The 53957-nt window shown below is 39.7% G+C and carries 74 protein-coding genes (1 of these 74 running past the window's edge); 63 read left to right on the top strand and 11 right to left on the bottom strand.

The window, feature by feature from the left end; translation table 11 throughout:
• On the top strand, window positions 1–510 hold the 3' portion of the coding sequence (locus F3G76_RS08140) for a TRAP transporter large permease (protein WP_103568883.1). The gene continues 774 nt to the left of window position 1, outside the view; only the last 510 of its 1284 coding nucleotides appear in the window; its start codon lies beyond the left edge, outside the window; its stop codon occupies window positions 508–510.
• 25 nt (window positions 511–535) lie between these two features.
• On the opposite strand, the gene F3G76_RS08135 is transcribed toward F3G76_RS08140, so the two are convergent.
• From F3G76_RS08135 to F3G76_RS08120, 5 genes are read right to left on the bottom strand one after another with little or no spacing between them, the layout of a single operon-like run.
• Window positions 536–1585 carry a GGDEF domain-containing protein gene (locus F3G76_RS08135; protein ID WP_149706412.1) on the bottom strand — a complete coding sequence of 350 codons (1050 nt, stop codon included), beginning with the start codon at window positions 1583–1585 and terminating at the stop codon, window positions 536–538.
• Window positions 1578–2672 carry a GGDEF domain-containing protein gene (locus F3G76_RS08130; protein ID WP_087583618.1) on the bottom strand — a complete coding sequence of 365 codons (1095 nt, stop codon included), beginning with the start codon at window positions 2670–2672 and terminating at the stop codon, window positions 1578–1580. Before F3G76_RS08130 ends, F3G76_RS08135 begins: the two co-directional genes overlap by 8 nt.
• Before the next feature lie 46 nt (window positions 2673–2718).
• Window positions 2719–2877, bottom strand: a complete 159-nt coding sequence (locus F3G76_RS10495) for a hypothetical protein (protein ID WP_188116276.1) — start codon at window positions 2875–2877, stop codon at window positions 2719–2721.
• Between the two features lie 10 nt (window positions 2878–2887).
• Window positions 2888–4732, bottom strand: coding sequence for a mechanosensitive ion channel family protein (locus F3G76_RS08125; protein WP_149706411.1), 1845 nt, complete (start codon window positions 4730–4732; stop codon window positions 2888–2890).
• Complete coding sequence (locus F3G76_RS08120; protein ID WP_149706410.1) at window positions 4725–5369, bottom strand: carbonic anhydrase; 645 nt, start codon at window positions 5367–5369, stop codon at window positions 4725–4727. The genes F3G76_RS08125 and F3G76_RS08120 overlap by 8 nt, the downstream gene beginning before the upstream one ends.
• 171 nt (window positions 5370–5540) lie before the next feature.
• Between F3G76_RS08120 and F3G76_RS08115 the strand changes: the two genes are divergently transcribed.
• From F3G76_RS08115 to F3G76_RS08090, 6 genes are all read left to right on the top strand, one after another.
• Entirely contained in the window at window positions 5541–6239 is a 699-nt protein-coding gene (locus F3G76_RS08115; protein WP_002941542.1) for a Bax inhibitor-1/YccA family protein, read from the top strand.
• Window positions 6232–6615: a thiamine-phosphate pyrophosphorylase gene (locus F3G76_RS08110; RefSeq protein WP_149706409.1), complete on the top strand. Its 384-nt coding sequence runs from the start codon at window positions 6232–6234 to the stop codon at window positions 6613–6615. The genes F3G76_RS08115 and F3G76_RS08110 overlap by 8 nt, the downstream gene beginning before the upstream one ends.
• A 62-nt stretch (window positions 6616–6677) precedes the next feature.
• The gene (secG, locus tag F3G76_RS08105) at window positions 6678–7007 is read left to right on the top strand and encodes a preprotein translocase subunit SecG (RefSeq protein ID WP_103598458.1); all 330 of its coding nucleotides are present in this window, start codon (window positions 6678–6680) and stop codon (window positions 7005–7007) included.
• A 2-nt stretch (window positions 7008–7009) separates the two neighbouring features.
• Window positions 7010–7969 carry a polysaccharide deacetylase family protein gene (locus F3G76_RS08100; RefSeq protein WP_103568888.1) on the top strand — a complete coding sequence of 320 codons (960 nt, stop codon included), beginning with the start codon at window positions 7010–7012 and terminating at the stop codon, window positions 7967–7969.
• Window positions 7959–8516, top strand: a complete 558-nt coding sequence (frr, locus tag F3G76_RS08095; protein WP_002941557.1) for a ribosome recycling factor — start codon at window positions 7959–7961, stop codon at window positions 8514–8516. Before F3G76_RS08100 ends, frr begins: the two co-directional genes overlap by 11 nt.
• A 92-nt stretch (window positions 8517–8608) precedes the next feature.
• Window positions 8609–10186, top strand: coding sequence for a DUF4153 domain-containing protein (locus tag F3G76_RS08090; protein WP_103633229.1), 1578 nt, complete (start codon window positions 8609–8611; stop codon window positions 10184–10186).
• On the opposite strand, the gene rnhB is transcribed toward F3G76_RS08090, so the two are convergent.
• The 3 genes from rnhB to F3G76_RS08075 form a co-directional block, all read right to left on the bottom strand.
• On the bottom strand, window positions 10178–10732 hold the full coding sequence (gene rnhB, locus F3G76_RS08085) for a ribonuclease HII (RefSeq protein ID WP_103633228.1): 555 nt from the start codon (window positions 10730–10732) through the stop codon (window positions 10178–10180). The two genes, F3G76_RS08090 and rnhB, sit on opposite strands and share 9 nt — an antisense overlap.
• Window positions 10732–11586, bottom strand: a complete 855-nt coding sequence (locus F3G76_RS08080; RefSeq protein WP_149706408.1) for an S-adenosylmethionine tRNA ribosyltransferase — start codon at window positions 11584–11586, stop codon at window positions 10732–10734. Before F3G76_RS08080 ends, rnhB begins: the two co-directional genes overlap by 1 nt.
• Before the next feature lie 80 nt (window positions 11587–11666).
• The gene (locus F3G76_RS08075; protein WP_149706407.1) at window positions 11667–12764 is read right to left on the bottom strand and encodes an AAA family ATPase; all 1098 of its coding nucleotides are present in this window, start codon (window positions 12762–12764) and stop codon (window positions 11667–11669) included.
• A 153-nt stretch (window positions 12765–12917) separates the two neighbouring features.
• Here F3G76_RS08075 and F3G76_RS08070 point away from each other — a divergent pair, with 153 nt between their 5' ends.
• From F3G76_RS08070 to F3G76_RS07850, 45 genes are all read left to right on the top strand, one after another.
• A complete protein-coding gene (locus tag F3G76_RS08070) occupies window positions 12918–13565 on the top strand; it encodes a tetratricopeptide repeat protein (protein ID WP_103617599.1) in 648 nt (215 codons plus the stop codon).
• A 293-nt stretch (window positions 13566–13858) separates the two neighbouring features.
• Window positions 13859–14167 (top strand): 30S ribosomal protein S10, encoded by a 309-nt coding sequence (gene rpsJ, locus F3G76_RS08065; RefSeq protein WP_009295257.1) that lies wholly within the window; start codon window positions 13859–13861, stop codon window positions 14165–14167.
• 20 nt (window positions 14168–14187) lie between these two features.
• Entirely contained in the window at window positions 14188–14766 is a 579-nt protein-coding gene (gene rplC, locus F3G76_RS08060) for a 50S ribosomal protein L3 (RefSeq protein ID WP_002941563.1), read from the top strand.
• Window positions 14763–15377 (top strand): 50S ribosomal protein L4, encoded by a 615-nt coding sequence (gene rplD / locus F3G76_RS08055; RefSeq protein ID WP_012140561.1) that lies wholly within the window; start codon window positions 14763–14765, stop codon window positions 15375–15377. Before rplC ends, rplD begins: the two co-directional genes overlap by 4 nt.
• A gap of 1 nt (window position 15378) precedes the next feature.
• Window positions 15379–15660 (top strand): 50S ribosomal protein L23, encoded by a 282-nt coding sequence (locus F3G76_RS08050; protein WP_002941535.1) that lies wholly within the window; start codon window positions 15379–15381, stop codon window positions 15658–15660.
• Window position 15661: 1 nt separating this feature from the next.
• On the top strand, window positions 15662–16495 hold the full coding sequence (gene rplB, locus F3G76_RS08045; protein WP_002941522.1) for a 50S ribosomal protein L2: 834 nt from the start codon (window positions 15662–15664) through the stop codon (window positions 16493–16495).
• Between the two features lie 2 nt (window positions 16496–16497).
• A complete protein-coding gene (rpsS, locus tag F3G76_RS08040) occupies window positions 16498–16779 on the top strand; it encodes a 30S ribosomal protein S19 (protein WP_002941639.1) in 282 nt (93 codons plus the stop codon).
• An 11-nt stretch (window positions 16780–16790) separates the two neighbouring features.
• A complete protein-coding gene (gene rplV / locus F3G76_RS08035; RefSeq protein WP_002941544.1) occupies window positions 16791–17123 on the top strand; it encodes a 50S ribosomal protein L22 in 333 nt (110 codons plus the stop codon).
• A gap of 1 nt (window position 17124) precedes the next feature.
• Complete coding sequence (gene rpsC, locus F3G76_RS08030) at window positions 17125–17823, top strand: 30S ribosomal protein S3 (protein ID WP_002941650.1); 699 nt, start codon at window positions 17125–17127, stop codon at window positions 17821–17823.
• 2 nt (window positions 17824–17825) lie between these two features.
• Window positions 17826–18251 carry a 50S ribosomal protein L16 gene (gene rplP / locus F3G76_RS08025; RefSeq protein ID WP_002941572.1) on the top strand — a complete coding sequence of 142 codons (426 nt, stop codon included), beginning with the start codon at window positions 17826–17828 and terminating at the stop codon, window positions 18249–18251.
• A complete protein-coding gene (gene rpmC, locus F3G76_RS08020) occupies window positions 18238–18432 on the top strand; it encodes a 50S ribosomal protein L29 (protein ID WP_002941625.1) in 195 nt (64 codons plus the stop codon). Before rplP ends, rpmC begins: the two co-directional genes overlap by 14 nt.
• 1 nt (window position 18433) lies before the next feature.
• Window positions 18434–18685 (top strand): 30S ribosomal protein S17, encoded by a 252-nt coding sequence (gene rpsQ / locus F3G76_RS08015; RefSeq protein WP_002941511.1) that lies wholly within the window; start codon window positions 18434–18436, stop codon window positions 18683–18685.
• Complete coding sequence (rplN, locus tag F3G76_RS08010; protein WP_002941516.1) at window positions 18685–19053, top strand: 50S ribosomal protein L14; 369 nt, start codon at window positions 18685–18687, stop codon at window positions 19051–19053. Before rpsQ ends, rplN begins: the two co-directional genes overlap by 1 nt.
• Window positions 19053–19289, top strand: coding sequence for a 50S ribosomal protein L24 (gene rplX / locus F3G76_RS08005; RefSeq protein WP_009295260.1), 237 nt, complete (start codon window positions 19053–19055; stop codon window positions 19287–19289). The genes rplN and rplX overlap by 1 nt, the downstream gene beginning before the upstream one ends.
• A 5-nt stretch (window positions 19290–19294) precedes the next feature.
• Window positions 19295–19840, top strand: a complete 546-nt coding sequence (gene rplE / locus F3G76_RS08000) for a 50S ribosomal protein L5 (RefSeq protein WP_002941643.1) — start codon at window positions 19295–19297, stop codon at window positions 19838–19840.
• Window position 19841: 1 nt separating this feature from the next.
• Entirely contained in the window at window positions 19842–20027 is a 186-nt protein-coding gene (locus F3G76_RS07995; RefSeq protein WP_002941532.1) for a type Z 30S ribosomal protein S14, read from the top strand.
• 9 nt (window positions 20028–20036) lie between these two features.
• Window positions 20037–20432 (top strand): 30S ribosomal protein S8, encoded by a 396-nt coding sequence (rpsH, locus tag F3G76_RS07990; RefSeq protein ID WP_009295261.1) that lies wholly within the window; start codon window positions 20037–20039, stop codon window positions 20430–20432.
• A 197-nt stretch (window positions 20433–20629) separates the two neighbouring features.
• Window positions 20630–21166 carry a 50S ribosomal protein L6 gene (gene rplF / locus F3G76_RS07985; protein ID WP_002941606.1) on the top strand — a complete coding sequence of 179 codons (537 nt, stop codon included), beginning with the start codon at window positions 20630–20632 and terminating at the stop codon, window positions 21164–21166.
• 10 nt (window positions 21167–21176) lie between these two features.
• Window positions 21177–21533 carry a 50S ribosomal protein L18 gene (gene rplR, locus F3G76_RS07980; RefSeq protein ID WP_002941658.1) on the top strand — a complete coding sequence of 119 codons (357 nt, stop codon included), beginning with the start codon at window positions 21177–21179 and terminating at the stop codon, window positions 21531–21533.
• A gap of 15 nt (window positions 21534–21548) precedes the next feature.
• Window positions 21549–21992 carry a 30S ribosomal protein S5 gene (gene rpsE / locus F3G76_RS07975; RefSeq protein ID WP_002941646.1) on the top strand — a complete coding sequence of 148 codons (444 nt, stop codon included), beginning with the start codon at window positions 21549–21551 and terminating at the stop codon, window positions 21990–21992.
• A 15-nt stretch (window positions 21993–22007) separates the two neighbouring features.
• Entirely contained in the window at window positions 22008–22409 is a 402-nt protein-coding gene (gene rplO / locus F3G76_RS07970; RefSeq protein WP_002941506.1) for a 50S ribosomal protein L15, read from the top strand.
• Complete coding sequence (secY, locus tag F3G76_RS07965) at window positions 22409–23671, top strand: preprotein translocase subunit SecY (protein ID WP_009295263.1); 1263 nt, start codon at window positions 22409–22411, stop codon at window positions 23669–23671. The genes rplO and secY overlap by 1 nt, the downstream gene beginning before the upstream one ends.
• A 1-nt stretch (window position 23672) precedes the next feature.
• Window positions 23673–24431 (top strand): type I methionyl aminopeptidase, encoded by a 759-nt coding sequence (map, locus tag F3G76_RS07960; protein ID WP_149706406.1) that lies wholly within the window; start codon window positions 23673–23675, stop codon window positions 24429–24431.
• 34 nt (window positions 24432–24465) lie between these two features.
• Window positions 24466–24684, top strand: coding sequence for a translation initiation factor IF-1 (infA, locus tag F3G76_RS07955; RefSeq protein ID WP_002848031.1), 219 nt, complete (start codon window positions 24466–24468; stop codon window positions 24682–24684).
• 189 nt (window positions 24685–24873) lie between these two features.
• Window positions 24874–24987, top strand: coding sequence for a 50S ribosomal protein L36 (rpmJ, locus tag F3G76_RS07950; RefSeq protein WP_002941545.1), 114 nt, complete (start codon window positions 24874–24876; stop codon window positions 24985–24987).
• A 3-nt stretch (window positions 24988–24990) separates the two neighbouring features.
• Window positions 24991–25359 (top strand): 30S ribosomal protein S13, encoded by a 369-nt coding sequence (gene rpsM / locus F3G76_RS07945; protein ID WP_012140556.1) that lies wholly within the window; start codon window positions 24991–24993, stop codon window positions 25357–25359.
• A 22-nt stretch (window positions 25360–25381) separates the two neighbouring features.
• Window positions 25382–25774, top strand: a complete 393-nt coding sequence (gene rpsK / locus F3G76_RS07940) for a 30S ribosomal protein S11 (RefSeq protein ID WP_002941551.1) — start codon at window positions 25382–25384, stop codon at window positions 25772–25774.
• Between the two features lie 25 nt (window positions 25775–25799).
• Complete coding sequence (rpsD, locus tag F3G76_RS07935) at window positions 25800–26426, top strand: 30S ribosomal protein S4 (protein ID WP_021084023.1); 627 nt, start codon at window positions 25800–25802, stop codon at window positions 26424–26426.
• A gap of 14 nt (window positions 26427–26440) precedes the next feature.
• Window positions 26441–27457, top strand: coding sequence for a DNA-directed RNA polymerase subunit alpha (locus F3G76_RS07930; protein ID WP_149706405.1), 1017 nt, complete (start codon window positions 26441–26443; stop codon window positions 27455–27457).
• 11 nt (window positions 27458–27468) lie between these two features.
• Window positions 27469–27825 (top strand): 50S ribosomal protein L17, encoded by a 357-nt coding sequence (gene rplQ / locus F3G76_RS07925; protein WP_002941584.1) that lies wholly within the window; start codon window positions 27469–27471, stop codon window positions 27823–27825.
• A 913-nt stretch (window positions 27826–28738) separates the two neighbouring features.
• Window positions 28739–29713 (top strand): Cj0814-related protein, encoded by a 975-nt coding sequence (locus F3G76_RS07920; protein WP_021087226.1) that lies wholly within the window; start codon window positions 28739–28741, stop codon window positions 29711–29713.
• 102 nt (window positions 29714–29815) lie between these two features.
• Window positions 29816–30427 (top strand): hypothetical protein, encoded by a 612-nt coding sequence (locus F3G76_RS07915; RefSeq protein ID WP_149706404.1) that lies wholly within the window; start codon window positions 29816–29818, stop codon window positions 30425–30427.
• A complete protein-coding gene (locus F3G76_RS07910) occupies window positions 30424–31173 on the top strand; it encodes an ABC transporter permease (RefSeq protein ID WP_149706403.1) in 750 nt (249 codons plus the stop codon). The genes F3G76_RS07915 and F3G76_RS07910 overlap by 4 nt, the downstream gene beginning before the upstream one ends.
• Window positions 31170–31862: an ABC transporter ATP-binding protein gene (locus tag F3G76_RS07905; protein WP_149706402.1), complete on the top strand. Its 693-nt coding sequence runs from the start codon at window positions 31170–31172 to the stop codon at window positions 31860–31862. Before F3G76_RS07910 ends, F3G76_RS07905 begins: the two co-directional genes overlap by 4 nt.
• Before the next feature lie 75 nt (window positions 31863–31937).
• The gene (locus F3G76_RS07900; RefSeq protein ID WP_149706401.1) at window positions 31938–32858 is read left to right on the top strand and encodes an ABC transporter substrate-binding protein; all 921 of its coding nucleotides are present in this window, start codon (window positions 31938–31940) and stop codon (window positions 32856–32858) included.
• Between the two features lie 136 nt (window positions 32859–32994).
• Window positions 32995–33270, top strand: a complete 276-nt coding sequence (locus tag F3G76_RS07895; RefSeq protein WP_009295267.1) for a NifU family protein — start codon at window positions 32995–32997, stop codon at window positions 33268–33270.
• Window positions 33257–33811 carry a hypothetical protein gene (locus F3G76_RS07890; RefSeq protein WP_009295268.1) on the top strand — a complete coding sequence of 185 codons (555 nt, stop codon included), beginning with the start codon at window positions 33257–33259 and terminating at the stop codon, window positions 33809–33811. Before F3G76_RS07895 ends, F3G76_RS07890 begins: the two co-directional genes overlap by 14 nt.
• The gene (locus F3G76_RS07885) at window positions 33789–35072 is read left to right on the top strand and encodes a UDP-N-acetylmuramoyl-L-alanyl-D-glutamate--2,6-diaminopimelate ligase (protein WP_149706400.1); all 1284 of its coding nucleotides are present in this window, start codon (window positions 33789–33791) and stop codon (window positions 35070–35072) included. The genes F3G76_RS07890 and F3G76_RS07885 overlap by 23 nt, the downstream gene beginning before the upstream one ends.
• A gap of 18 nt (window positions 35073–35090) precedes the next feature.
• Complete coding sequence (locus tag F3G76_RS07880) at window positions 35091–35660, top strand: HI_0983 family protein (RefSeq protein WP_103646152.1); 570 nt, start codon at window positions 35091–35093, stop codon at window positions 35658–35660.
• A 17-nt stretch (window positions 35661–35677) separates the two neighbouring features.
• Window positions 35678–36025, top strand: a complete 348-nt coding sequence (gene panD, locus F3G76_RS07875) for an aspartate 1-decarboxylase (protein ID WP_103646151.1) — start codon at window positions 35678–35680, stop codon at window positions 36023–36025.
• Between the two features lie 3 nt (window positions 36026–36028).
• Window positions 36029–36343 carry a YbaB/EbfC family nucleoid-associated protein gene (locus F3G76_RS07870; RefSeq protein WP_021091096.1) on the top strand — a complete coding sequence of 105 codons (315 nt, stop codon included), beginning with the start codon at window positions 36029–36031 and terminating at the stop codon, window positions 36341–36343.
• Window positions 36340–37449, top strand: coding sequence for a DUF7488 domain-containing protein (locus F3G76_RS07865; RefSeq protein ID WP_103634156.1), 1110 nt, complete (start codon window positions 36340–36342; stop codon window positions 37447–37449). Before F3G76_RS07870 ends, F3G76_RS07865 begins: the two co-directional genes overlap by 4 nt.
• Complete coding sequence (locus F3G76_RS07860) at window positions 37446–38345, top strand: polyprenyl synthetase family protein (protein ID WP_149706399.1); 900 nt, start codon at window positions 37446–37448, stop codon at window positions 38343–38345. The genes F3G76_RS07865 and F3G76_RS07860 overlap by 4 nt, the downstream gene beginning before the upstream one ends.
• Window positions 38346–38453: 108 nt before the next feature.
• Entirely contained in the window at window positions 38454–40364 is a 1911-nt protein-coding gene (gene tkt / locus F3G76_RS07855) for a transketolase (RefSeq protein WP_149706398.1), read from the top strand.
• 57 nt (window positions 40365–40421) lie between these two features.
• Window positions 40422–41216 (top strand): undecaprenyl-diphosphate phosphatase, encoded by a 795-nt coding sequence (locus tag F3G76_RS07850; RefSeq protein ID WP_002941660.1) that lies wholly within the window; start codon window positions 40422–40424, stop codon window positions 41214–41216.
• A 69-nt stretch (window positions 41217–41285) separates the two neighbouring features.
• Here F3G76_RS07850 and F3G76_RS07845 read toward each other — a convergent pair whose 3' ends face one another.
• From F3G76_RS07845 to moaC, 3 genes are read right to left on the bottom strand one after another with little or no spacing between them, the layout of a single operon-like run.
• The gene (locus tag F3G76_RS07845) at window positions 41286–42524 is read right to left on the bottom strand and encodes a hypothetical protein (RefSeq protein ID WP_149706397.1); all 1239 of its coding nucleotides are present in this window, start codon (window positions 42522–42524) and stop codon (window positions 41286–41288) included.
• A gap of 9 nt (window positions 42525–42533) precedes the next feature.
• The gene (locus tag F3G76_RS07840) at window positions 42534–42800 is read right to left on the bottom strand and encodes an HP0495 family protein (RefSeq protein ID WP_103607085.1); all 267 of its coding nucleotides are present in this window, start codon (window positions 42798–42800) and stop codon (window positions 42534–42536) included.
• Complete coding sequence (gene moaC, locus F3G76_RS07835; RefSeq protein ID WP_180996395.1) at window positions 42775–43251, bottom strand: cyclic pyranopterin monophosphate synthase MoaC; 477 nt, start codon at window positions 43249–43251, stop codon at window positions 42775–42777. The genes F3G76_RS07840 and moaC overlap by 26 nt, the downstream gene beginning before the upstream one ends.
• A 416-nt stretch (window positions 43252–43667) precedes the next feature.
• Between moaC and F3G76_RS07830 the strand changes: the two genes are divergently transcribed.
• From F3G76_RS07830 to F3G76_RS07780, 11 genes are all read left to right on the top strand, one after another.
• Entirely contained in the window at window positions 43668–44486 is an 819-nt protein-coding gene (locus tag F3G76_RS07830; RefSeq protein WP_103637032.1) for an ATP-dependent protease, read from the top strand.
• Between the two features lie 12 nt (window positions 44487–44498).
• Window positions 44499–47087, top strand: coding sequence for a Sec-dependent nitrous-oxide reductase (gene nosZ / locus F3G76_RS07825; protein ID WP_149706396.1), 2589 nt, complete (start codon window positions 44499–44501; stop codon window positions 47085–47087).
• Between the two features lie 81 nt (window positions 47088–47168).
• Window positions 47169–47924, top strand: coding sequence for a hypothetical protein (locus F3G76_RS07820; RefSeq protein WP_021086571.1), 756 nt, complete (start codon window positions 47169–47171; stop codon window positions 47922–47924).
• Window positions 47917–49173 carry a nitrous oxide reductase family maturation protein NosD gene (locus F3G76_RS07815; protein WP_149706395.1) on the top strand — a complete coding sequence of 419 codons (1257 nt, stop codon included), beginning with the start codon at window positions 47917–47919 and terminating at the stop codon, window positions 49171–49173. Before F3G76_RS07820 ends, F3G76_RS07815 begins: the two co-directional genes overlap by 8 nt.
• Window positions 49166–49843, top strand: coding sequence for a 4Fe-4S dicluster domain-containing protein (locus F3G76_RS07810; protein WP_149706394.1), 678 nt, complete (start codon window positions 49166–49168; stop codon window positions 49841–49843). Before F3G76_RS07815 ends, F3G76_RS07810 begins: the two co-directional genes overlap by 8 nt.
• Window positions 49840–50391, top strand: coding sequence for a c-type cytochrome (locus F3G76_RS07805; RefSeq protein WP_149706393.1), 552 nt, complete (start codon window positions 49840–49842; stop codon window positions 50389–50391). The genes F3G76_RS07810 and F3G76_RS07805 overlap by 4 nt, the downstream gene beginning before the upstream one ends.
• Entirely contained in the window at window positions 50388–50849 is a 462-nt protein-coding gene (locus F3G76_RS07800) for a c-type cytochrome (RefSeq protein WP_103596365.1), read from the top strand. Before F3G76_RS07805 ends, F3G76_RS07800 begins: the two co-directional genes overlap by 4 nt.
• Before the next feature lie 2 nt (window positions 50850–50851).
• A complete protein-coding gene (locus F3G76_RS07795; protein ID WP_002941641.1) occupies window positions 50852–51751 on the top strand; it encodes a NapH/MauN family ferredoxin-type protein in 900 nt (299 codons plus the stop codon).
• A gap of 9 nt (window positions 51752–51760) precedes the next feature.
• The gene (locus tag F3G76_RS07790; RefSeq protein WP_103580951.1) at window positions 51761–52414 is read left to right on the top strand and encodes an ABC transporter ATP-binding protein; all 654 of its coding nucleotides are present in this window, start codon (window positions 51761–51763) and stop codon (window positions 52412–52414) included.
• Window positions 52407–53234 carry an ABC transporter permease gene (locus F3G76_RS07785; RefSeq protein WP_009295293.1) on the top strand — a complete coding sequence of 276 codons (828 nt, stop codon included), beginning with the start codon at window positions 52407–52409 and terminating at the stop codon, window positions 53232–53234. Before F3G76_RS07790 ends, F3G76_RS07785 begins: the two co-directional genes overlap by 8 nt.
• Window positions 53235–53367: 133 nt before the next feature.
• Complete coding sequence (locus F3G76_RS07780) at window positions 53368–53775, top strand: tetratricopeptide repeat protein (RefSeq protein WP_103559177.1); 408 nt, start codon at window positions 53368–53370, stop codon at window positions 53773–53775.
• The last annotated feature ends 182 nt before the right edge of the window (window positions 53776–53957 follow it).

Genomic DNA, 53957 nt, shown 5'->3' with positions numbered 1-53957 from the left:
ATAAAGATAAGAGATCTTTGGGATATCTGCCTAGACTCAGCCCTTACAACAGCTATGATATTTTTCATCATCGCAAATGCCGTTGTTTTTGCATATTTGCTAACTAGCGAGCAGATCCCACAAGCGATCGCTTCTATGATACTTGACGCAAATATCGGCATGATAGGGTTCTTGATATTTGTAAATATCTTGCTCTTTATCATGGGTCAGTTTATGGAGCCTTCAAGCGTTATCATGATCATGGTGCCACTCTTGCTTCCGATAGCTACGCAACTAGGCGTCGATCCTATTCACTTTGGTATCATCTTGGTTGTAAATATGGAGATAGGTATGGTCACTCCGCCTGTTGGACTAAATTTATTTGTCGCAAGCGGTCTTACAAATATGAACTTAAAAGAGGTCATTGTGGCGTGCTTGCCATGGACGCTAACCTTGTTCTTTGGCCTTATCTTGGTTACTTATATACCACAAATTTCACTTTGGCTACCAAACATAATGTATGGACATTAAAATTTAGAGGCTTAGGCCTCTAAATTTATCCTTTTGGATCGTAATCCGCACTCATAACGATATTTTTACCATTTCGCTTACCGACATAAAGTAGCTCGTCAGCTTGCTTTATCATACGCTCGATATTTACCTCAGTGTTACCACTATGTGCCACGACACCAAAGGTCATAGTAGCTATGATCCTATGGTTTTCAAATTCAACGACATTTTGATTAAGCGTCTCTCTGATACGCTCTAAGATGCTAACTGCTTTTGCTTTTTTAACATCAAAGATAACAGCCAAAAACTCCTCGCCGCCAAATCTCGCAACCCTGTCTTCATTTCTAAAAGCGTTTTTGAAAATTTTAGAAAGGCTCTTTAGCACTTCATCGCCTGCGCCGTGTCCGTAGGTATCATTTATCTTTTTAAAGTTATCGATATCGCACATCACGATAGCAAAGTCATTGCCGTCAAATAAATTCTTTTGTCTAAAAATTTGTTGCATTGAGGCGCGGTTTAAAAGCCCAGTTAGTGGATCGTGGTTAAAGACGGCTTTAGCGGACTCTTTCTCTTCTAAGATGCCTAAGAATATAAATAAATTTGAGCTCTCTAGCAAAAATGAGGTTAAGACAGCAAATACGCAAGATGCAGTTAGGTTAAATACAAAAAATATCTCTTTGTATAAAGGATCGTGCTTTGCTGGTATATCTATCACTAGATAAAAAAGTAAAAATGCCGCGATATCTAGCAAAGAGATAATTCTGCTTAACATTTTAAAGCTAACTGATAAGAAAAAGAGGCTAATTGTCGATGTTAAAAATAAAATTTCAAAGCCCCAGCCTAGTCCAAGGATAAAGACACAAAGTGAGGCGTGGAGTAAAATTTCTACTTGCAATATGAGCATCACGATCTTGTTGTTCTCTTCGCTATCAAAGAGTATCTTTAGTGCAAAAAGATATATGCTAACAGAAAGGATGTTTGCCACAGCCAAAATTTCTTCGCCCATGAGGCAGAACATAACTAGGTAAAAAGTATGTACAGCTAGAAGTGAAAAGACGATGATCTTTTGTGAGATATAAAGTGAAATTTTAGGCATTGTCTTTGTCCTTATTTGCCTTCATGATTTCATACTCGATGCGGTCTTTGCCATTTTTCTTACCCTCATATAGCTTTTTATCAGCTTTGTTTATGACTGTGTCGATATCAGTTATAACGCCATTTGCGCAAAGGACTAGACCAAAGGTCATGGTTACTGAGCTCTTATCAGGCAACTTTACCTGCGCTATCCTTGTGCCAAGTCTGGTTTCTACCTTTTTTACGTCTTCAGTTTTAACTTCAGGCAAGATAACTAGAAATTCCTCTCCACCCCACCTACAAATGTGGTCATTTTCTCTAAAAGTATCTTGCAAGGCCCTTGCTATTTCTTTTAAGACCTTGTCGCCCCAGTCGTGTCCGTAGGTGTCATTTATCTTTTTGAAGTTATCTATATCTCCTAGCATAACGACTAAATTTGCGTCACTGCTTTTTTCTCTAAGCTCTTTTAGCTCATATCTAAGAGTTCTTTCAATAGAGCGTCTATTTAAAAGACCGGTTAAAAAGTCATACTTAGAAATTCTCTCTATCTCCTCTTTCTCTTCGCTGATCTGTTTGTAGCCACTAGATGTGATCGCATCAGAGAAAAACGAAAGCCTAAAGACCAAGTAAAAAGTAAAGAAAACGCTTATACAGGTTGAGCCTATTTGTACCATGGTGTCTATCTCAACTACTTTATCTTTATATGTAAGATATAGCCACAAAAGGACAAATAGCTCAAGAAGGCAGACAGAGTAGGTAAGAAGTCTTTGGTTAAAAGCCAAAAAGTAGTTTATAAAGATAACGCCAAGGAGTGTTATCCATATATTAGAGCTCCAGCCCATGCCAACAACGCCAGCGATAACTGCGGTGATGACATTTAGTTGAAAGATGGCCGAGATTAAAAATCTGTATTTGATATTAAATCTAATCCTTAAAGCAGTGCTAATAGAAAGAAATAAAAAACAGATAAAAATGATCGTTAAGTCAAAGTAAAAACTACACAGCACGATCAAGACAAAGGCGTTACTTACTATCGCTACGTTTAATATCGTTTTGTAAATGTCATCGATAGCCTTATAGCTATCTTGCTCTATAAATTCCTGTACCAAGCATTCTCTCCGTTAATTTCATCCATTAAATTTAATTTAGATCATTTTAATACGAGTCGTAACTATCCTCATCCTCATCGCTATCTTCATAGTTGTAGTCATTTTCGTCGTAGTTATAGTCATAGCTATCGCTACTATCCTCATCCTCGTCGTTAAATTCAGAGTAGTCTTCTTCTGCCTCTTCGTAGTCAAAATCATCACTCATTTTTCTCTCCTTAAATTTTATCTTTGATATTTTCGATATACAAGCTTTGGCTTGGGAATGCAAAATTTAGACCATTTTGCTTTAAAATATCCATAATTTTTAACATTACATCTTGTTTTACGTCTAGAAAATCTCCCCAAACAATAGTTTTTGCAAAGCAATAAACTAGGATATTTATCGAGCTATCAGCAAAGTCATCAACCACGACAAATAAATTTGACTTATATCCAGCGTAGTCATCAACTGAGACTATGTTTTGTCTATATTTTAGTCCTCTTTTATTAGCCGCGATATCTTCGCTTTTAGCGATATCAGGGTGATTTATCAGCATATTTTTGATGTCATTTACACATTTTTTGATCTCTTCTGTAGTTGGTCCATACTCGATGCCAATAACCATTCTTATGCGTCTTCCGACCTTTCTTCTGCTCCAGTTTCTAACAGGATCGCTAGCTAGCTTTGAGTTTGGCACGAAGATAAGGGCGTTATCAAAGCTTCTAACAGTTGTTTTTCTAAATCCTATCTCAACGACTGTGCCCTCGATATCACCACAAACTATCCAGTCGCCTTGTGAAAATGAGTTGTCAAAGAGCATCATAACAGAGGCAAAGAAGTTTGCGATGATGTCTTTAGCAGCGAAGGCAACGGCAAGACCACCGATACCAAGTGAGGCGATGAGCGCTGAGATATCAAAGCCAAGCTTTTGAAGGATCAGTAAAAGTGTGATGATTAGCACGATCACGTAGATGACTTTCAGTGCTAGGTTTATCACCTCTTTACGCTTGCTTTTTTGCGCGATCTTGTCGATTATAGCGATGCCATAGCCATTTAGTATGGTTAGGACAAGCCATGAAAATGCGACTATATATATGATAGAAAAGATATTTGCTACCGTTAGAGGCACTGGCACTGGGTAAAATCCAACGCCGATACAGATATTTAGCGCATAGATGATAAGAAGTGCTGAGATCGGCTTTTTCACGATATCAACGATCTGATTTTTAGCCTCTTTTACCCCTTCGCCTGAAGCGATGAGCGACATTAGCCAGTAGGTTAGTTTGGCTAGAATTCTAGTTAGCGAAACGAAAAATAAAAATATCGCAACGATAACAACGATCTTGCCGATGTTAAATTTACTTGAATTTATGTCAGTTGCTTTGTTTATGTATTCGACCGCATCGACTAAATTTAGCTCAGACAAGAGCATGCTTGAGCTTAGAAGATCGGCGTTATTTTTAAGGTAGGTTAAAATTTCTTCTTGCGTCTCTTTTTTCAGCTCAAGGTCAAAAAAGGCGTTGTCATAAGAACCTGAAGTGTCATTTAGTGAGTCTTTTAGATCTTTTATACTCACATAAGAATTTGTCTGTAAATTTAAAAGTCCATTATCTATCACATCTCTTATAGAATTTGCCTTAGCGCCCTTTTTAAAGACCTCTTCAAGGCTGACAAGCGCTGAGTAATAAGCAGAATCAACCTTCATCTTTTCAAGCTCGATGGCGCTTTGAATGTAGGCGTCTTTGTTTGACTGCTTCTCAAGTCTAGCTACCTTTTTCTCTAGCACCTCTTTTTGCAGATTGTATTTATTGATATCGCTTTGGGTTAATTCGATCTGCATGATATAGTTTGGTATCTTTTCTAAAAGAGCGCTCTTTTTCTTTTGAAGAGTGATCAAATTTGAGTTATCAACCTTTGAAGCGTTTATATCTTTTTGTTGAGATTTTATGATATTTATCTGGCTGTTTATGGTTTGGATTTGATTTGTTATGCTTATTATGTCTTCTTCTTGAGTTTTGTTGCTCTCAGCCGCAAAAGCAAAGGTAAAGCAAAGCAGGATAATGGCTAGAAATTTACGCATTTTCGCCCCTTCTGTCCGCTAAAAGCTTAAACGTGCCCTCTTTTAAATCGTAGCTAAAAATTTCGCCAGTTTCTATGATGTAGTGCCAGCCATAAATTTGAAGCTTGCCGCTTTCATACTCCTCTTTTACATTTGGATAGGTCATTATGTTTTCGATTGAGTTTATCACGTTTAGCCTCTCGGTTAGCCATGCCATTTTGGCTGGATCGTCGCTTGTAAATTTAAGCACTTCTCGCTTGATCGGCTCGATTAGCCTGATCCAGTTCCTAACGTTTGGAGTGTTTTTTAGCTTCTTTTCATCAACATAAAGTGCTGCGCATCCACCACAATCAGAGTGTCCGCAGATGATGATATTTTTTATATTTAAAACTTCAAGCGCATATTCTATCGCTGAAGTGGTCGCCAAAAACTCTTCGCTCACTCTATATGGTGGCACGATGTTTGCGATATTACGCACCATAAAAAGCTCGCCTGGTAGGCAGTTTGTTATCAAATTTGGCACGACCCTTGAATCCACACATGATATGAAAAGTGTGTGCGGATCTTGTTTGCTTTGCAAGCTTTTAAAGAGCTCTTCATGCTCTAAAAAGCCATCTTCCATAAATTTTACTGCACCTTCAAGTATTGAATCATCCATAAAATTTATCTCCATTTTTTTGTATTTTAACGCGATTATAGCAACTTTTATTTAATCAAAAAAATGCCCTCTAAAACGGACTTTAAACTAATATTTTTTATTAAACTTCTTTTTATATATTGTTTAATTATTTTAGGCTAAACTCACCACAAAAATTCATAAGGAGAAAAAATGAGTTTGTATGATAGAAACTACGCTAAGCAAAATCAAGAAGAGCTTGCGTATTCTCAAAGCTCACTAAGCACTTTTATAAAACAAACTTATCAACTTTTTGCAGCATCACTACTTTCAGCTACTGCTGGCGCTTATGTAGGTATTAGCATTGCTGGCGTTTTTGCGGCAAATAGATTTTTGTTTTGGGGACTTGTGATACTAGAGTTTGTTCTACTTTTTGGGCTAATGGCGGCTAAACGCAAAGAGGGATTAAATTTAATACTTCTTTTCGCATTTACATTTGTAAGCGGTCTTACGCTAACTCCGCTACTTTCAGCGATCCTTGCTATGCCAAGTGGCGCTAGTATCGTAGCTCAAGCGTTTGGTTTGACAACAGTTGCATTTGGTGCATTAAGCGTCTTTGCGATGAATACAAAACGCGACTTTACAACGATGGGCAAGATGCTATTTATAACTTTGATAGTTATCGTTGTGGCAGCGATCATCAACATTTTCGTTAAAAGCACGATGTTTCAACTTGTAATCGCAAGTATTTCATCGATCTTATTTAGTGCTTACATACTTTTTGATACACAAAATATCATCCGTGGCAACTACGAGACACCAGTTGAGGGTGCAGTTGCTTTGTATCTTGATTTTGTAAATTTATTTACATCATTACTACAAATTTTAGGCATTTTTAATAGAAATGACTAATGACGAGCGCATCTACCGAGTAATAGATGCGAATCTAAATAGGCTAAAAGAAGGGCTTCGCGTCGTTGAAGATATAAAAAGATATGTCTTTGATGATGCTAAGCTCGCCTATAAGATAAAGTCCCTCCGCCACAAGGCAAAGATCCCGCAAAAAGAATTTTTAAAATTTAGAAATTCACAAAATGATGTTTTAAAAACCAGCACAAAAAGCGAGCAGACAAGATCAAATTTAGATGAGATCGTCACTGCAAATTTCAAGCGTGCTCAGGAGAGCGCCCGCGTGCTTGAAGAGTGCTTTAAGCTTATAAATTTAGAGCGAGCCGAGCTTTTTAAAAGCATAAGATACGAACTTTATGAGCTTGAAAAAGAACTTTAACTAAAAATTTAAATCTTTTCTTGTATAATCGCAAACTATTTAAAAAATTTAAAGGAAATTTCGTGAGTTTAATATTTTTAATCTTACAATTTGTTCTAGCTGTCGTTATCACGATCGCAGTTTTACTCCAAAAGAGCTCATCTATCGGTCTTGGAGCATACAGTGGAAGCAACGAGAGCCTTTTTGGAGCAAAAGGACCAGCTGGATTTTTAGCCAAATTTACCTTTGTGGTAGGTGTTTTGTTTATCCTAAACACACTTGCGCTTGGATATTTTTACAACAAAGATCTAAAACGCTCTATCGTTGATAGCGTCGATAGCAAATCTCTAGTCGTACCAAAATCAAACGACGTGCCAGCAGCTCCTAGCGCACCACAAAATCCAGCAAAATAACAATGATAAAAACGTTTTTAGCGTCACTTTTGACGCTAACGTTTGCTTTGGCAGACGCTCACATCCTAGTTTATCACCGCTTTGACGATCCAAGGCACGTTAGCACAGATATTTCTATTCAAAATTTAAGAGCTCAGTTTGAATACTTCAAAAATAATGGCTACGAAGTTGTCAAGCTATCAAGGCTTGTCGATGCGGTAAATGCTGGCGAGCCGATCCCTGATAATTGGATCGTTATCACCGTTGATGATGGATACAAAAGCTTTTACAATAACGCTCTTAGCGTATTTAAAGAGTATAACTACCCATTTGCTTTGATGGTCTATGTAGAGGCAAGCGCGAACAAATATGGCGATTATTTAGACTTTGATCAGATCAAAGAGCTAGAAGCTTACGGCGAGATCGGTTACCACTCATACGCTCATCCAAGGATGACTAAACTTAGTGATGAGGCCTTAAGAGAGGACTTTCAAAAAGGCGTTGAGACCTTTGAAAAGCATATGGGTTATAAGCCAAAATACTTCGCAGTCCCTTACGGTGAGATTGATAGTAGGGTCGTCTCTTTGGCAAAAGAATTTGGCTTTTTAGCACTTTTAAATCAAAACTCAGGCGCAGTTTCAGATAAAAGCGATGTTTATGATCTTTACAGAACGCCAGTGATGAATGGCACAAAGATAGCGCTAACTTTTAATAGCAAATTTTTAAATGCCCAGTGGATATTTCCAGAGGGCTATCCGCAAAATAACGCGATCGACAAGCTCATCATCAAGACCGACACAAACGCCAGTGAGGGCAGTTTTTTCATGACTGGCTTTGACGGCTTTAGAAAAGTACCTATGACAAATGGCGTTTTTGAGTGTAAATTTAACCCACCACTTGATAAACGCAAAGTGTTAATGTCGCTAAAAGTAGATCATCACAGAAGCACAAAACTTCTAATAAAGGACACCAATGCTAAATAAAATTTATGATACCCAAAAAGAGGGTTGCGAAAAGGCGATCGCTTCTTTAAAACGCGATTTTACAACGCTAAGAACTGGCAAAGTAAATATCAACATCTTAGATAACGTCATGGTTGATTACTATGGCTCGCCAACTCCGCTTAATCAAGTAGCCACCGTGCTTACGAGTGACGCTTCAACTATCGCTATCACTCCTTGGGAAAAGAGTATGATAAAAGCGATCTCATCAGCCATCCAAGCTGCAAATATCGGCGTCAATCCAAACAGCGACGGCGAGAGCGTTAAGCTATTTTTCCCACCGATGACCGTCGAGCAACGCCAAGAAAATGCAAAACACGCAAAAGCTATGGGCGAAAAGGCTAAAGTTAGCATCAGAAACGTGAGAAAAGACGCAAACGACGAGGTCAAAAAGCTTGAGAAAGACAAAGCTATAACTGAAGACGAGAGCAAAAAGGGTCAAGACGAGGTTCAAAAGATAACCGACACATACACCGCAAAGATCGACACTCTCGTAAAAGAGAAAGAAGCCGAGCTTTTAAAAATCTAAATTTACTTAGAAATTTGTGCCCCTTGCAAATTTCTAAACCTCCACTTTTTAGCCACGTAATGTGGCTAAATTTCACTCTTTAAAGGACGACCTTGCAGATCGCCACTGAACTAAAAACTGCTTTTGCTGATAAGAAAATTTTGCTTCTTACCATTTTGGCATTTAGCCTAGCTACCATTTTTCTTAGCCCAAGCCAGATAGTGGATGAGTATAGAGGTTTTTGGCTGCTTGAGCCGCTACTTTTAGTCGCTATCTACCTAAATAAAAGGCAAATTTTACTCCCTTTATATTTTTTGATATTTGGCGCAACACTTTACTTTTTTGGCCTTAAGCTAAGCGGTCATGCCAGCGATCTTGTCGCACTTTATCTCATGGCTTTTGTGCTTTTATTCTCTTTAAATTTTGCCAAAGATAATGAGAAATTTATAAGAGGGAGCCTAGCAAGACTTTTAAATTTACTCATATCATTTGCCCTTTTTCATCTATTTTTTCTTAGCATTGTGGCTGTTTGTGCAGGGCTTAACTACCTTTTTGATTTAGAGCTTTTAACCAGCCACAGGACGCAAAGGCTCTATCTGACACTGGCCTCTTTTGGTCTGCCATGTCTATTTCTCTTTTTTGAGAGTAAATTTAGCGAGTATAGGCTCTTAAATTTCATCAAGATCGCCATAAATTTCATCCTAAATCCCCTGCTTATCATCTATGTGGTGCTTTTAAATTTATACTGCATTTATAGGCTTGTTTTGCTTGAGCTGCCACGAGGCGGAGTAGCCTATATCGTGCTTGCCTGCTTGATCGCTGGCTTTGTTTTAAGAGGACTAAATTTACTAATTAAAAGCCAAATTTATGATCAAATTTTTAAGCTCTTGCCACTTTTTATCATCTTGCCTAGCGTTTTGCTTTGGTGGGGCGTCATGCACAGGGTCGGCGAGTACGGCCTAAGCGAGGCTAGGATCTATCTCATCGCCTGCGTGATATTTGCAAATTTGAGCTATTTTGTGATGATATTTCTTAGAAATTTCCCTTATAAATTTCTAGCATTTTTCATGATATTTGGCATATTTTTCACCCATTTTGTCCTTGATGCGAAGCAGCTTGTGTTAAATTCTCAAAAAGAGCTTTTGCTTAGAGAGCTAAGAGCGCTAAATTTACTTGATAGTAGTGGCTCGCTAAGTGGCGACGTGAGTAAGATAGGCGAAGAGAAGCTCTACTTTTTGCAAGATAAATTTGACTTTTTAGTAAAAAACGGCGATAAATTTGCGTTAGAAAATAAAAAATTTATAGCTGGTCTTGAGGTGGCTGAACAAAAAAATTGGCAGATATTTAGCATAGATTTTAGTGGCATCACTATAAACGTGAAAGATGCGACCATCAAAATGCCCATCACAAGCAGCACAAATGGTGATGAGCTCGTCATACAGCTAGATAATGAAAGTGTTAGCATAAATATGCAAAAGCACCTAGAAAAGGCGCTCTCAAGTCTAAATTTAAAGCCAGATGGCGACTTTGGCGCTGAGGTCTTTGAGCGGCTAAAAGAGAAGCTTTTGATCTTTGAAGTAGGCAAAAGGGTCTTTGTTCTGCGCTCTATGGAAATCGTGCAAGAAAACGGAGTTTATAAATTTTACGACGCAAGCGTGCTTTTTTATATGGAGGATGCGTTGCTAAAATAGTGAGCTCTGCGCTAGTTTTGGCTTTATGACAAAGCTTTTTCTATGAAAGTCTGAGTAGCCAAATTTAGCTATCGCATCTAGGTGCGACTTCGTGCCATATCCTTTGTGCCCCGCAAAGCCGTAAGCTGGGTAAAATTTATCCCAGCCGTTCATCAAGCGGTCACGGCTTACTTTTGCTAATATGCTGGCTGCACTTACCCCAGCGACCTTGCCGTCAGCCTTTATCATAGTCGTTATACCAACGCCGTAGTCTAAATTTCCATCGTAAATGATCTCAAAGTCCTCAAAATGCGCCTTGAAAAGTTTGAGTGCGCGCCTTAGGCACTCACTTAGCCCAAGCTCGTCTATCTGGGCGTTTGAGAAGTAGGCGATGAGGAAATTTGAGCTTTTTGTGATCTCTTTAAAGAGCTCTTCGCGCCTTTTTGCGGTTAGTTTTTTGGAGTCGTTTAGACCAGAAATTTCGCTATTTAGCACGCAAGCAGCCACGCTTAGTGGTCCAGCCAGCGCCCCACGCCCAGCCTCGTCGATACCGCAAATTTTAACCATTACAGCCCGACTTCATCGCTAAAGTAAGGTCTTAGCTCCTCAAGTGGGACGCTGATCTGCTCCTCGTTTAAAAATGTAAGTCCAAGCGGCGAAAGCACGAAGTTATCGCTCACGCCAGCGGTTGCAAGGACTGCTTTTAGATGTTCGTTATTCATATCTTTAAAAATTTGTTTTAGTTTTAGCTTTTTGTTTGTCGCAAGCGAGATCACCTCGCAGTTTGTCTTGGCGTTTTTGTAGGTGCAAACGCTTTTTATCTTATCATTTATATAGTAGATATTTTCCAGGCTCTCGTACTGGTTGTTTGGCCATTTTTTGCGCTCGCTTTTTAGGTCATAAAGCAGCGAAAGTAGCTTATTTTTGTGCTTTTTGGCTAGCTCTTTTGAGAAGATGTCGTTAGTGATCGCTTCGTATCTTGTGCCGTTTGCCTCGGTCATTTGGATGCCGATATTTAGGATCTCATACTCTTTTTCTTCTTTCACGGTGGCGTTGTAGGCTTTGTTTTTGACGATTATCTTGCCTTTTAGCTCGCCGTTTTCGTTTTTAACGTCTAAATTTATCTTATCTGAGACTGCATTTAGCGATGAAATTTCACTGCCATTTTGCTCAAAAGAGCCCTTTTCATAGTCGTATTTTGTGCCGTCAAAAAAGATGTGGCCGCTTATCTTAGGCGGGACTTTAAAGCTCTTGGTTTGTTTGAAATTTTCAAATTCATCTTTAAAATAGTTCATATAAACTTCAAATTTCACACCATTTGCATCGCCACTAAATTTATAAAATTTAGCCCAGTTTTCGTGGTTTATCTCATAGCCAAAAAGGCTTGCAGCGATGAATAAGATCCCAAAAAATGCTCTCATGTCCGTCCTTTATAGTTTTTTTGATTATAACTATTTTATCTCTAGGCTTTTAAAATGATAAACAAACAAAGAGTTTAAATTTATAAACCAAGGCTCCACCTAGAAAATGGCAATATCTCGCATTTTATCCCCTCGATGCTATGCTCGGCTTGATTTGCGACGCTGATGATTTGAAGTTTGCTAACGCCTAGCTCTTTTAGGCTCGCGTGGAGTTTTTTAAATTTCAAAAAGACGATCTCAGGCGCAGAAAATGGCACGCAGATGATCGCTAGCTTCCTTTTGCTAAGGAAAAAATCGATCTCTTTTGTATAAAAAATCTGCTCTTCAAATTTAAATAATTCACAAAATATTACATTGGTAAAATTTTTGGTAAAGTCCTTTTTAAAGCTAAGAGCATTTCTTAGTGCAAAGTCTTCAAAGTATAGCCTTTTGGTTGCATTTGGCTCATTAAATTTAGCTACCAATGATATATATCCGCTCTCTTCAAGCTCGCCTAAAGAAGCATATACGCTATCTTTTGATATCTTTATTCTTTCTTTTAATCTTTTGTAAAGCTCATAGACACTTAAGCTTTGCCCTTGAAAAGCCACACACTCTTTAAGTAAATTTATATGCATATCATCTAAATTTTCTTTAAGTATATTTTGTAGATACGAATTTACTTCGCTAATATCTAAAAGTGCTGAAGTAACGCTTCTGCCACGAGATAAAAAATGGCTAAAAAGCGCGTCTTGATCTAGGTTTTTATGAAAAAATGCTATAAATTCCTCGTAATCTAAAAAGTGTAAAATTAAACTCTTAAATTCTTCTAACTTTATACTCTTTTTGTTTGTTGTAAATATTATATTTTCTACATTATCTTTTAAAATTTTATAAAAATTATCAGCGGTTATTTGTGAGTCAAGATTGTCTATTGCTACTATTTTTACATTACTATTTATTTTTAAAAAACTTATCAAATTTTCTAAAATCTCACTCTTATCGACCCTAATATCGTTTAAATTTATATATAAACTCTCTTCATTTTTAAATTTTTTTAGATAGTCAATTACTAGTGATGTTTTACCACTTGCATTTGCCCCTATTATGATAGTTTTTGATGAATCTATAGTTAATTTTCTATCTATAAATTTGATATTTTTGGGCGGATTTTGATAAAGCACATTTAGGATTTGCATTTTTGGCCTTTTAAATTTGAAAGATTATAGCGAAGTTTCCTTATAAAGAGGAAAAAAATGAAATTTGACGCCAAAAAAACGATGGCAAAATTTAACGATTTTTAAGTAGGAGGGGGTAGAATGTGTTAAATTTTTATTTGAAAGGCGGATATTATGAAAAAAATTACGGTTTTTTGCCTAATGTTAATAAGTGCTTTGGCGATAGACAATCCGATGGCAGATATACTAAAGGACTATGAAAACAAGTGTAATGCCGGAGACGAGATGGTGTGCGGTGTGGTGGGCGGAGTTTATGATTTTGCCTTTGAAGTGTACGGGGTAAAGCAAGACTACGGCAAGGCGATGAAATTTTATAAAAAGGGCTGCGATAATGGAAACTACAGGTCGTGCAATAATCTAGGCTTTATGTACGAAAATGAAAAAGGCGTAAAGAGGGACTACAAAAAAGCGTTTGAGTTATATACTAAGTCTTGCGACATCGGAAACGACGCGCTCGGTTGTAGAAATCTCGGATTTTTGTATATCAATAAGCATGTTTCAGGCATAAATGAGAAGCAAGCGTTTTTGGAAGGATTTGGGCGTGTTAAAAAAAGTTGCGACATCACGCCGGATTTTACTGCTTGCAGCTTTTTGGGCGATGCATATTTAGGAATAAATGAGAAAAATGACGCAATGAAATATTATCAAAGAGCATGCGCTGCCGGGGCTACCGATAATGTTGTTCAATCTTTTGAAGGAGGCGTTAAGCTTTGGCAACTAACCTGCGGAATGTACGAACTTTTAAAGCAAGGCTCAAGGTGATTTTGAAATTTGGACATGACTTTAAACTGTCCAAATTTATCCCAAATCAAATTTAAATATTTCTCTTCAAATTTTCAGCCAAATTTACAAAAGCTTCCTTATAAAAAGGAAATAAATAGTACAAATTCTATAAAAAAATCCCAAATTCTTGACTTTATATACACTTTTTTGTAAAATCGCAGTCTCTTTACGAAAGACCTATGTCTTGCTCGTACGATCGCTTGATCCTATGCGAGTTATTTTGATGTAAAGAGGTCGCGAGTTTGCGACAAGTTCTTTTTAAAGGAAAACACATGGAAAGAATCAGGTTAAAGCTAAAAGCTTACGACCATAGAGTTCTAGACCGCACTGTTGCAGCAATCGTAGAAGCTGTCAAACGAACAGGTGCCGACGTTCGTGGCCCGGTACCAATGCCTACAAAGATCAAACGCTATACAGTCTTAAAATCTCCACACATCAACAAAGACTCACGTGAGCAGTTTGAGATGAGAATACACGCTCGTATGCTTGACATCGTAGCTGCTACTCCAGAAACTGTAGATAGCCTAACAAAACTCGACCTAGCTCCAGAAGTTAATGTCGAAGTTCGTGCGATGAAATAAGCGGACAAAAGGATAAGAGTATGGAATATATTGTAGAAAAAATAGGCATGAGTAGAACGATTGCCACGAAGAGTACGCCAGTTACACTACTTAAGCTAGTTGAGGCTAAAGTATGTGAGATCGACGAAAACAAACGTGCTATCGTAGCGTATGCCCACACTAAAGCAAACAACAAAGCTATCGCTGGTCAGCAAAAGAAATACAATCTGACAGCAGAATTTAACAAATTTGCTACGCTTGAAGTAGCTAATAGCGAAGTTGGAAACCTAGACTTTACACCATTAAATGAGGCTAAAATTTTAAAAGTTAGCTTCAACTCAAAAGGTAGAGGCTACCAAGGTGTGGTAAAAAGACATGGTTTCGGTGGTGGTCCAAAAAGCCACGGCTCACGTTTCCACAGACGCCACGGTTCAATCGGTAACTGCGAATGGCCAGGTCGTGTTCAACCAGGTATGAAAATGGCAGGACACATGGGCAATGAGAAAGTTACTGTTAAAAACGAGCTAATAAGCTTTGACGCTCAAAATGGCATCGTAGTTGTAAAAGGTTGCGTTCCTGGTCACAATGGTGCAATGGGTAAAATAAGGATTGTAAAATGAGTAAAATTCACGTATTAAACGATAAATTTGAAAATTCAGGCGAGTTAGAGCTTCCTGCAAGCTACGCTGAAGTAAATCCGCACAACCTATATCTTTATGTAAAATCTTACCTTGCTGGTATAAGAGCAAATTCGGCTCATACTAAAAGCCGTGCTTTTGTAAGCGGTGGTGGTAAAAAACCATGGAGACAAAAAGGACGTGGTGGTGCAAGAGCAGGTTCAACTAGAACTAACGTTTGGGTAGGCGGTGCAGTTGCATTTGGTCCAACAAACGAGAAAAACTATTTTCAAAAAGTCAATAAAAAACAAAAAAGACTAGCTCTTGAGTACGCTTTGGCAGTAAAAGCACAAGATGGTAAAATTTTCGCAGTAGATAGCATCTCAATCGAGTCTGGAAAGACAAAAGATGCAGCTAATATCATCAAAAATTTAAAAGTAAAAGACGCGCTTATCGTTAAAGATTTACTAGACGATAAAACACTACTTGCTTTTAGAAATTTAGCAAACTGCTATGTAGTAGATGCAAATGAGGTAAATGCTTATCTTGTCTCTACATTTAGTTCGGTTATCATTGAAAAAGCTGCACTAAAAACTATAACAAAAGAGGGCTAAAATGGCGGATATAACTGATATCAAAACAATTATTTATACAGAAAAAACTCTAGGCCTTCAAGAACAAGGCGTTGTTGTTATCCAAACTTCACCAAGAGTTACAAAAAACAGCTTAAAAGCGGTTTTACAAGAGTATTTTGGAGTAACGCCTGTTCGCGTAAATTCACTTAGAATAAGCGGCAAGGTTAAGCGTTTTAGAGGAAGAGCAGGCCAACGTGACGAGATAAAGAAATTCTACGTTAAGTTACCTGAAGGCGTAAGCCTAGAAAATACGGAGGCGTAAGATGGCTATAAAATCATATAAACCATATACACCTAGTCGTAGATATATGACTGGACTAAGCTCTGAAGATATAACAGCTAAACCAAGCGTTAGAAGCTTGCTTGTTAAACTACCTGCAACTGGCGGTAGAAACAACAATGGTCGTATAACTTCAAGACATAAAGAAGCAGGTGCAAAAAAACTTTATCGTATCATAGACTTCAAACGTCGCAAATTTGGTATAGAAGGTAAAGTTGAAGCGATCGAGTACGATCCAAACAGAAACTGCCGTATCGCTCTTATAGCTTACAAAGATGGCGAAAAGCGCTACATCATTAGACCAAATGGCCTAAATGTTGGCGACGTTATCGCATCTATCGATGAGGGCTCACTAGATATTAAACCAGGCAACGCTATGAAATTAAGATTTATCCCAGTTGGTACTATCGTTCATAACGTAGAGCTAAAACCTGGTAAAGGCGCTCAGATAGCTCGTTCAGCTGGTGGTTATGCTCAGCTAATGGGTAAAGAAGAGAAGTATGTTATCTTAAGAATGCCAAGTGGCGAGATGAGACAAGTGCTAGCTGAGTGTATGGCAAGTATCGGTGTAGTAGGCAACGAAGACTGGGCTAACATCACTATAGGTAAAGCTGGACGTAATCGCTACCGCGGTATCCGCCCACAAACACGTGGTTCTGCTATGAACCCAGTTGATCACCCACACGGCGGTGGTGAAGGTAAGAAAAATTCAGGCCGTCACCCAGTTACTCCATGGGGTAAACCAACTAAAGGTGCTAAGACTCGCCGTAAAAAAGCTAGTGATAAGCTTATAATTTCAAGAAGGAAAGGAAAATAGAGATGGCAAGATCACTCAAAAAAGGTCCTTTCGTAGATGATCATGTAATGAAAAAAGTTATTGCCGCAAAAAATGCAAACGATAACAAACCAATCAAGACTTGGTCAAGACGTAGCACGATTGTACCTGAAATGATTGGACTAACATTTAACGTTCATAATGGCAAGAGCTTTATACCTGTATATGTTACAGAAAATCATATAGGCTATAAACTTGGCGAATTTGCTCCAACACGCACATTTAAGGGTCACAAAGGCTCAGTGCAAAAGAAAATCGGCAAGTAAGGGGAGATGATATGAGTAGAGCAATTATAAAATTCGTAAGACTTTCTCCTACAAAAGCAAGACTTATAGCAAGAGAAGTTCAAGGTATGAATGCCGAGCTAGCGCTTGCAAGCTTGCAATTTATGCCAAATCGTGGTGCTAAATTTATAGCAAACGCTATTAGCTCAGCAGTAGCAAATGGCGGATTTGAGCCAGAAGAAGTTGTAGTAACTAGTTGCCGCGTTGACGCTGGTCCTGTATTAAAGAGATTTAGACCAAGAGCAAGAGGAACAGCGAGCAAAATTCGCAAACCTACTTCTCATGTAATGGTAGAAGTATCTAAACCTGAAAAGAAGGAAGCATAATATGGGACAAAAAGTAAATCCAATAGGTCTTAGACTAGGAATTAACCGCAACTGGGAATCTAGATGGTTTCCAACCAAACAAAGTCTTCCTGAAAATATCGGTGAAGATTACAAAATTCGTGCATTTTTAAAGAAAAAACTTTACTATGCAGGAATTAGCCAAATTTTAATCGAAAGAACGGCTAAAAAACTTCGTGTAACCGTAGTTGCAGCTCGTCCTGGTATCATCATCGGCAAAAAAGGCCAAGATGTTGAAAACCTAAAGAACGAAGTTAGCAAACTTATCGGCAAAGAAGTAAATGTAAATATCAAAGAAGAAAGAAAAGCTCAAGCTTCAGCTCAACTTGCTGCTGAAAACGTAGCTATGCAACTTGAAAAGCGTGTCGCATTTAGACGTGCTATGAAAAAAGTTATCCAAGGTGCTCAAAAATCAGGCGCCAAGGGCATCAAAATTTCAGTTGCTGGTCGTTTAGGTGGCGCTGAGATGGCAAGAACCGAGTGGTATCTAGAAGGTCGCGTTCCGCTTCATACTCTTAGAGCAAAGATAGATTACGGTGTAGCTGAGGCTCATACAACTTATGGAAACATAGGTATTAAAGTATGGATTTTTAAAGGTGAGGTTCTTCAAAAAGGTGTTCAACCTGAGAAAACTGAAGAAGAAGCACCTAAGAAAACACGTAGAGCAAGAAGAGGTAAATAATTATGTTGATGCCTAAAAGAACGAAATTTCGTAAGCAAATGAAAGGTCGCAACCGTGGTTATGCGACTCGCGGAGCATCTTTAGCAACTGGCGAATTTGCGCTTAAAGCTGTTGAGGCTGGTAGAGTAAATTCACGCCAAATAGAAGCTGCTCGTCAAGCTCTAACTCGTCACGTAAAGAGACAGGCTAAAATTTGGATTAGGGTTTTCCCTGACAAGCCACTTACTAAAAAACCTCTACAAACTCGTATGGGTAAAGGTAAGGCAGGAGTTGAAGAGTGGGTTATGAACATCAAACCTGGTCGTATAATATTTGAAATGGCTGGTGTTGACGAAGAGTTGGCTCGTGAAGCTTTAACTTTGGCTCTACACAAACTTCCTTTCAAATCAAAATTTGTAACGCGAGAGAGTGAAAATGAAATATACTGAGTTAAAAGATAAGAGCGTTGCAGAATTAAACGCGTTGCTAAAAGAGAAAAAGGTGCTTTTATTTACATTGAGACAAAAGCTAAAAACTATGCAGTTAAGCAACCCTAATGAGATTAGTGCTGTTCGCAAAGAGATAGCTCAGATCAACACTGCAATTAGTGCAACAAGACAAGGGGCGTAAAATGGCATTAAAAAGAGAAATTCAAGGTGTTGTTTTACAAAAAGCTGGAGATAAGACAGCTACTATTTTGGTAGAAAGACGCGTTATGCACCCAAGATACCATAAATTTGTAAAACGCTTTAAAAAGTATTTAGTTCATGATGAGAAAAATGAGACAAGAGCAGGCGATACAGTTGTTGCAGTTGAGTGCAGACCACTTTCAGCTCGCAAGAATTTTCGCTTAAAAGCTGTATTGGCAAAGGGAGTTGAGTAATGATTCAAAGTTTTACAAGACTTGCAGTTGCTGATAACAGCGGCGCAAAAGAGTTAATGTGTATAAAAGTTCTTGGCGGCAGCAAAAGAAGATACGCTACACTTGGCGATATCATAGTTTGCTCTGTTAAAAAAGCTCTTCCAAATGGTAAGATCAAAAAAGGACAGGTTGTAAAAGCTGTTGTTGTAAGAACTAAAAGAGAGGTTCAAAGAGATAATGGTTCGCTAATCCGCTTCGACGAGAACGCAGCTGTTATACTTGATAGCAAAAAAGAGCCAGTCGGCACTCGTATTTTTGGACCAGTTGGACGTGAAGTTAGATATGCTAACTTTATGAAGATTGTTTCGCTAGCTCCGGAGGTTTTATAATGGCTAATGTAAAATTTAAAGTCAAAAAAGGCGATACTGTAAAGATTATCGCTGGTGACGATAAAGGCAAAACTGGTAAAATTTTAGCAGTTCTTGCAAAAAAAGGTCAGGTTATAGTTGAGGGATGCAAAGTAGCTAAAAAAGCTATCAAACCAAGCGAAAAAACTCCAAATGGTGGTCACGTAAATAAAGAGATGCCAATTGACATATCAAACGTCGCGAAAGTTGAAGGATAAGAGATATGAGTAGATTAAAAGATAAATTTAACGAAACTATCAAGCCAGCTCTCGTAAAAGAATTTGACATCAAAAATCCAATGCTTATCCCTGCGCTCGAGAAGATCGTGATCAGTGTAGGTGCTGGAGACTCTGCGAAAGATCAGAAAGTGCTTCAAAATATGGCTGATACCATTTCACTTATCGCTGGACAAAAAGCAGTTATCACTGATGCTAAAAAATCAGTTGCTGGCTTTAAAGTTCGCGAAGGTTTCCCTGTTGGTATCAAAGTAACTTTGAGAAAAGAGCAAATGTATGCTTTCTTAGATAAGCTAATCAGTGTTGCTCTTCCAAGAGTTAAAGACTTCCGTGGTCTTCCAAAAAATGGCTTTGATGGACGTGGAAACTATAACTTCGGTCTTAGCGAGCAGCTAATGTTTCCAGAGGTTGAGTATGATAAAATTTTACGAACTCATGGTATGAATATTACGATTGCTACTACGGCTAAAAACGATAAAGAGGCATTCAAATTGCTAGAGCTATTTGGTGTGCCGTTTGCAAAAGGAAAGTAAAATGGCAAAGAAATCAATGATAGCAAAAGCTGCACGCAAGCCAAAATTTGCGGTTCGCGGCTATACTAGATGCCAAATTTGCGGTCGTCCGCACTCTGTTTATAAAGATTTTGGAATTTGCCGTGTTTGCCTAAGAAAAATGGCTAACGAAGGCCTAATACCTGGTCTTAAAAAAGCAAGTTGGTAAGGAAGAGAAATGTTGAACGATTTAATATCAGATGGATTAACACGCATTAGAAATGCAAGTATGAGAAGACTTGAGACTGCGAAATTGCTTCATTCTAAGGTTGTTGAGGCTACTCTTTCTATCCTTGCAGCAAAAGGCTATGTAGAGAGCTACAACGTTATCGAAGAAGGTAACAAGAAATTTATAAACGTAGTTTTAAAGTATGATGAGTACGGCAGAAGCGTTATAAACGAGCTTAAAAGGGTTTCAAAACCTGGTCGCCGCGTTTATCAAGGTAAAGACGACATTAAGCGTTTTAAAAATGGTTACGGAACAGTTATCGTTAGTACAAGCAAAGGCGTTATGAGCGGTATTGAAGCGAGTAAAGCTGGCGTTGGCGGCGAGGTTCTTTGCACCGTTTGGTAATAAACTGCGTTAAAAACGCTATTTTGACCTTATAACTTAAGGTTAAAATTTCTTTTTAGCTAGGTGAAATTTTATATTTCGCCAAAGCTAAATTTAGAAATTCAAATGAAGGTTTCGTCAAATTTGACGATCAAATTTACGGCATTGTGGTGTTTATTCGTAAATGTAGGAACACCCTAGACAAGTAAAGGAAAAAAATGTCACGTATTGGAAAACAGCCTATCGCTATCCCAAGTGGTGTAGACGTTAGCGTTGAAAATAATGTCCTAAAATTTAAAAAGGGCAATCACTTAAAAGAGCTTGACACAAAAGGTCACGTTGATGTCAAGATAGAAAATGGTCATATAGTTTTTGCTCCAAAGGGCGAAGATCGCCAAAGCAGAGCTTACTGGGGAACATATAGAGCACTTGCTAACAACATCGTAACTGGCATCACTCATGGCTTTACTCGCCAGCTTGAGATCAACGGCGTTGGTTACAAAGCAGCTGCAAAAGGTAAAATTTTAGAGCTTTCTCTTGGTTTTTCACACCTTATCAACTATGAGCTACCAGCAGGCGTTGAAGCTAGCGTTGATAAAAACGTTATTACTATCAAAGGTGACGACAAACAAGTAGTAGGTCAAGTGGCTGCTCAAGTTAGAGGATTTAGACCACCTGAGCCATATAAAGGCAAGGGCGTTAAATATCTAGAAGAACGTATCATCCGCAAAGCGGGCAAGACATCTAAGAAGTAAGGAGCGGTAAATGACAGCAAAAGTACTAAAAAGAAAAATCGCTCTTAGAATTAAGAGAAAAAGAAGAATCAGAGGTAAAATTTCTGGTGTTGCAACTTGCCCAAGAGTTTCTATTTTCAAATCAAACAGAACTCTTTATGTTCAAGCGATTGACGACGTTACAGCTACTACACTAGCTGCAGTTGATGGTAGAAAAATAGGCATAAAAGCAAATAAAGAAGGTGCAGTCACTTTAGCTAAAGAATTTGCTAAGGCTTTGAAAGCTAAGAAGATAGATGTTGCAATTTTTGATAGAAATGGTTATTTATACCATGGCGTTATCGCAGCATTTGCTGAAGCTTTAAGAGAAAATGGCATCAAGCTATAACCCAAAGGAAAATCGATGGAAAAATATAATAGAGAAGAATTTGAAGAAGTAATCGTCGATATCGGTCGGGTTACAAAGGTTGTTAAAGGTGGTCGTAGATTTAGATTTACAGCTTTAGTTGTTGTTGGTAATAGAAATGGCCTAGTTGGCTTTGGATATGGCAAAGCTAAAGAGGTACCAGATGCGATGAGAAAAGCGATTGATGACGCATTTAAAAATATTATCCACGTTAAGATCAAGGGCACAACTATCCCTCATGATGTAGAGGTAAAATACAACGCAAGTAGAATGCTACTTCGCCCAGCTAGCGAAGGTACCGGTGTTATCGCTGGTGGTAGTGCGCGTCCTATTATCGAGCTTGCAGGTATTAAGGATATCCTTACTAAATCACTTGGCTCAAACAACTCAGCAAACGTCGTTCGTGCTACTATAAAAGCACTTAGTTTGCTAAAAAGCTAAGAGAAAGGAGTTAAGATGGCATTAGAAAAATTAACACCTGCTGCAGGTTCAACTCATGCAACTAAAAGAATAGGTCGTGGTCAAGGCAGTGGCAATGGCAAAACTGCTGGCAAAGGTAATAAAGGTCAAAGAGCAAGAAAAGGTTACAATGAAAAAAGAGGCTTTGAGGGCGGACAACAACCACTTCAAAGACGTCTTCCAAAGGTGGGCTTCGCTTCTAAATTTGAAAAACCTTATGTTATCAATGTTGAAAAGATCGCAGCTATAAAAGAGCTTGCGGAAATTTCAATAGCAACAATAGCTAGCGTTCATAAAATTTCAAAGAGCGTTACTAAGATAAAACTAATCGGTGCAAGTGCAAAAGCTCTTGCTTCAAAGATCAAAGACGAGAACGTTAGCGTTAGCGGAACAAAATAATGGATAAAACACTGACCAACAAGATTTTAATCACGTTGGCATTTTTGTTCGCATACAGGATACTGGCTTATGTGCCAGTTCCTGGTGTTAATGTCGACGTAATTAAAGAATTTTTCAATTCAAACAATAGCAACGCCTTGGGTCTATTTAATATGTTTAGTGGTAAAGCCGCTGAGCGTTTAAGTATCATATCTCTAGGCATTATGCCTTACATCACAGCTTCGATCATCATGGAGCTTCTAGCAGCGACATTTCCAAAGTTAGGTCAGATGAAAAAAGAGCGCGACGGTATGCAAAAATATATGCAAATCATACGTTATGCGACTATCGTTATCACTCTTGTACAATCAATCGGCGTCTCTATCGGACTTCAAAGCTTAAGCGGTCGTGGTGGCGAGCAAGCTATCATGATAGATATGAATTTATTTATCGCGATCTCTGCTGTATCTATGCTAACTGGCACCATGCTACTTATGTGGATAGGTGAACAGATCACGCAGCGCGGTATAGGCAATGGTATAAGTCTTATCATCTTTGCGGGCATCGTCTCTGGCATACCTAGTGCGATCGGTGGAACTGTAAATTTGGTAAATACTTCTGAGATGAATTTCCTAACAGTCATCGCTATTTTGGTGATCATTTTAGCGACCATTGGTGCTATTATCTTTGTCGAGATGGGCGAAAGACGTATCCCTATTTCTTACTCAAGAAAAGTGATAATGGAAAATCAAAACAAACGTATAATGAACTATATACCGATCAAAGTAAATTTAAGTGGCGTTATCCCACCGATATTTGCTAGTGCGATTTTGATGTTTCCAAGCACTATTTTGCAGGCTAGCACAAATCCAGTAATCCAAGCTATCAACGACTTTTTAAGTCCAAATGGCTATATGTTTAACGTTTTGACATTTTTATTTATCATCTTCTTTGCGTTTTTCTATGCATCAATCGTGTTTAACACAAAAGATATAAGTGAAAATTTGAAAAAACAAGGCGGATTTATCCCAGGTGTTAGACCAGGCGAGAGTACAGCTAGCTATCTAAACGAAGTAGCTGGCAGGCTAACTTTAGGTGGTGCTTTGTACTTGGGTATCATTTCAACATTACCTTGGGTACTTGTAAAGACTATGGGCGTACCATTTTATTTTGGCGGTACATCAGTTCTTATCGTGGTTTCAGTAGCACTTGATACGATGAGACGTATAGAAGCCCAGTCTTATACGAACAAATACCAAACTCTAAGTGCAGTAGGTCTATAAAATGGCTATCACGCTAAAAAGACCAGCTGAGATAGAGAAAATGAGAGCGGCGAATAAGATCGTCGCTCGAACACTTGATCATGTTTCTACGATCATAAAACCCGGAATTTCACTTCTTGAGATAGATAAAATTTGCGAAGATATGATAAGAGCTGCTGGAGCAAAACCTGCCTTTAAAGGGCTTTACGGCTTTCCAAATGCAGCTTGCATAAGCGTCAATGAAGTGGTGATCCACGGAATTCCAAACGAATACAAACTAAAAGAGGGCGATATCGTTAGTGTTGATATTGGCTCAAATTTAGATGGTTATTTTGGCGATTCGGCTAGGACTTTTGGGGTTGGTAAAATTTCAAAAGATGACGAGGATTTGATCGCTTGCTCAAAAGACGCGCTATATTTTGCGATTGATTTTATAAGAGCTGGTATGCATTTTAAAGAGATCAGCTATGAGCTTGAGAAATTTATACTAGGTAGAGGATATGTGCCTTTGCGTGGATATTGCGGTCATGGCATAGGCAAAAGGCCACACGAAGAGCCAGAAATTCCAAATTATATTGAAGGAAACAACCCAAAAGCTGGCCCAAAGATAAAAGAGGGAATGGTTTTTTGTATAGAGCCGATGATCTGCCAAAAAGATGGCACACCAGTTTTGGGAAGTGATAACTGGAAAGTAACCTCAAAAGATGGTTTGAGAACTAGCCATTATGAGCATTGTATGGCGATAGTTAATGGCAAAGCTGAAATTTTAAGTAAAGTGTGAAATTTAGAGAAAAAATTTAAAGAAAGGAGAATTTGTGGCAAAAGACGATGTCATTGAGATTGATGGAAATGTTGTTGAAGCACTGCCAAATGCAACTTTTAAAGTTGAGCTCGACAACAAACATATAATTTTATGTCATATCGCCGGAAAGATGAGAATGCATTATATAAAGATAATGCCTGGCGACCGCGTAAAAGTAGAACTTACGCCATATAGCCTAGACAAGGGCAGGATCACTTATAGATATAAGTAAATTTGATTTTGTGGCAAATATGCTAAGTAAATTTAAAGCTGGTTTTGGATAAAATCCAAGCTTTGCGAAAAGCTGTATGAAGAATTATTTTCAAAGTTCCCCACTTATTTTGAAAATAGTTGGTTTAAATTCTTTCTTTAAACCTGATGCAGCCCCTAAAAAAGTGGAATAAATTTTTAGGAGACTAAAATGAAAGTTCGTCCTTCTGTAAAGAAGATGTGTGACAAATGTAAAATTGTCAAACGTAGTGGCATAATTCGTGTTATCTGCGAAAATCCAAAACATAAACAAAGACAAGGATAAGGCATGGCACGTATTGCAGGTGTAGATTTACCAAACAAAAAGAGAATTGAGTATGGTTTGACTTATATCTATGGTATAGGTCTTTATAAATCTCGTCAAATTCTTGACGCAGCTGGAATTTCTTACGACAAGAGAGTTTATGAGCTTAGCGAAGACGAAGCAGCAGCTATCCGTAAAGAAATTCAAGAGCACCACGTCGTTGAGGGTGATTTGAGAAAACAAGTTGCTATGGATATCAAAGCTCTTATGGATCTTGGAAGTTACAGAGGTCTTCGCCACAGAAAGGGTCTTCCTGTTCGTGGTCAAAAGACTAAAACTAATGCTAGAACCAGAAAAGGCAGACGTAAGACTGTCGGTGCGGCTACTAAGTAAGGCAAGGGTTAAAGGATAATAAATGGCGAAAAGAAAAATTGTTAAGAAAAAAGTAGTTAGAAAAAGCATAGCCAAAGGTATCGTTTATATCAGTGCAACATTTAACAACACTATGGTAACTGTAACTGATGAAATGGGAAATGCTATTGCATGGAGTAGTGCAGGTGGCTTAGGCTTTAAGGGTAGTAAAAAATCAACTCCTTATGCAGCTCAACAAGCTGTAGAAGATGCTTTAAACAAAGCAAAAGAACACGGCATTAAAGAAGTTGGTATCAAGGTTCAAGGTCCAGGTAGCGGACGTGAAACGGCTGTTAAGAGTGTAGGTGGTGTTGAAGGTATAAAAGTAACTTTCTTCAAAGATATCACACCTTTACCACACAATGGTTGCAGACCGCCAAAACGCCGCCGCGTATAATTAGAGAAAATTAGGAGAAATTATTATGGCTAGATATACAGGACCTGTTGAAAAATTAGAAAGACGTCTTGGTGTGTCTCTTGCGTTAAAAGGCGAAAGAAGACTTGCTGGTAAAAGTGCTTTAGAAAAAAGACCTTATGCACCAGGACAACACGGACAAAGAAGAGCAAAGATAAGCGAATACGGCTTACAACTTCGCGAGAAGCAAAAAGCTAAATTTATGTATGGTGTTTCAGAGAAACAATTTAGAAGATTGTTCCAAGAAGCAGCACGCCGCGAGGGCAACACAGGTGCTCTTTTAGTTCAACTACTAGAGCAGAGATTAGACAATGTTGTTTACAGAATGGGCTTTGCAACGACTCGTCGTTTTGCTCGCCAGCTTGTAACTCACGGACATATTTTAGTAAATGGCAAGAGAGTAGATATCCCATCTTACAGAGTGGAGCCAGGCTCTAAAGTAGAAGTTGCTGAGAAATCTAAAAACAATCCACAAATCATTCGCGCGATCGACCTTACAGCTCAAACTGGCATCGTTGCTTGGGTAGATGTGGAAAAAGAGAAAAAATTTGGAATTTTCACTAGAAATCCAGAAAGAGAAGAGGTTATCATTCCTGTTGAGGAAAGATTTATAGTAGAGCTTTACTCAAAATAATAGAGGGTATAAAGATGAGAAAGATTACTACATCAGCTTATATGCCAACTGAAATAGAAGTTAAAAGTGTTAGCGAAAATGTAGCTAACATTACAGCATATCCTTTTGAAGTAGGTTATGCTGTGACTTTGGCTCACCCGCTTCGCCGTCTTCTTTACACAAGCACAGTAGGCTTTGCCCCTATTGGTGTAAAGATAAAAGGCGTTAGCCACGAATTCGATAGTATGCGTGGCATGCTTGAAGACGTAGCGTTTTTTATTATAAATTTGAAGAAGATCAGATTTAAATTAAAAAGTAGCAGTGAACGCGAAGTTATAGAGTATAGCTTTAAAGGACCAAAAGAGATAACTGGAGCTGATCTAAATAACGACCTAGTTGAGATCGTTAATCCAGACGCATATCTTGCTACCATCAACGAAGATGCTGAGTTAAATTTCTCAGTTATCATCCAAAAAGGTATCGGATATGTTCCTAGTGAAGAGATCAGAGAAGAGATCGAAGACGAGTACATCGCACTAGACGCTTTCTTTACACCTGTTAAAAAAGCAGTTTATGAGATACAAAACGTCTTGGTTGAAGATGACCCAGACTACGAGAAGATCGTATTTACGATAACAACAGATGGTCAAGTTGGTCCAGTAGAAGCTTTTAAAAATTGTTTAGAAGCTATGTATCAACAAATGTCAGTATTTAAAGGAATTTTAGATATTGACGTTAGTGCCCCAGTTGCTAGTTCAAGCGCAAGCGGCGAGTTTTCAAAGCTACTTTCTAGTGTAGAAGATCTAAATTTAAGCGCTAGAAGTTTTAACTGCCTTGACAAAGCCGATATAAGATTTATCGGCGAGCTTGCGTTGATGGACGAAAATGAGCTTAAAGAGCTTAAAAATTTAGGTAAAAAATCTCTTGAAGAGATAAAAGCGGTTATGGAAGAGATAGGCTATCCAGTTGGTGTCGATGTGTTAAAAGATAGCAAAGAGCAACTCAGAAAGAAAATAACCGAGCTAAAATCACAAATGAGTGCAAAAGAATAAAAGGACAATAGATGAGACATAAACACGGATATCGCAAACTTGGTAGAACGTCATCTCATAGATCTGCATTGCTTAAGAATTTAGCGATAGCTATCATCAAAAGCGAAAAGATAGAGACAACTTTACCAAAAGCAAAAGAGCTTAGAAGCTATGTTGAAAAGCTTATCACAAGAGCTAGAAAGGGCGACTCTAACGCTCATAGAGCAGTATTTGCTTCATTGCAAGACAAAGAGACTACAAATAAGCTAGTTACTGAAGTAGCTCCAAAATTTAAAGAGCGCAACGGTGGCTATACAAGAATCATCAAAACTCGCGTTCGCAGAGGCGACGCAGCTGAGATGGCTTATATAGAGCTAGTAGCTGAATAATCCCCAGAGAGCCTATCTGGCTCTCTTTTCTTTCTAAATTTTTCTTTTTATGTTTATTTTTTAAAAATTTTGTTTTAAATTTATCCATTTTAGTATGTGGCAAATTTACAAGTCGGAGCATTATAAATTTTATTTCGTGGCTTTTAGATGAGCTGATGCTATAGGTTAAAATAGTTGGTATAAGTAAATTTATAGCGGTTTTAAAGCACAAAAACAAACGGACGCTCTTTAATTTATGCCAAAGCCTTCAAAATTAGGTTTTAAAGTTCTAGCCCAAACTTATCTATTAAATTTCAAAGCTAGCGCCATAAATTTCTAAATTTAGAGCTAGTAGTTTTTAAATTTTACTTCGTTGATTTTTTGTGATATTTGCTTTAGGCGTGTTATTTCTATTTTGAGTGTTTCTGGATAAAATTTATAAGCTAATTTACGAAGTTTTAGGATTAAGGGCTTATATATTTAAAATGCAAAACAAAAAGCAGGGCAAATTATCTATACGAACTATCTCAAATTTAAATTATTCAAAAAAGAAATTTCAAATTTACAATTCACGAAGTTGCAAAATTCTAAATTTTGATAGACTGTAAAAAGGGCTTGGCTAATGTGGCTAGGGTGGCCAAGAAGATGACATAAATTTGATCCGAAATAGCCTATGGTATGACAAAATATACGAGTTGTATATGATAAATCCAAAACCAAATATATAGACTAGATATAATAAAGCTAAACCAGATACAATAAAAACCGATATATGCAAATTTCTACAAAGTAAATTCTAAATTCCGGCCTTCTCAAATGTCTAAATTTATCCAGTCTCAAGTCAGCCTAAATTTACAAGTCAAACTCTACAAATTTCTAAATTTTACTCTGGAAAAGACGATATTTGTTTTAACTATCTTACAAAGGATTTGAGATGATAGGTGGCGTAAACGGAGCTAATGTAAATTTATATAGCGGCTTTCAAAACATTAGGGAGCAAAGTGCTAGCCATATCAAGCCTAGTGCGGACGAAAATTCTTTAAATTTATCATCTCAAAAATTAGCCAAAAACACCAATCAGATAAATTTAGGTCGCACGAGCGAGAGTAAATTTAACAAAGATGATGAGCCACTAAAATTTGCTAAAGACAACTCGCTCACAGGCATGGCCGCTAATGGCAAGATAAGCATCTGGGGCAAGCTCATGGGATACGACAAGCAAATGAGTCAAGATGAGATAAACGAGCTTAAAAGCTTTGTTAGTCAGACCGAGGCGCTTGGTTTTGGAAGGCTTTACGAATCGATCATCGGATACTATCCAACAAACGTCGATCTCTTCGCAAAAGAGTACACGTCAAAAGATGATAGCGGCACCTTGCTCGGACTTGGCCGCAAAAGCCACGTGGAGGGCTTTGAGATACTGGATAAGGACATGAGCGTCGAGGAGTTTAAGGACAAGTGGCTGGACTATGCGCTGAGACAATATCTTGGCGAGAGGGTCGGCGTTGAGAGTATTACGATAGGCAAGAAGGCTATCTCAATGCTAACTAGCACGAACAAGCCACCGATAGAATATGAGACAATGCAAAGTATAAATTTTACTGACGATGAGAGCAGGCAGAGATTTTTAACGCTGATGAAGGCTGGCATGAAGAGCGGGGCAAAATTTAAAGAGGTGATAGAGGGCGTGCTGTCGCTTTATAATGTGCAAAATACCGACAAACTTGACGGCAATAAGGTCTATGCATCAGTGATCGGCCGAAGCGAGAAGCTAGCAACCTACGATATCAATAAAGATGAGAAATTTGCCTATCTTAAGGAGCTAATGCGGCTTGAAAAAAACGGCATAGATATACTAAAGCTGATGGAGAAAAGCCAGAAAAAGCGAAATTTAGACGTAAAAGTCTAGCCGTTTTATAAATTTAACCTTCAAAGCCATCTTTTTACTTTCAAGTGATACAATTTTGATTTTAATTATTACATTTTGCTTTTAAATTTGACGGGAGCTCTTATGAAAAAAGTGGTTTGGTTAAATCCTGTTGTAAAAAACATCTACGACTTTGCAGCACTTAAAGAAATTTTGCAAAACAAAGGTTTTAGCGTAGTAGAGTGCGAAAAAGACCACGTTAAAAGCGTAAAAAACGCATACAAAAACGCTCTTGCGCAAAGTGAGCTTATTTACGATAGCCGCTGTCCGAGGGCTGTAAATTTCATCAGGGCAAATTTCAAAGAGCAGGCCAATCTCATCTCAAATTTAAACCCCATTTTAATAGAAAGTGCCATCGAACTAAGCTCGAAGCTAAAAGAGGACGAGTGGCTTTACGTGACGACGCCTTGCGAGGAGTTAGCCCAGCTAGGTAGAGAGCTAAATTTAGCGCGAACCACATTTTTGACATGGAAAAGCTTTAGGGAGCAAAACGCTATAAATTTAAAGATGCGCAACATCGAACAAAGTCCGGTACCGCCAGGCTTTTTCACAAATTTGGGCGTAAAAACACTAAGTCTTAGCAGCAAAGAGAAGATAGAAAACGCCCTTTCGTATAAATTTAGCGAGCTTAAAAACTACCAGATCATCGAGCTTTTATACTGCGAAAACGGCTGTCACAACGGAGATGGGCTGTGAAAGAAATTTTTAAAAAGAGCATTTTGATCCTAGCGATCTTTGCCATCTGGCAGGTCGTTTGCGAGCTAGAAATTTTCACACCGTATATCTTGCCAAGTCCGCTAGCTACGCTAAAGACGATGTATAGCATGAGCCTAAGCGGCGAGCTTGCTACGCATACGATTATCAGCTTCAAGCGCATATTTGCAGGATATGCTCTCTCGTTTGCCCTAGCGCTCGTGCTGGGCGGTGTAGCGGCACTTTTGCCAAAGATCAGCGTTTATTACGAGTGGATACTGGAGTTTTTTAGAAACATCCCGCCGCTTAGTTTGATCGCCATTTTGGTGCTTTGGTTTGGCATAAACGAGACGCCAAAGATCATCATTATCATCCTAGCTTCGTTTTTCCCGATGTTTCTAAGTATCCAAAAAGGGCTAACAAGCTGCGACGTGAAGCTCATCGAGGTTGGTAAAATTTTTGGCTTTAGTAAATTTGAAATTTTTTACAAGATCATCTTAAAAAGCGCGCTAAAAGATATCTTTGTTGGCATGCGAATAGGCTTTGGCTACGCCATGCGCGCGATCATCGGAGCTGAAATGATAGCGGCTTCAAGCGGGCTGGGCTACTTAATCCTTGACGCCGAGGAGCTCTCACGCGCAGATAGGATATTTGTGGGCATTTTTACGATCGGCATTTGTGGCGTGCTCATAGATAGGCTCTTTTTGCTTTTGATAACGAAATTTAGCCTTTTGCGAGGTGAAAAATGATAGAAATTTCAAATTTATCCAAGCATTTTTTTATAGGCGAAAGGCGTATCGACGTTTTAAGAGAGCTAAATTTAAGCATAAAAAAAGATAAGATCACCGTCATACTTGGTAGAAGCGGTTGTGGCAAAACGACGCTTTTACGCCTTATCGCTGGTCTTGAGAGCGTAAGTCAGGGGGAGATAAAATTTAAAGAGCAAGCAAAGATCGGCTTCGTCTTTCAAGAGCCCCGTCTCATGCCGTTTTTAAACGTCTATGAAAACATTGTATTTGCGCTTAAAAAGCATGAAATAGAGGCTGAAAAGATAGGTAGCCTGATATCGATGATAGGGCTTAGTGACTTTAAATTTGCCGCAGTTTCGCAGCTCTCTGGTGGCATGAGCTCGCGCGTTTCGCTTGCTAGAGTACTTGCGTATGAGGCAAATTTGATCCTAATGGACGAGCCGTTTGCCGCGCTTGACGCCTTTACTAGAGCTAGCATGCAGGCTGAAATTTTAAAGATACAAGCTGGCAAAACCATCCTTTTTGTCACTCACAACATCGACGAGGCGCTATTTTTGGCTGATGAGATCATCTTGCTTGAAAAGGGCGGGATAAAGTCAAACTACGAGCTATCAAATTTAGCAAGGCCAAGAGATCTGCTAAGCGAGGAGCTAATAACGGTAAAACGCAAAATTTTGAGTGAAATTTAGGCAAATAAAATGATAATTAAAACCAAAATGAAGCAAAAGATTATATAATCTTGAAAATTTTTAAAAGGAGTAAGTATGAGAAAGTTTTTTAAGGTTTTGTGTGCGGCCTCTTTGCTTTGCCTAGTCGCAAACGCAAGCGAAGGCTTAGATAAGATCGGCATGACCTACGTCAAATCGCCGCTAAACGTCCCATCTATCGTCGATAAATTTAAAGGCTTTTACGCGAAGTCTTTTGGCGTGCCAGTCGAGTACTCCGAGATCACCTCGGGTGCTAAACAAACGCAAGCGCTCGCTTCAAATTCGCTCCAGTTTCTAAACTGCGTGGGCGGCACTTCGGTCATACTTGCAGCGGCAAATAAGGCTGACATAAAGATCATAAGCGCCTATTCAAGGGCACCAGAGGCCTTTGTTATATTTTCTAAAGATAAAAACATCAAGTCGCCAAAAGATCTAAAAGGCAAAAAAGTAGCAGGCCCAAAAGGCACTATCTTAAACGAGCTTTTGGTTAGATACCTGGCTCTTGGCGGACTTAGTATAAACGACGTAGAGTTCATCTCTATGGGCATACCAGCTGCGCAAGCTGCAGTCGAAAACGGCAGCGTCGATGCAGCGCTTCTTGCAGGACCAGCGGCCTACAACGCTCAAAAATCAGGCCTAAATGTAGTGACAACTGGCAAAGGCGTCATCACTCCAGTTATCGTCACGGCAACAAGCGGAGAGTTTTATAAAAAGCACAAAGATGTAGTTGAGAAATTTAAAAAGGCTCAGGACGAAATTTTGGCCTACATCAAGGCAAACGAGGATGAGGCGCTTAAATTTACAGCCGAAGAGACTGGGCTTAGCATAGAGGCGGTAAAGAGCATGTATCCTCAATATGACTTTAGCTCAAAGATCACGGCTGATGATATAAAAGCGCTTGAAGCTACGCAAGAATTTATGCTTGAGAGCAAGATGATAGAGCATAAAATCGATATAAAATCACTTCTACTAAACTAAATTTAAAGGGCAAATTTGCCCTTTTTCTCCACAAAAAACCACCAAAATTTAAAGCCAAAACGCCCACAGCAAAAGCCTAGAAAACGTTTGTTTGCACTTTATCTGCTATAATAGCTAAAAAATTTAAGGAAAAAATATGATCCCATTTAGTGATGAAGAGCTTTTAAAACCAGTGACTGCGAGTTTGCAAAAGGTGCTACCGATGCTTGAAAATGACGGCGGCGGCATGGAGCTACTTGGCATAAAAAACGGCAAAATTTACGTAAGACTCACAGGACATTGTCACGGATGCGCAGCTAGCACAACCACGCTAAAATACGGCATCGAAAGGCAGCTTCGCATAGACATTCATCCAGAGCTAGAGGTCATAAATGTCCCAATAGGCGAGGAATTTGACATTGATAGATTATAAAAAAATAGGCATAAAATATTTCAAACGCTCTAAATTTAAAGATGCGATCTTTTACTTTTCGCTAGCATACGAAAAGACGCAGGAGAAAAATTTACTATTTTTGATACAAATTTGCTCTCTTGGCGAGGAAAATGCCGAAGAGGCAAAGCTCTTGTTTGACTACTACATGGCGAAAGTAAGAGCCGGCGAAGACGACGAGGGCGTGGAGGAAATTTTAAAAATTTTAGAGTCCAGAGACGAGGAGAGCGAGTACTTTGAAGAGCAAGACGCGATCAGCTACGAGGACTTTAAAAGGGCTGTTTATAAGGATGGCAGCTTTAAAAAGGTCTTTGAAAACATCATGTTCTCAACCAAGGTGATGATCTCAAACAAAGACGATTTTTTGGAATTTTTAGGAAATTTGATAAAAAATGACTTCATCGATATGAGCATGAACTACCTTGAGAGTGCGGCGGTGATGTTTGGCGGCGACGAGCGTATAGATCAGCTTTTTAAAGAGATACAAAAAAGACAAAACGATGAAAATATCAGTAGAAAATAGCTTCATAACAGATGACTCAAACGAGTGCGAGCAGGGTGCATACTTTGTGCAAACTACTGCAAATGCGAAATTTGTAGAACACGCGGTAAAAAAGGGCGCTAAGATAATCACTCTTGAAGAGTGCAAAAAGCTTTTAAAAATAGACGAAAATTTAAAGATAGTTGGCATCACAGGCACCAATGGCAAGACCACAACGGCTGCGGCTATCTACGAGACCCTGCGAAATTTAGGCAAAAAATGTGGCCTAAGTGGCACCAGAGGGGCATTTATAGAGGGTGAGCAGATAGATGATAAGGCGCTTACGACAAGTGCCATTTTAAAGACGCTCTCATATCTCAAAGCAGCCAGCGAGCAGGGCTGTGAGTACTTCGTGATGGAGGTTAGCTCGCACGCGATCGCTCAAAAGCGTATAGAGAGCTTGAAATTTGCTCTAAAAATTTTTACAAATTTAACTCAAGACCATCTCGACTACCACAAGAGCATGGAGGAGTACGCGAGGGTAAAATCAAGCTTTTTTGACGATGAGAGCGTAAAACTCATAAACATTGACGACGGCGGAGTTAAATTTAACCCAAAAAACGCCTATACATACGCGATCAAAAAGCCAGCTAGCTTTGCGCCGATAGTTTATGGGCTAAAGGACGGCATAGACGCAGTTATCAAGACGCCAAATGGCGATGTGGAGATAGACTCAAGCCTTCAAGGCGAGTTTAATCTCTACAACCTAATCGCCGCTCTTGGTGCCGTTTGCCTGCTAGAGCGTCCAGACGCAGCCGCACTTTCAAAGGCGATAAGCAAATTTAAAGGCGTGAGCGGCAGGATGGAGGTCGTTAGCACCGATCCGCTAGTCATTGTGGATTTTGCCCATACGCCAGATGGCATAGAAAAGGTGCTAAACTCGCTTAGACATCTAAATTTGATCGCAGTTTTTGGTGCAGGCGGCGACAGAGATAGGACAAAGCGCCCTAAAATGGGAGCGATAGCCCAAAAATACGCAAGAATTTGCATCGTCACAAGCGACAATCCAAGAAGCGAAGAGCCAGAGAGCATAATCGATGAAATTTGCGCTGGCATGAGCCAAAATGAAAATTTGATACGAAACGCCAACCGCAAAGAGGCGATCGCACTAGCCATTAGCAAGCTAGAACCTGGCTGGGCGCTAGTCATACTTGGCAAAGGCGACGAGCCATATCAGGAGATAAAAGGCGTCAAGCACCCATTTAGCGACAAAGAAGTGGTGCTTGAAATTTTATGTAGATAACTTTTGAAAGGAAAAACGATGAAAATTTTAAATTTAGCCTTTACGGCTACTTGCGTTGCACTATTGCTAGGATGTGCCACTGCTCAAAAAGAGCCGCAAAAGCTACAATCTAGCGCAAACCAAAAGAGCTATCTGGTGAGCAACCTACCTCAAAATATAGAATATGACGGCCAAATTTATCACCAAAAATACCAAAATGAATTTACGGTGGAGTATTATTTGGAAGATGAGGGCGGCTATGGATGGAGTAAGCTAATCAGCGTTACCTATGCGCCAAGCATCAAAAACATAGATGATTTTATAACAGCGATAAAAAAAACCACAGATCCAAAAAAGGGCAAATTTAAGATAGAAAAGATAGGTAACGACAGCTCTTACCGTGAGGAAATTTACTATCCAGAGCCAAATAATCCAAAATTTAACAGCTACGAGATAACTCTAGACGTTGCCAAAACGAGCGAGTGCGGACTAGTTGGCGTATCTTTTGCTAGAAATTTCAAAACCCTTGACGAGCTAGAAAAGACGCTAAAGGCAGAGAAATTTAACGAGAAATTTTTAGCAAACAGACCAGTGATAGAGTGCAAATAAACTAAACAAGGCAGAAAATGAATATAGAAATTTTAGCTAGCAAGATCCACAGAGCCGTCGTAACAGACGCAAATTTAAACTATATTGGCTCGATCAGCATAGGCGAGGAGCTTATAAAAGCTGCAAATTTGATAGAAAATCAAAAGGTTGAAATTTTAGACGTAAATAACGGCGAGAGATTTGCTACATACGTGATAAAGGGCAAAAAAGGTGAAATTTGCCTAAACGGTGCAGCTGCTAGAAAGGTCTGCGTTGGCGACGTGGTCATCATCGTAGCGTATGCTAGCATGAAATTTAAAAAGGCTAAGAAATTTAAGCCAACCATCGTGCATGTAAATAACAAAAACGAGATCATAAAGGAGTAGGCGATGTTTGAGGGATTTGACTTTTCAAAGATGGGGCAGATGCTTGAGGATGTGCAAAGACAGGCCAAGCAGATGGAAGAAGAGAGCAAAAATAAAGAATTTGGCGCAAAAAGCGGTGGCGGACTGGTAAGCGTTAGAGCAAACGGCAGCGGCGAGATACTTGATATCAGCATAGATGATAGCTTGCTTGAAGATAAAGAGAGCATGCAAATTTTGCTAATAAGCGCCGTAAATGACGTGCTAAAGTCGGTTGAGGCCGATAAGAAAAACACCGCTTCAAGGATGCTTGGCGGCCTTGCTTCGATGGGGATAAAATGAGACTAAATTATAAATTTGCCCTTGCATTTTTGCTATCAGCACTTTGCCTAAATGCCGATCCTAGGCCTACGCAAGAGGACTTTAACGCCTGCTTTGAAAAGAACAAAAACTCAATCGTCTCAGTAAATAAACACTTTGGCGTGGCTATCACTAAAAATTTAATCGCAGTGCCAAAAAGTGAGGGAGCTCCGCTTGGCGAATATGTCAAATTTGACCCATATTTGCAGCTTTTCTTAGTGCGCTCTAGCAAGGAGCTAAGCCCTGTTGTGATGGCTGATGAGACCAACGAGGAGCGCATCAAAAAGAGCACTTGGGTTGGCATCTTAAACGACTCTAACAACACCGTCATGGGTCACATCAAGTCTTTGGGACAAAATTTAGGCGATTTTGATACGCTAAGCTTCGAGTATAACGCGACTGGCGAGATAAACACGCCTTGTTGCAAGATGATAGGCATAGCTGTTGGAGCTGATAAATTTATACCAAATCGCTATTTAAAGCACTTTGTATCTTACGATGACGTATATTACGGCGATATCGGCGTGAAATTCTTGCAAAAAGAGGATAAATTTTTTGTTGGTCTTGTTGATCCTTTGGGCCGCGGCAAGATGATGATGGTTGATGATGAGCTTGTTAGTGTAAATGGCATCAAGCCAAAGAGCCTAAGAGAGCTAAACGAGATGGTGCTTTTTGCTCCAAAAGGCGCAAAACTGGACATCATCGTAAAGCGTGATAGGCAGGAGCTACTCTTTCAAGTTCCAGTAAGCGGGGATGTGAAATTTAACCAAAGCCTAGACATTGACGCTCCTTCAAGCCTCGATCTGCCAAATTTAAATGTCATGCCAAAGTCGCCTGAAAGCTTGCTAGATGATAAAGTTTTGGTGGATTATGGTATCACGGTTGATAAAAATTTAGTCGTTACTAAGGTCGAGCCAAAGTCAAATGCCGACATCTTTGGCATCAAGATCGGCGATAAAATTTTAGGCTACAACAAAGAGAGTGTGAATAGCCGCGAGGAGCTTTTAGAAAAGATCAGCGATCTGCAAAATTTCGTGCTTTTATTTACTAGAAATGACTTTCAGTTCTTTGCAAGAGTGCCAAAATGAGCCTACTTGAGGACTTTGTAAAATTTCTAAACGCAAATTTGCCAAAGGTGCCTAGCTTTCATCCTTACTACGAGGAGGCGCTTGGCGTTATGCTAAAGGCTGGAGGCAAGCACTTTAGGGCGCTTTTGCTTCTTGGCGTGGTCGAAAATGTGGATAAAAGCCTCACGCAAAAGGCGATGAGAGTGGCTTTGGGGCTTGAGATGATGCATACCTATTCGCTCATACATGATGATCTGCCTTCGATGGATAACGCAAGCCTAAGGCGCGGCACACCAACGCTTCACGTAACCTACGACGAAACGACTGCGATACTTGCAGGAGATGCACTAAATACGCATGCTTTTTATGAAATTTCACGTGCTGATCTGCCAGCGCAAACACGCATAAAATGCGTGGAAATTTTAAGCGAGAATGCTGGCGTTAGCGGCATGGTGCTAGGTCAGGCGCTTGATTGTTTTTTTGAAAATACAAACAAAGAGGATATCAAAAGAGCAAAGGCTAAATTTGGTCTCTCTGGCAAGATGCTAAGCCTTGATGAGCTAGTATTTTTACACATCCACAAAACCGCAAAGCTCATCGCTGCTAGCCTAAAAATGGGCGCCGTGATAGCAAATTTAGCTGAAAATGAGTGCGATAAAATTTATGATATCGGCCTAAAGCTTGGGCTTGCTTTTCAGATACAAGACGACATTATCGACCTTACAAGCGACGAGGCGGCCGCTGGAAAGCCCGTGCACAACGACTTAGCGAAAAATTCATTTACAAATTTACTAGGTCTATCTGGCGCAAAAAAGAAAAAAGATGAGCTAATTTGCCAGATAGAAGAGGCGCTAAAGCAGATAGATGCAGGCATAGCAAAGATGATCTTAGAGCTTACAGACAAGCACCTAAGATAAGCGCGTAAATTTAGTAAATTTATATCACTTTTTAGACATTTTGAGCAAAAATGCAAGGCAAGTTTTAATCACTTTTTTGTATAATCTGACGCAATAAAAGGAGATCATATGCTAAAAAAACAAGCCGATACTATAAGATTTTTGTGCGCTGATATGGTGCAAAACGCTAACAGCGGACACCCAGGTGCTCCTATGGGCCTAGCTGATATCATGGTGGTTTTAAGCAACTTTTTAAAACACAACCCTAAAAATCCAAAATGGCTAAACAGAGATAGGCTCGTTTTTAGCGGTGGTCACGCATCAAGCTTGGTTTATAGCTTCTTACATCTAACTGGCTACGATCTAAGCCTAGATGAGCTCAAAAATTTCCGCCAACTTGGCTCAAACACCCCAGGACACCCAGAAATTCACACTCCAGGCGTTGAGGTGGCTACTGGTCCACTTGGTCAAGGCGTGGCAAATGCAGTTGGCCTAGCAATGGCAGAAAAATATGCTGCAAACGTGCTAAATGAGCCAGACAATAAAATAATCGATCATAAAATTTACTGCCTTTGCGGCGACGGCGACCTTGAAGAGGGCATAAGCTACGAGGCATGTTCAATCGCAGGAAATTTAAGACTAGACAACCTTGTACTCATCTACGACTCAAACAATATCACGATCGAGGGCGATACAGCGATCGCATTTAGCGAGGACGTCAAGGCTAGGTTTGAGGCGCAGGGCTGGGAGGTCGCACGCATCGACGGACATGACTATAACCAGATCGAATTTGCGCTTGAGCAAGCTAGCGAGAAAGAGTCGCCATATCTCATCATCGCAAACACGCACATAGCACGCGGCGCAATGGAGCTTGAGGGCAGCCATCACAGCCACGGCGCGCCACTTGGCGAGGAGATCATCAAAAAGGCAAAGGCCGCAGCTGGTTTTGACCCTGAGAAGAAATTTGCCATTGACGAGGACGTGCTTTTAAGATTTAGAGGTGCAGTTGAAAAGGGCGATCTTGAAGAGGCGATGTGGAACAAAAAGGTTGAGGCACTAAGCATTGAAGGCAAAAATTTATTAAATTCACTTCTTAATCCAGACTTTAGCAAGATCGAATTTCCAGACTTTAGCGATAAAAAGCTAGCCACAAGAGATACAAACCACGTTATTTTAAATGAGATAGCGAAAAAACTCCCTGGCTTTATCGGTGGTAGCGCTGACCTTGCTCCGTCAAACAAGACTGAGCTAAAGGGCATGGGCGATTTCCCAAATGGCAAAAATATCCACTACGGCATCAGAGAGCACGCCATGGCAGCTATCAACAACGGCATCGCCAGATACGGCCTTTTCTTGCCATTTTCAGCGACATTTTTCATCTTCAGCGACTATCTAAAGCCAAGTGCGAGGATAGCAGCGCTAATGGCCATCAAGCACTTTTTTGTCTTCACACATGATAGCATCGGCGTTGGCGAAGATGGTCCAACGCATCAGCCTATCGAGCAGCTTAGCACATTTAGAGCGATGCCAAATTTCTACACTTTCCGCCCAGCTGATGGCAACGAAAACGCAGCTAGCTGGCAAGTGGCTCTAAATTTAAACGCTCCAAGCGCATTTGTGCTTAGCCGCCAAGGGCTTGACCCACTTGCAAAAGGCGAATTTGGTGAGGTTAGCAACGGCGCATATCTTTTAAGCTCGGCAAAAGATGCGAAGATCACATTTATAGCAAGCGGCAGTGAGGTCTCACTCTGCGTAAAAGCAGCTGCACTTCTAGCTGAGCAGGGCATCGGTGCAAACATCGTATCAGCGCCTTGTTTTGACCTACTTTGCGAGCAGCCAGCTGAGTATGTGGCTAGAATTTTAGATAAAAATACAACCATTATCGCAGTTGAGGCTGCAACTGGCTATGAATGGTATAAATTTGCCGACGCGGTTTATGGCATGAACAGCTTTGGCGCCAGCGGCAAGGCGAACGAGCTATTTGACCACTTCGGATTTACTCCGCAAAAGCTTGCAAATTTTGCTAGCGAACTTATATAAAATTTAACTTTGGGGAGTAAAATCCCCAGCTGCAATCTAAAATCAAAAAGGCATTTTATGGAAATTTCTCACGTTATCGTTTTGGCCTTGGTGCAAGGCATAAGCGAGTTTTTGCCGATATCAAGCTCGGCTCATCTCATCTTGGTGCCAAAGCTACTTGGCTGGCCAGATCAAGGGCTTGCTTTTGACGTGGCAGTGCATGTTGGTACGCTAAGCGCGATACTTTTTTATTTTAAAGATACGATTTTTAAGCTACTTCGCGACTTTTTTGCCTCGATCGCGCAAAGAAAGATGGTGGGCGATAGCTTGCTTGTCTGGTGCGTGGGATTTGCCACTATCCCAGTTGGCATCTTTGGACTTTTGTTTAACAACGTGATCGAGGAGTACGCAAGGAGCGGCGTTGTGATCGCTGTTACTACGATCATCTTTGGCATCGCACTTTACTTTGCTGATCTTCGCTCGACAAATAAAAGCGAATATGAAATGACCATAAAATTTGCTCTTATCATCGGTTTAGCGCAGGCTGTGGCGCTCATCCCTGGCGTCTCAAGATCAGGCATAACGATGACAGCGGCACTTTTTTTAGGATTTAGCCACAAGGGCAGTGCAAATTTCTCATTTTTACTCTCGATACCTGTCATCATCCTAGCTGGCGGACTTGAGAGCATCAAGCTTATAAAAGATCCAAACGCCTTGCCATGGAGCGATATCGCCCTTGGCGTCATCATAAGTGCAGTTAGTGCTTATATCTGCGTGAAGCTATTTATGGGGATCATCTCAAGGATCAGGATGCTACCTTTTGTCATCTACCGCTTGATCTTGGGTGCGTTTTTGCTCTATCTGTTTTTATAAATTTAAGTTGTAAAAGGGCTAGGCTAAGACCTAGCCAAAATGATAAATTTGCCAAAAAGCTTGGCAAATTTACTCCTCTTTTTTATCTTTTTTTATGACGTTTATGAAGTCTTTTGCGGCTTGATATGCTCTGTCGCCAAATTTCTTAGCTTCTGATTTTATATCCATTTGTTTGATATCTTCAAGCTTATCATTTGCCTTTTTCTCAAACTCTGCGATATCTTGTTTGAGGCTTTCAAGCTTGTCATTTGCGTCAAAATTTAGTTTTAGCTTTTTGCTCTTGTCGTTTAGCTCTTGCTTTAGAGCTTCAAATTTATTGTTTGCCTCGCTCACAAGCTTTGCAACGCCGTTTGACTTTAGCTCTTCAAGCCTTGAGCTGATCTGCTCCATCGCTTGATCGCTTATGCGTTTAAATTTTGCTAGGTTTGTGTCAAGCTCGCTATTTATCACGCTTTCGATCTCGCTTTTAGCTACGCCATCAAATTCATTTTCAAGCTCTTTAAGAAGCGCTATAAACTCTTCATCCACGTTTTTTAAATTTAAAAGCTGTGAGTTTAGCCTTAGCTCATCTGGAGCAAATTTCGCCTCATCTTTTAGCTTTTCTATAGCTCTTAAAATGCCATCTCTAGTGCCATTTATCGCGCCTTTTATGAGCTCTTTTGCAAATATGTGCCCCTCATTTGCTAAATTCCCCGCTGCACTGATGATATTTTTTGAAATTTCAAACATTCGCTCTTTGCTAAACTCCCCGCCTCTTATCGCAGCGTAGGTCATATTTTTAGCTATCGCGCCAGCGGTCTCTTCGACATCTTTTGCGCCTTCAAGTGTTGTTAAAAAGGCGATTTGAGCGCTCTCTTTTAAGATGCCAAGCATCCTTGTTTCTCTGATAATGGCGTTGTTTAAAAGCTCTAAAATTTCCTCTTTTTCGCCAAAATTTCTATCTTTTACGACCTCTTCAGCCGCTTCAAATGAAATTTTTAGCCTATTTTTTATCTCTTCACGCTTTGCCTCGATGGCTCTATTTGTCTCATCTCTTTTATCAAATAGCTCATAAAGCTCCTTCTCTTCGCCGCTAACTAGAGCTTGATTTATCCCCTCCATCGCGCTTTTTAGATTTTTGGCATTTATGAGGCTCTCTTTGTCCATCTTGTTGTAAAGCTCATTCATCTTTTGCTTCAAAAGATCAGGCAGTGCGTTTTCATCTTTGTCTGAGACGTCCTTAAAAAAGTCGTTGCAAAGAGCCTTTATGCTAGTTAGTAGCCCCTCGCTATCTTTATAATCACGTAAATTTTTCTCAAGTTTATCCATATTTTTACCTTATAAAACGTATTTTGCTTCGTGTTTTAGGGCTGAAAATATCTCGAGCCTCTCTTCTTCGCTCAAAACTAGCACGGTTAGATCATAGCTCGCGTACTTTTTATCCTTGCTAAATTTAGAAAAAACTAGCTTAAATTCCCTATCTTTTACTATATCTTTCACCTTTGCCTCTGCCTCATCACTCGCATCAAAGATCACTTTGTACTCCCAGTGTGTTGGGTAGTCGATCTTTGGTTTTTTATTATTTAGATCGCATATACTCGCCACTTTTGCCTCCTTTTTTGCTCTCTAGTACGATGCTACTGATCTCCATACCTTTATCTATGGCTTTTACCATATCATAAATAGTAAGAAGTCCCACGCTTACGCCTGTTAGCGCCTCCATCTCGACGCCTGTTTTACCCTCTATCTTTACGCTTACAAAAAGCTTAAAAGCGCAAATTTCAGGCAGCTCCTCGATGTCACAATCCACGCCCAAAATGGCCAGTGGATGGCACATAGGTATTAGCTCGCTTGTCTTTTTAGCGCCCATTATCGCAGCGACAACGGCTGTTTGGATGACTGGGCCTTTTTTGCCTGTGTTTTCTTTGATCGCCGTAAAGGCATCTTTGCTCATTTTGATGATCCCACTAGCTGTTGCTACTCTTTTAGTTGGATCTTTTGGGCTTACATCGACCATCTTTGGACGGTCTTTTTCATCTAAATGTGTTAGCATTATCTCTCCTTTTTTTGGTGGATTATAGCCTATTTAAACAAATTTAAGTTATCAGCAAATTTAAGCAAAAAATATCAAAAATCTAAAATTTAAGCTTTGTTCAAAAGGCGAGAGAAATTTTTCATTTCTTAATATAATTATATAATTTAAATAATTTTTTTAAAGAAATATTTATAATTTAAATTTTTAATGCAAAAAAGCCTAAAATACGAATTTTTATAGATAATAAATTTTATCAAAAATATATTTCTATCCATTAAATTCCAAAGTCTATTTATTGTAAATAGCAAAATTTAAAAAAAATTATTGATATTTTTCTTTAAAAGCTTAAGAAAACAAATTAACTTCTAATTTGCTTTTAAGATATGAATATGTATATTTTTGTTAATTTTAAATTTACGATGAAAGCAACCTAGATAATGAAATTTCTGCTATGTCTTAGCTTATCTTTGATAGCGCTTTTTGCTGAGAGTAAGGGCTGCTTCGTCGATGAAAATAGTCAAAACATCATCTTTGTAAAAGATGGCGAGACAAAAAGCCTAGGGCTAAAGGAGAAAATTTACAAAGATCAAAGATGTGCTTTTGATGAGAGCTCTTTTTACGTTGCAAATTTAAACAACGAGGTTGTAAGGGTAGCTAGCGAGAAGGAATTTTTATTTGCACTGCCAAATGTTGGCTGTAAGGTTTCAAATATCTTGCTAGATAAAGAGAAAATTTACGTCGCTTGCGATATGGCAAATATCGTAACGATCGCTATTTTTGACAAGAGTTCTAAAAAATTTATATCAAAAAATTTTAACAATGTTTATAAAATTTCTAGCTTTTTATCGCTTGGCGAGGGAGTGTTTTTTACAAGCTTTAATGGCAAGGTATTTTTGCTTGATAGCAAGCTTAACGCAAAAGAGCAAAAAAGCGTTGGCTTTGCGCCCATTAGTGCTTGTAAATTTAGCGATGATGAAATTTTCATAGGCTTTAGAAACGGAGAAATTTTAGATCTTAAAAGTGGAGCTAAAAAACAAGTTTTAAGATCTAAAATTTCAGCTCTTGCGTGCGCGGGAGATGAGGTTTTAGTAGCTAGCGAGGACGGAGCGATCTATAAATTTGACAAAAGCTTTAAGCTAAAGGGCAAAAAAGAGCTTTTTAGTGGCGAGATAAAAGAAATTTTTATAGATAAAAACGTGCTTGTTGGCGTGGATCTAGGCAATAAGACAAAGAGTTTAGAGATAAATTCATTTTAAAAAGGAGAGTAAATGCAAAAGTTATTTTGTGTCGCAAGTGCTGCACTGCTTGGGCTATCTTTAACTGCTGCTTGTGCTGCTAGTAGTGACCTCGAAAAAGTCATGAAAGAGCGCGGGCTAAGCGAAAAAGATGTCCTTGCAGCTGCTAAGACTTACCAGCCAAGCGGTAAAAAAGATGATTTCATCGTCTTTTCATCTGGCGGGCAGAGTGGTCAAGTGCTAGTTTATGGCGTTCCGTCGATGAGAATTTACAAATACATCGGCGTTTTCACCCCAGAGCCTTGGCAAGGATATGGCTATGACGATGAGTCAAAAGCTGTTTTAAAACAAGGCAACATTAGGGGCAAAGAGATAACTTGGGGCGATACGCACCACCCAAATTTCACTGAGAAAAATGGTGAGTATGTTGGTGATTATCTATTTATCAACGACAAGGCAAACCCAAGGATCGCTGTTATAAATTTAAAAGACTTTGAGACAACTCAAATGGTAGTAAACCCTATCATGAAGAGCGAGCACGGTGGTAGCTTCATCACTCCAAACAGCGAGTACGTCATCGAAGCTAGCCAGTACGCAGCTCCACTTGATGATAACTATCACTCAATGGACGACTACGAAGCCGTTTATAGAGGCGCTGTGACATTTTGGAAATTTGACTATCCAAAAGGCAAGATCGACGAGAAAGCGTCTTTCTCACTTGAGCTTCCTCCATACTGGCAAGACCTAAGCGACGCTGGTAAGGGCGAGAGCTACGGCTGGGGCTTTACAAACTCAATAAATAGCGAGATGTATACAGGTGGTATCGAAAAAGGTCTTCCTCCATTTGAGGCAGGTGCTAGTAGAAATGATACTGACTTCTTACATGTTTATAACTGGCAAATTTTAGAAAAACTTGCGCAGGATAAGAAAAACTACAAAGTTGTAAATGGTCACAGAGTGATCACGATAGAGGCTGCTGTTAAAGCTGGAGCACTATTTTTGATCCCAGAGTCAAAGAGCCCACACGGTTGTGACGTAACACCAGACGGCAGATACATCATCGTTGGTGGTAAGCTTGATACTCACGCATCAGTTTATGACTTTAAAAAGATCAAAGAGCTAATCGACAAAAAAGAGTACGCTGGCACTGACCCATACGGCATACCTATCTTAGATAGAGAAAAGACAATGCACGGACAAGTCGAACTTGGCCTTGGACCACTGCATACATCATTTGACTCACAAGATGGCGTAGTCTATACTTCACTTTACGTTGATAGCCAAATCGTAAAATGGGACTACAAAAATTTAAAAGTGCTTGATAAAGTAAATGTTCACTACAACATCGGTCACCTTGACACAATGGAAGGCAAATCAGCAAAACCAGTTGGCAAATATGCAATCGCTCTTGATAAACTTTCAATCGACCGCTTCAACCCAGTTGGCCCACTCCATCCACAAAACCACCAGTTAATAGACATCAATGGTCCAAAAATGGAGCTAATCTATGATATGCCTATCCCACTTGGTGAGCCACACGACGTTGTCTCAATAGCTGCTAGCAAGCTAACTCCAGCGCTTACTTACAACATGGGTACAAACTCAAGAACAGGCGAGGCTAGCCCATACGCAACTCTAGCTGGTCAAGAAAGAGTTGAGAGAAACGGCAAAAATGTAACTGTCTATGCAACAATGATCAGAAGCCACATCAACCCAGAGCACATCGAGGTAAATAAAGGCGATAACGTAACAATTCACCTAACAAACCTAGAGCGCGCTCAAGATGAGACTCACGGCTTTGGCATCGACCTTTACAACATCCACGCTTCACTTGAGCCTGGTAAAACTGCTTCAGTAAATTTTGTAGCTGATATGGAAGGCGTCTTCCCATACTACTGCACCGAGTTTTGTTCAGCACTTCACTTAGAGATGATGGGTTACTTGCTTGTTAAAGATCCAAATAAAAAATATGAATCTGCAAAAAATAGCAAGCTAAAAACTCTAAGTCCAGAGGCTCTAAAAGCTGAGTACGACAAAGTAATCGCAACTAACAAAGCAACTGATGATGTTATCCAAGAGGTTGTTAAATACCTAAAAGAGAAACATTATGAGAAATATCCAAAAGTAAAAGCTTTGGTTGATGACGCACTTGATCAATACGGCCACATCAAAGAGGTAAAAGCTAAAGCTGACGAAGCTTACAAAAAAGGCGACGTAAATGGCGCTATCCTTTGGGAGTACCAAGTATGGCAATACATGGTAAAAACTGCCGACGTTGGTCTAAGAGCTAAAAATAACCTAGCTAAAGAGATCGCAACTCCGATGAGCCCAGCTGCTGCAAAAGGCGAAGAAGCTTATCTAAAAGGCGGATGTAATGGTTGTCACGTTATCGGTCAAGTAAGCTCAGGTCCAGACCTAACTGGTGTCTTGCTAAGACATGAAAACGGTGAAAAATGGGTAGCAGACTTTATAAAAGATCCTGCTAAATTCTATAACGACGACTACGTTAAAGCGATGATTGACTTCTTTAAACTTAGAATGCCAAATCAGCACATGAGTGATGAAGAGATCAAAAATATCATCCAGTATCTAAAATGGATAGACGAAAACGCAGGTATGTAGTTTTAAGGGGCATTTTTGCCCCTTTTAAATTTTAAAATTTAACTTTTGCTAGGCTAAATTTTAAAATTTAAAGGAGAGATTATGAGTAAATATAAAATTTATACCATTGTTGCACTTATCATTATGAGCGTTTGTTTTACTCTGCCAGTTCTTGGCTGGCACGGAGCAAAAGAGCGTATAGCTAATGGCGACGAGCTACCATCTTATGCTTACACTATCTACGATCTTTATAGCTCATTTCAGTATAAAAACCACCTTTTACCAAAAGAGGTGGCAAGTGATCTTCATAAGATGATCGAGCAAAAAGCAGAGATCGGCACACCATCTTTTCCTATCTGGTACGTATCTCTTGAAGCGCCAAACTATCCAAAGGCAGCCTTTCCAGATGGCATCCCAGTATATTTTCACGTAGATGGATATAGTGGCGATGTGCACGAGATGAATACGATAAACCACTACATCGGCATGTATCCTATGGAGCATGGCGGAAATTTAGAGCGAGCGATCGCACCTTATTATCTACTTATCGCCACACTTTGCATGCTTGCGTTTTTATACTATGACGGTAAATTTAACTCACTTCTCATGGTGCCAACCATCATCGCACCTGTGCTATTTATGAGTGCATTTGTGGGCTGGCTATACTGGTACGGACACAACATGCAAGAGTGGGGCGCCTTTAAAATCAAGCCATTTATGCCAACCGTTTTAGGCGATGGTAGTGTGGCGCACTTTACAACGCACTCATACCCAACTATCGGCTTTTGGGTGATGATGGTGATGAGCGTGCTTTGCATACTTGCGGTATTTTCAAAGAAAAAAGAGCTAAATGCGTAAATTTTCTAAATTTGCCCTTGTTTTTTTGCCACTTTTTGGCTTTGCAAACGTCCTTCAAGATGCGATAAATAACGCTAGCCCTGGCGATGTGATAAAGCTGGGGGATGCCATTTATGAAGGAAATATAATCATTTCTAAGCCTCTTACTATCATCGGCGAGGGCAAAAATGCCCATATAAAAGGCGACGGCAAGGGCAGTGTTATAAAGATCATCGCTTCAAACGTGACGCTTAAAAATTTAAAGATAAGTGGCAGTGGCAACGATCTTGGCGAGCTTGATGCTGGCATAGGCTGTGACAAGGCAAATAACGTAGAAATTTCTAAAAACGAAATAAGCGATGTGCTTTTCGGGATTGATTTTAAAGAGTGCAGCAGCTCAAAGATCACTGAAAACAACATCACCTCAAAAAAAGGCGCTAGTCTTGGCTTTAGAGGCGATGCGGTGAGACTTTGGTATAGTCATGAAAATTTGATCGAGCACAACAATATCCGCGACAGCCGTGACATGGTCGCATGGTACGCAAGTCACAATAAATTTCTAAGCAACAAGGCAGTTGGCAGCAGATACTCGCTTCACTTCATGTATGCTAATCAAAATTTAGTCGAAAATAACGAATTTATCGGCAACGCTGTTGGTATGTTTTTTATGTATTCGGCTGGCTCAAATATAAAAAACAATCTCGTTATGGATAGTGACGGCGCTTTTGGTATCGGCATCGGGCTAAAAGACGTATCTGACTTTACGATAGAAAACAACACACTTATCTATAATGCGCGTGGTGTCTTGCTTGATAACTCGCCCTTTCAGCCAGGATCGACGATAAATTTTATAGGCAATAAAATTTTACACAACGTGGTTGGCGTTTATTTTCACGCTACGCAAGGCACAAGCATCTTTGAAAACAACGACTTTATCGGCAACATGGACATCGTCGTAAACGACACCCCAGGCGAAAAGATGCTTTTAAATAGGTGGAGCAAGAACTATTATGATGAGTATGAGAGCTTTGATAGAGATAAAGATGGCTACGGCGATACGCCATTTTTGCACCTTTCATACATCGATCAGCTCTGGCAGTACTATCCAAATTTGCAGTTTTTCTATGGCTCAAGCGTCTTTAGCGTCTTAAATTTCTTAGCCAAACTCGCTCCATTTTCTGAGCCGATAAAGCTACTTGAAGATAGTTCGCCTAGGATAAAACCGCTTGATGTTTCAAATTTCAACGCTTTAAAGGCGAAACGTGGATAGAAGAAATTTTATAATAATTGGCTCAGCCGCAGCGGTGGCTGGATACGCCATAGGCAAGTTTTTGCCAAAAAGTAGTGGCGATAAGCTCTATCTTAGACCTCCAGGTGCTGTTGATGATTTTGATGATCTTTGCGTAAAATGCGGTCAGTGCGTGCAAGTCTGCCCTTATCACAGCATAAGCTTGCTTGATATAGAAGATGGCTACTCAAGTGGCTCAGCTCACATCGACGCCAAAGAGCGAGGCTGCTACTTGTGTGACCTTTTCCCATGCGTGTTAGCCTGTCCTAGCGGTGCGCTCGATCACGCCACAAAGGTCGTGGGCGATGTCAAAATGGGCGTTGCAGTTTTAAGTGATACGGCGGCCTGTTTGAGCGTGAAAAGAGAAAATTTAAGCGAAGCTGGCGTTAAAGATCTGCTTGATCGCAAAGCCTATAGCGACAGAGAAGAGGCGCTAAAAGATAAGATAAAAGGCAAGATCGGTCAAATTTGCGATCTTTGCGTCACGCTTTGTCCAGTTGGCGATAGCGCGATAGCAATGAGCGAGGCAAATTTACCACTTATAAAAAATGGCTGCGTGGGTTGTGGCGTTTGCGCTGAGGTCTGCCCAGCAAAGATCATAAATATCGCCCCAAAGATGAGTTATGATGAAATTTACAAGGAGAAAAAATGAGAGCAATAATACCTTTAATAGCTGCTGCGTTGCTATTTGTCGGCTGTGAAAAGAGTGAGGACAAAGCGCAAGAGGCTGCTAGTGAGCAAGGCGCAAAAGTAGCGACAAGTGCTAGCATAAAGGTCGAAAAAAATGAAAACAACGAGAGCACAAATAAGCAAAATGAATTTATAAAATACGACATGCACGGCGAAAAAAGCGTTAAATTTGGACTTGAAGATAACAACGTAAGCCGCCAGATCGGAGCGCTTGCCATGGTAAAAAGCCCGCTTCAAAGTATAAATTTAAGGCTTATAAAGGGCAGACTTAGCAAGGACTTCATCACAAAGTGCTCAGCCTGCCACGACGACTATGCAAATGGCATCATCGGACCATCTCTTCTAACAAAGAGCGAGGATGAAATTTATAAGATGATAAATGCTTATAAAAACAAAGAGAAGGTAAATGTGCTGATGCGTGATCTTGTTAAAAAGATGGATGAGAGTGAGATTAGAAAATTAGCCAAAGAGATAAGCGATTTTAATGCGCAGTTTAGGAGCAAACAATGAAAATCGGAAAAATCATAACGATCATTTTAGCGGTGCTGATATGTGGCATCATGGTGTTTATGCTAAGCCAAACTCCGCCTAAAAAGGAGAAAGCAGAAGCTAGCGTTCAGCCAAAAGTAGAGCAAAATATCTCAAAAGAGCAGTCAAAGTCTAGCGAGGAATTTGCCAGCGAAGATGAGCTAAAAAAGGTAAAAGAGCTAAGCCTAAGCGTGGCTAAGACGCAAAATGAGGGCGTTAGCAAGCAATACCTAACCTCTTGCGCACCATGTCACGGCGCAAATGGCAAGGGCGTCGTAGCGCCTGACATCACTCATCTAAGCAAAGAGGATCTGCTAAAAAAACTGGCTGATTATAAGGCTGGCAAGGTGCAAAACACGCTTATGAAGGGACTGCTTACAAACGTTAGCGACAGCGATCTAAACAGCCTTGCTGATGAAATTTCTAAATTTAAAAAGTAAAAATGGATAAATATAACGTTCGTGCGACAGTTAGAAATGTAAGCTTTCTAAGCACGCTAATAACGACTACAAAAGATGGCAAAAAGCGCCCAAGCATACGTTTTTGGCGAATTTTTACCATCGTTTTAGTGCATCTTTTATTTGTGCTCTCTTATAGGGTCGATGTGCAAATTTTAGAGGGTGATATCAGCGCCTCAAGGATACTTGGCTTTCACCTAGCAGATGCATTTATGAGCTTGCAAGTCTTTTTGGCAACTCATGAAATTCATGTAAATTTACTAATTGGCTCGCTTAGTATCCTAGCCTTTTACATCATTTTTGGTGGCAGGGGCTTTTGCTCGTGGGTTTGCCCGTATTCACTTATAAGTGAGATAGCCGAAAAGATCCATGAAAATTTACGCGCCAAAAAGATAGTAAAACCACGAGTTTTTGACACAAAGTGGCGATACGCTTTTACCATTTTGTTTTTGGCTCTTAGCTTTGCTAGCTCAAGCCTTGTCTTTGAAATTTTTAACGTCGTTGGGATATTTTCAAGATTTATCATCTATGGCTACTTTCACGCTATCTGGCTTGTTGTAGCTATGCTCGTGGTTGAGATTTTCTTCTCACGCAGGGCTTGGTGCAGATATGTCTGCCCTGTTGGAGCGACCTATTCTCTACTAGCAAAGCCAAATGCGATAAAGGTCAGCTGGGATAAAGAAAAGTGCGATCACTGCTTGGTTTGCACCGATGTTTGCCTAGTGCCACACGTGCTTTTTATGACAAAAAAAGGTGCAAAAACTGATGATAGTAAAAAGCTCTTTAGGATAGCTGGGGCTGACTGCACGCTTTGTGGCAGGTGTATCGACGTTTGCCACCAAGATGCGCTTAAATTTGACAACGGCTTTAAGAAACTCATATAAGGAAATTTTTTGATAGATATAAAAGAAGTAACGAAAATTTTTGGCTCGCAAAAGATACTTGATAGCGTCAGTCTAAATGTAAAAGCTGGCGAAAAGATAGCGATACTTGGGCAAAATGGAGCTGGCAAAAGCTCGCTCATGCGTATCATCTTGGGCGAGTTTGTGCCAAATAGCGGAAGCGTCGCGATAAATGGTGTAAATACCCTAAAAGATAGAAAAGAGGCGCTAAAGTTTATCTCATTTGTGCCGCAAACCCCGCCACCACTTAAATTTAGCCTGCGTGAGCTTTGCGAGTTTGTCTGCAAAAGCTCAAATGTCAAATTTGAAGAGATAGAGAAATTTAGCAAGCTTTTAGAGCTTGACCTACATGCAAATTTAAATAAGTCCTTTTACAAACTATCAGGCGGCATGAAGCAAAAGATGTTAATAGCCATCGCATTTGCCAAAGATAGTGAAATCTTGATGTTTGACGAACCAACGGCAAATTTAGATGTAAAAGCAAGAGAGTCTTTTAAAAATTTGCTCGATAACTTCACGCAAAAAAAGACGCTAGTTTTCATCTCGCACCGCATAGATGAGATCGCTCATCTGCTTGATAGGTGCGTCTATATGGACCTTGGCAAGATCATCAAAGAAGAAAATTTAAGGAGCAAGAGTGAATAACCTTTTTTTAATAGCAAAACTAGACGTCAAAGAGTCGTTTCGCTCGAGGTGGTTTGCGATCTATGCGCTTCTTTTTTCTGCTTTGATGATAGGATTTTTATTTAGCGGAGTGACCGACTCGCGCGTGCTAGGCTTTTCTGGACTAACAAGGGCGCTACTTTTGTTTATACAAATTTGCGTCATCATCGTGCCGATATTTATCCTAATTTCAACCGTTAGAAGCATAAATCAAGACAGAGATACAAACCTGCTTGAGTACGTGCTAAGCTTCCCGCTAAGCCTTAAAGAGTACTACTTTGGCAAGGCGCTTGGGCGGACATTTGTCGTTTTTGTGCCGCTTTTGTTTTCGCTTTTACTTTGCGTGGTGGTTGGCTTTATAAAGGGCGTGTCGATACCTTGGGGCGTGCTGGTGCTTTACTTTGGCCTGCTTTTTAGCCTAAGTATCGTCTTTTTATCGCTTGGCTTTTTCATCTCAAGCCTTATCAAAAATCAAGAAACTGGTCAAGGCGTGGCGTTTTTGCTCTGGCTTATCATGCTAGCTTTTATCGACTTAGCGCTCATTGGACTGCTTATGCGAAGCTCTGTCGATGAGTACGTCATCTACTCTATCGCGATGTTAAATCCGATCGAGCTTTTTAGGATAGCAGCGCTTAGCCTTTTTGATCCAAATTTAGCAGTCATCGGCACTGCGTCTTACTTTATCTTAGGCACATTTTCAAAAGCGACCTTCGTAGCTTATGCGATCATCTACCCTTTAGTGCTTGGCGCGATCTTGCTAGTTTGCGGCTATTTGGGCTTTAGCAAGAGAGATCTTGTTTGATTGTTTTTTGTTAAATAAGAGTTGGCTTTAAATTTAGACGAGGCTTGTATTATTCCACTTGTCCAACAAGAAACCTCCTTTTTGTAATGACCCCCTTTCCCCCAAAGGGGGTTTATCTCTCTCAAGGAAATTTATGAAAAAATCCATTTTATTTTTAGCCTTTGCCGTTTTATCTCTAAGTGCAAACTGGGATGAAAATATGCAAAACTGCATCAACAAAAGTGACGTAAAAGCTTGCGAGAGCTTTACTAAAAAGCTTTCAAGCGAGTGCGAGAACAAAGACAAAACCTCTTGCTTTTTATATGCTGACATGCTAGGCCGAGGTCTTGGCGTGGAGAAAGATATGGTTAGATCTTATGAGATATTTAAGTCGCTTTGCGAAAATGGCAGCAGCGAAGCTTGCTACGAGCTAGCTACAAAATATCTGCAAGGAAACGGCGTAGAGCAGAGCTTTGATCTATCTGCAAATGCCCTTGATAAAGCTTGCAAAATGGGCAGCAAACGAGCTTGCAACGTCTTAGAGCTTGTGCCTAAGAATTAAAATTTATAAATTTATAAAGATTTTTTGCAAATTTTAAAATTTGTCTCGCGCTTATCAGACTTGACAAAGCTATCTTTGCAAATTTTAAACTTTCATTCACTTGCAAGAGTTGGCTACTAAAATTTGGCTTCGCTTACAGCTTAGCTCAAATTTTAGAGCCGAAATTACTCGTTCATGAAATT

The organism is Campylobacter concisus (genome assembly GCF_902460575.1).
Taxonomy (GTDB): Bacteria; Campylobacterota; Campylobacteria; order Campylobacterales; family Campylobacteraceae; genus Campylobacter_A; species Campylobacter_A concisus_AW.
The sequence above is the reverse complement of the archived record's forward strand: the minus strand, read 5'-3'. Positions and strand labels throughout refer to the sequence as shown.

What these genes read in the sequence shown, in the direction of transcription:
- F3G76_RS08135 (WP_149706412.1), bottom strand. Translation starts at nt 1,585, where the DNA reads ATGCCTAAAATTTCACTTTATATCTCACAAAAGATCATCGTCTTTTCA.
- F3G76_RS10495 (WP_188116276.1), bottom strand. Translation starts at nt 2,877, where the DNA reads ATGAGTGATGATTTTGACTACGAAGAGGCAGAAGAAGACTACTCTGAA.
- F3G76_RS08125 (WP_149706411.1), bottom strand. Translation starts at nt 4,732, where the DNA reads ATGCGTAAATTTCTAGCCATTATCCTGCTTTGCTTTACCTTTGCTTTT.
- F3G76_RS08120 (WP_149706410.1), bottom strand. Translation starts at nt 5,369, where the DNA reads ATGGATGATTCAATACTTGAAGGTGCAGTAAAATTTATGGAAGATGGC.
- F3G76_RS08115 (WP_002941542.1), top strand. Translation starts at nt 5,541, where the DNA reads ATGAGTTTGTATGATAGAAACTACGCTAAGCAAAATCAAGAAGAGCTT.
- F3G76_RS08110 (WP_149706409.1), top strand. Translation starts at nt 6,232, where the DNA reads ATGACTAATGACGAGCGCATCTACCGAGTAATAGATGCGAATCTAAAT.
- F3G76_RS08100 (WP_103568888.1), top strand. Translation starts at nt 7,010, where the DNA reads ATGATAAAAACGTTTTTAGCGTCACTTTTGACGCTAACGTTTGCTTTG.
- frr (WP_002941557.1), top strand. Translation starts at nt 7,959, where the DNA reads ATGCTAAATAAAATTTATGATACCCAAAAAGAGGGTTGCGAAAAGGCG.
- rnhB (WP_103633228.1), bottom strand. Translation starts at nt 10,732, where the DNA reads ATGGTTAAAATTTGCGGTATCGACGAGGCTGGGCGTGGGGCGCTGGCT.
- F3G76_RS08080 (WP_149706408.1), bottom strand. Translation starts at nt 11,586, where the DNA reads ATGAGAGCATTTTTTGGGATCTTATTCATCGCTGCAAGCCTTTTTGGC.
- F3G76_RS08075 (WP_149706407.1), bottom strand. Translation starts at nt 12,764, where the DNA reads ATGCAAATCCTAAATGTGCTTTATCAAAATCCGCCCAAAAATATCAAA.
- F3G76_RS08070 (WP_103617599.1), top strand. Translation starts at nt 12,918, where the DNA reads ATGAAAAAAATTACGGTTTTTTGCCTAATGTTAATAAGTGCTTTGGCG.
- rpsJ (WP_009295257.1), top strand. Translation starts at nt 13,859, where the DNA reads ATGGAAAGAATCAGGTTAAAGCTAAAAGCTTACGACCATAGAGTTCTA.
- rplC (WP_002941563.1), top strand. Translation starts at nt 14,188, where the DNA reads ATGGAATATATTGTAGAAAAAATAGGCATGAGTAGAACGATTGCCACG.
- rplD (WP_012140561.1), top strand. Translation starts at nt 14,763, where the DNA reads ATGAGTAAAATTCACGTATTAAACGATAAATTTGAAAATTCAGGCGAG.
- F3G76_RS08050 (WP_002941535.1), top strand. Translation starts at nt 15,379, where the DNA reads ATGGCGGATATAACTGATATCAAAACAATTATTTATACAGAAAAAACT.
- rplB (WP_002941522.1), top strand. Translation starts at nt 15,662, where the DNA reads ATGGCTATAAAATCATATAAACCATATACACCTAGTCGTAGATATATG.
- rpsS (WP_002941639.1), top strand. Translation starts at nt 16,498, where the DNA reads ATGGCAAGATCACTCAAAAAAGGTCCTTTCGTAGATGATCATGTAATG.
- rplV (WP_002941544.1), top strand. Translation starts at nt 16,791, where the DNA reads ATGAGTAGAGCAATTATAAAATTCGTAAGACTTTCTCCTACAAAAGCA.
- rpsC (WP_002941650.1), top strand. Translation starts at nt 17,125, where the DNA reads ATGGGACAAAAAGTAAATCCAATAGGTCTTAGACTAGGAATTAACCGC.
- rplP (WP_002941572.1), top strand. Translation starts at nt 17,826, where the DNA reads ATGTTGATGCCTAAAAGAACGAAATTTCGTAAGCAAATGAAAGGTCGC.
- rpmC (WP_002941625.1), top strand. Translation starts at nt 18,238, where the DNA reads ATGAAATATACTGAGTTAAAAGATAAGAGCGTTGCAGAATTAAACGCG.
- rpsQ (WP_002941511.1), top strand. Translation starts at nt 18,434, where the DNA reads ATGGCATTAAAAAGAGAAATTCAAGGTGTTGTTTTACAAAAAGCTGGA.
- rplN (WP_002941516.1), top strand. Translation starts at nt 18,685, where the DNA reads ATGATTCAAAGTTTTACAAGACTTGCAGTTGCTGATAACAGCGGCGCA.
- rplX (WP_009295260.1), top strand. Translation starts at nt 19,053, where the DNA reads ATGGCTAATGTAAAATTTAAAGTCAAAAAAGGCGATACTGTAAAGATT.
- rplE (WP_002941643.1), top strand. Translation starts at nt 19,295, where the DNA reads ATGAGTAGATTAAAAGATAAATTTAACGAAACTATCAAGCCAGCTCTC.
- F3G76_RS07995 (WP_002941532.1), top strand. Translation starts at nt 19,842, where the DNA reads ATGGCAAAGAAATCAATGATAGCAAAAGCTGCACGCAAGCCAAAATTT.
- rpsH (WP_009295261.1), top strand. Translation starts at nt 20,037, where the DNA reads ATGTTGAACGATTTAATATCAGATGGATTAACACGCATTAGAAATGCA.
- rplF (WP_002941606.1), top strand. Translation starts at nt 20,630, where the DNA reads ATGTCACGTATTGGAAAACAGCCTATCGCTATCCCAAGTGGTGTAGAC.
- rplR (WP_002941658.1), top strand. Translation starts at nt 21,177, where the DNA reads ATGACAGCAAAAGTACTAAAAAGAAAAATCGCTCTTAGAATTAAGAGA.
- rpsE (WP_002941646.1), top strand. Translation starts at nt 21,549, where the DNA reads ATGGAAAAATATAATAGAGAAGAATTTGAAGAAGTAATCGTCGATATC.
- rplO (WP_002941506.1), top strand. Translation starts at nt 22,008, where the DNA reads ATGGCATTAGAAAAATTAACACCTGCTGCAGGTTCAACTCATGCAACT.
- secY (WP_009295263.1), top strand. Translation starts at nt 22,409, where the DNA reads ATGGATAAAACACTGACCAACAAGATTTTAATCACGTTGGCATTTTTG.
- map (WP_149706406.1), top strand. Translation starts at nt 23,673, where the DNA reads ATGGCTATCACGCTAAAAAGACCAGCTGAGATAGAGAAAATGAGAGCG.
- rpmJ (WP_002941545.1), top strand. Translation starts at nt 24,874, where the DNA reads ATGAAAGTTCGTCCTTCTGTAAAGAAGATGTGTGACAAATGTAAAATT.
- rpsM (WP_012140556.1), top strand. Translation starts at nt 24,991, where the DNA reads ATGGCACGTATTGCAGGTGTAGATTTACCAAACAAAAAGAGAATTGAG.
- rpsK (WP_002941551.1), top strand. Translation starts at nt 25,382, where the DNA reads ATGGCGAAAAGAAAAATTGTTAAGAAAAAAGTAGTTAGAAAAAGCATA.
- rpsD (WP_021084023.1), top strand. Translation starts at nt 25,800, where the DNA reads ATGGCTAGATATACAGGACCTGTTGAAAAATTAGAAAGACGTCTTGGT.
- F3G76_RS07930 (WP_149706405.1), top strand. Translation starts at nt 26,441, where the DNA reads ATGAGAAAGATTACTACATCAGCTTATATGCCAACTGAAATAGAAGTT.
- rplQ (WP_002941584.1), top strand. Translation starts at nt 27,469, where the DNA reads ATGAGACATAAACACGGATATCGCAAACTTGGTAGAACGTCATCTCAT.
- F3G76_RS07920 (WP_021087226.1), top strand. Translation starts at nt 28,739, where the DNA reads ATGATAGGTGGCGTAAACGGAGCTAATGTAAATTTATATAGCGGCTTT.
- F3G76_RS07915 (WP_149706404.1), top strand. Translation starts at nt 29,816, where the DNA reads ATGAAAAAAGTGGTTTGGTTAAATCCTGTTGTAAAAAACATCTACGAC.
- F3G76_RS07905 (WP_149706402.1), top strand. Translation starts at nt 31,170, where the DNA reads ATGATAGAAATTTCAAATTTATCCAAGCATTTTTTTATAGGCGAAAGG.
- F3G76_RS07900 (WP_149706401.1), top strand. Translation starts at nt 31,938, where the DNA reads ATGAGAAAGTTTTTTAAGGTTTTGTGTGCGGCCTCTTTGCTTTGCCTA.
- F3G76_RS07895 (WP_009295267.1), top strand. Translation starts at nt 32,995, where the DNA reads ATGATCCCATTTAGTGATGAAGAGCTTTTAAAACCAGTGACTGCGAGT.
- F3G76_RS07885 (WP_149706400.1), top strand. Translation starts at nt 33,789, where the DNA reads ATGAAAATATCAGTAGAAAATAGCTTCATAACAGATGACTCAAACGAG.
- F3G76_RS07880 (WP_103646152.1), top strand. Translation starts at nt 35,091, where the DNA reads ATGAAAATTTTAAATTTAGCCTTTACGGCTACTTGCGTTGCACTATTG.
- panD (WP_103646151.1), top strand. Translation starts at nt 35,678, where the DNA reads ATGAATATAGAAATTTTAGCTAGCAAGATCCACAGAGCCGTCGTAACA.
- F3G76_RS07870 (WP_021091096.1), top strand. Translation starts at nt 36,029, where the DNA reads ATGTTTGAGGGATTTGACTTTTCAAAGATGGGGCAGATGCTTGAGGAT.
- F3G76_RS07865 (WP_103634156.1), top strand. Translation starts at nt 36,340, where the DNA reads ATGAGACTAAATTATAAATTTGCCCTTGCATTTTTGCTATCAGCACTT.
- F3G76_RS07860 (WP_149706399.1), top strand. Translation starts at nt 37,446, where the DNA reads ATGAGCCTACTTGAGGACTTTGTAAAATTTCTAAACGCAAATTTGCCA.
- tkt (WP_149706398.1), top strand. Translation starts at nt 38,454, where the DNA reads ATGCTAAAAAAACAAGCCGATACTATAAGATTTTTGTGCGCTGATATG.
- F3G76_RS07850 (WP_002941660.1), top strand. Translation starts at nt 40,422, where the DNA reads ATGGAAATTTCTCACGTTATCGTTTTGGCCTTGGTGCAAGGCATAAGC.
- F3G76_RS07845 (WP_149706397.1), bottom strand. Translation starts at nt 42,524, where the DNA reads ATGGATAAACTTGAGAAAAATTTACGTGATTATAAAGATAGCGAGGGG.
- F3G76_RS07830 (WP_103637032.1), top strand. Translation starts at nt 43,668, where the DNA reads ATGAAATTTCTGCTATGTCTTAGCTTATCTTTGATAGCGCTTTTTGCT.
- nosZ (WP_149706396.1), top strand. Translation starts at nt 44,499, where the DNA reads ATGCAAAAGTTATTTTGTGTCGCAAGTGCTGCACTGCTTGGGCTATCT.
- F3G76_RS07820 (WP_021086571.1), top strand. Translation starts at nt 47,169, where the DNA reads ATGAGTAAATATAAAATTTATACCATTGTTGCACTTATCATTATGAGC.
- F3G76_RS07815 (WP_149706395.1), top strand. Translation starts at nt 47,917, where the DNA reads ATGCGTAAATTTTCTAAATTTGCCCTTGTTTTTTTGCCACTTTTTGGC.
- F3G76_RS07805 (WP_149706393.1), top strand. Translation starts at nt 49,840, where the DNA reads ATGAGAGCAATAATACCTTTAATAGCTGCTGCGTTGCTATTTGTCGGC.
- F3G76_RS07800 (WP_103596365.1), top strand. Translation starts at nt 50,388, where the DNA reads ATGAAAATCGGAAAAATCATAACGATCATTTTAGCGGTGCTGATATGT.
- F3G76_RS07795 (WP_002941641.1), top strand. Translation starts at nt 50,852, where the DNA reads ATGGATAAATATAACGTTCGTGCGACAGTTAGAAATGTAAGCTTTCTA.
- F3G76_RS07780 (WP_103559177.1), top strand. Translation starts at nt 53,368, where the DNA reads ATGAAAAAATCCATTTTATTTTTAGCCTTTGCCGTTTTATCTCTAAGT.